The organism is Peribacillus sp. NPDC097198 (assembly GCF_044762055.1).
Taxonomy (GTDB): Bacteria; Bacillota; Bacilli; order Bacillales; family DSM-1321; genus Peribacillus.
Window position 1 is genome coordinate 1 of record NZ_JBIWDO010000012.1, and the last position, 57671, is coordinate 57671.

At 42.1% G+C, this 57671-nt stretch carries 43 protein-coding genes (1 of these 43 running past the window's edge); 11 read left to right on the plus strand and 32 right to left on the minus strand.

Annotated elements, in window-relative coordinates:
• The first annotated feature begins 655 nt into the window (after positions 1-655).
• Together ACIQXQ_RS17595 and ACIQXQ_RS17600 are read left to right on the plus strand one after the other, a co-directional pair.
• On the plus strand, positions 656-1414 hold the full coding sequence (locus ACIQXQ_RS17595; RefSeq protein ID WP_402959214.1) for an alpha/beta hydrolase: 759 nt from the start codon (positions 656-658) through the stop codon (positions 1412-1414).
• 78 nt (positions 1415-1492) lie between these two features.
• Positions 1493-1666 carry a CsbD family protein gene (locus ACIQXQ_RS17600; protein WP_402875643.1) on the plus strand — a complete coding sequence of 58 codons (174 nt, stop codon included), beginning with the start codon at positions 1493-1495 and terminating at the stop codon, positions 1664-1666.
• Positions 1667-1765: 99 nt separating this feature from the next.
• On the opposite strand, the gene ACIQXQ_RS17605 is transcribed toward ACIQXQ_RS17600, so the two are convergent.
• The 5 genes from ACIQXQ_RS17605 to ACIQXQ_RS17625 form a co-directional block, all read right to left on the minus strand.
• Positions 1766-2908, minus strand: coding sequence for a PP2C family protein-serine/threonine phosphatase (locus ACIQXQ_RS17605; protein ID WP_402959216.1), 1143 nt, complete (start codon positions 2906-2908; stop codon positions 1766-1768).
• Between the two features lie 278 nt (positions 2909-3186).
• Positions 3187-4020, minus strand: coding sequence for a CheR family methyltransferase (locus tag ACIQXQ_RS17610; RefSeq protein ID WP_402875640.1), 834 nt, complete (start codon positions 4018-4020; stop codon positions 3187-3189).
• Positions 4021-4048: 28 nt separating this feature from the next.
• Positions 4049-6847 carry a response regulator gene (locus ACIQXQ_RS17615; RefSeq protein WP_402959218.1) on the minus strand — a complete coding sequence of 933 codons (2799 nt, stop codon included), beginning with the start codon at positions 6845-6847 and terminating at the stop codon, positions 4049-4051.
• 318 nt (positions 6848-7165) lie between these two features.
• Positions 7166-8464, minus strand: a complete 1299-nt coding sequence (locus ACIQXQ_RS17620; protein WP_402875637.1) for a hemolysin family protein — start codon at positions 8462-8464, stop codon at positions 7166-7168.
• Positions 8465-8660: 196 nt separating this feature from the next.
• Positions 8661-9092 (minus strand): MerR family transcriptional regulator, encoded by a 432-nt coding sequence (locus ACIQXQ_RS17625; RefSeq protein WP_402959220.1) that lies wholly within the window; start codon positions 9090-9092, stop codon positions 8661-8663.
• A 490-nt stretch (positions 9093-9582) separates the two neighbouring features.
• Between ACIQXQ_RS17625 and ACIQXQ_RS17630 the strand changes: the two genes are divergently transcribed.
• The gene (locus ACIQXQ_RS17630; protein WP_402959222.1) at positions 9583-10008 is read left to right on the plus strand and encodes a DUF4395 domain-containing protein; all 426 of its coding nucleotides are present in this window, start codon (positions 9583-9585) and stop codon (positions 10006-10008) included.
• A gap of 39 nt (positions 10009-10047) precedes the next feature.
• On the opposite strand, the gene ACIQXQ_RS17635 is transcribed toward ACIQXQ_RS17630, so the two are convergent.
• From ACIQXQ_RS17635 to ACIQXQ_RS17650, 4 genes are all read right to left on the minus strand, one after another.
• A complete protein-coding gene (locus ACIQXQ_RS17635; RefSeq protein WP_402959224.1) occupies positions 10048-11793 on the minus strand; it encodes an FTR1 family iron permease in 1746 nt (581 codons plus the stop codon).
• An 84-nt stretch (positions 11794-11877) separates the two neighbouring features.
• Positions 11878-13164, minus strand: a complete 1287-nt coding sequence (gene efeB / locus ACIQXQ_RS17640) for an iron uptake transporter deferrochelatase/peroxidase subunit (RefSeq protein ID WP_402959226.1) — start codon at positions 13162-13164, stop codon at positions 11878-11880.
• On the minus strand, positions 13165-14007 hold the full coding sequence (gene efeO, locus ACIQXQ_RS17645) for an iron uptake system protein EfeO (protein WP_402875627.1): 843 nt from the start codon (positions 14005-14007) through the stop codon (positions 13165-13167).
• Positions 14008-14172: 165 nt separating this feature from the next.
• On the minus strand, positions 14173-14661 hold the full coding sequence (locus ACIQXQ_RS17650) for a MarR family winged helix-turn-helix transcriptional regulator (protein ID WP_402959228.1): 489 nt from the start codon (positions 14659-14661) through the stop codon (positions 14173-14175).
• Between the two features lie 133 nt (positions 14662-14794).
• Here ACIQXQ_RS17650 and ACIQXQ_RS17655 point away from each other — a divergent pair, with 133 nt between their 5' ends.
• Both ACIQXQ_RS17655 and ACIQXQ_RS17660 read left to right on the plus strand, forming a co-directional pair.
• Complete coding sequence (locus ACIQXQ_RS17655) at positions 14795-16312, plus strand: MDR family MFS transporter (protein WP_402959230.1); 1518 nt, start codon at positions 14795-14797, stop codon at positions 16310-16312.
• 167 nt (positions 16313-16479) lie between these two features.
• A complete protein-coding gene (locus ACIQXQ_RS17660; protein WP_402959232.1) occupies positions 16480-17181 on the plus strand; it encodes an SGNH/GDSL hydrolase family protein in 702 nt (233 codons plus the stop codon).
• Between the two features lie 42 nt (positions 17182-17223).
• Here the strand turns inward: ACIQXQ_RS17660 and def are convergent, their stop codons facing one another.
• Positions 17224-17802 carry a peptide deformylase gene (def, locus tag ACIQXQ_RS17665; RefSeq protein WP_402875621.1) on the minus strand — a complete coding sequence of 193 codons (579 nt, stop codon included), beginning with the start codon at positions 17800-17802 and terminating at the stop codon, positions 17224-17226.
• 254 nt (positions 17803-18056) lie between these two features.
• On the opposite strand from def, the gene ACIQXQ_RS17670 reads away from it, so the two are divergent.
• On the plus strand, positions 18057-19787 hold the full coding sequence (locus tag ACIQXQ_RS17670; protein ID WP_402959234.1) for an AAA family ATPase: 1731 nt from the start codon (positions 18057-18059) through the stop codon (positions 19785-19787).
• 331 nt (positions 19788-20118) lie between these two features.
• Here ACIQXQ_RS17670 and ACIQXQ_RS17675 read toward each other — a convergent pair whose 3' ends face one another.
• The 10 genes from ACIQXQ_RS17675 to ACIQXQ_RS17720 form a co-directional block, all read right to left on the minus strand.
• The gene (locus ACIQXQ_RS17675) at positions 20119-21465 is read right to left on the minus strand and encodes an MFS transporter (RefSeq protein ID WP_402959236.1); all 1347 of its coding nucleotides are present in this window, start codon (positions 21463-21465) and stop codon (positions 20119-20121) included.
• A 106-nt stretch (positions 21466-21571) separates the two neighbouring features.
• Positions 21572-22285 (minus strand): 4'-phosphopantetheinyl transferase family protein, encoded by a 714-nt coding sequence (locus ACIQXQ_RS17680; RefSeq protein WP_402959238.1) that lies wholly within the window; start codon positions 22283-22285, stop codon positions 21572-21574.
• 98 nt (positions 22286-22383) lie between these two features.
• The gene (locus tag ACIQXQ_RS17685; protein ID WP_402959239.1) at positions 22384-23835 is read right to left on the minus strand and encodes an MDR family MFS transporter; all 1452 of its coding nucleotides are present in this window, start codon (positions 23833-23835) and stop codon (positions 22384-22386) included.
• A 2-nt stretch (positions 23836-23837) separates the two neighbouring features.
• The gene (locus tag ACIQXQ_RS17690) at positions 23838-24059 is read right to left on the minus strand and encodes an MbtH family protein (RefSeq protein WP_402875615.1); all 222 of its coding nucleotides are present in this window, start codon (positions 24057-24059) and stop codon (positions 23838-23840) included.
• Between the two features lie 18 nt (positions 24060-24077).
• Positions 24078-31253 (minus strand): amino acid adenylation domain-containing protein, encoded by a 7176-nt coding sequence (locus ACIQXQ_RS17695; protein ID WP_402959274.1) that lies wholly within the window; start codon positions 31251-31253, stop codon positions 24078-24080.
• A gap of 35 nt (positions 31254-31288) precedes the next feature.
• Positions 31289-32197: an isochorismatase family protein gene (locus ACIQXQ_RS17700; RefSeq protein ID WP_402959240.1), complete on the minus strand. Its 909-nt coding sequence runs from the start codon at positions 32195-32197 to the stop codon at positions 31289-31291.
• Between the two features lie 21 nt (positions 32198-32218).
• Positions 32219-33856, minus strand: a complete 1638-nt coding sequence (locus ACIQXQ_RS17705) for a (2,3-dihydroxybenzoyl)adenylate synthase (protein WP_402959276.1) — start codon at positions 33854-33856, stop codon at positions 32219-32221.
• Positions 33857-33877: 21 nt separating this feature from the next.
• The gene (gene dhbC, locus ACIQXQ_RS17710) at positions 33878-35095 is read right to left on the minus strand and encodes an isochorismate synthase DhbC (protein WP_402875607.1); all 1218 of its coding nucleotides are present in this window, start codon (positions 35093-35095) and stop codon (positions 33878-33880) included.
• 57 nt (positions 35096-35152) lie between these two features.
• Positions 35153-35938: a 2,3-dihydro-2,3-dihydroxybenzoate dehydrogenase gene (locus tag ACIQXQ_RS17715; RefSeq protein WP_402875605.1), complete on the minus strand. Its 786-nt coding sequence runs from the start codon at positions 35936-35938 to the stop codon at positions 35153-35155.
• A gap of 220 nt (positions 35939-36158) precedes the next feature.
• Positions 36159-37025 (minus strand): alpha/beta hydrolase, encoded by an 867-nt coding sequence (locus ACIQXQ_RS17720; RefSeq protein WP_402959241.1) that lies wholly within the window; start codon positions 37023-37025, stop codon positions 36159-36161.
• Positions 37026-37443: 418 nt separating this feature from the next.
• Here ACIQXQ_RS17720 and ACIQXQ_RS17725 point away from each other — a divergent pair, with 418 nt between their 5' ends.
• Genes ACIQXQ_RS17725 through ACIQXQ_RS17740 form a run of 4 tightly spaced genes read left to right on the plus strand, consistent with a single transcriptional unit; the run spans position 37444 to position 41303 of the window.
• On the plus strand, positions 37444-38412 hold the full coding sequence (locus ACIQXQ_RS17725) for an iron-hydroxamate ABC transporter substrate-binding protein (protein WP_402959243.1): 969 nt from the start codon (positions 37444-37446) through the stop codon (positions 38410-38412).
• 22 nt (positions 38413-38434) lie between these two features.
• Entirely contained in the window at positions 38435-39442 is a 1008-nt protein-coding gene (locus tag ACIQXQ_RS17730; protein WP_402959245.1) for a FecCD family ABC transporter permease, read from the plus strand.
• Between the two features lie 28 nt (positions 39443-39470).
• A complete protein-coding gene (locus tag ACIQXQ_RS17735; RefSeq protein WP_402875654.1) occupies positions 39471-40463 on the plus strand; it encodes a FecCD family ABC transporter permease in 993 nt (330 codons plus the stop codon).
• 15 nt (positions 40464-40478) lie between these two features.
• The gene (locus ACIQXQ_RS17740; protein WP_402875598.1) at positions 40479-41303 is read left to right on the plus strand and encodes an ABC transporter ATP-binding protein; all 825 of its coding nucleotides are present in this window, start codon (positions 40479-40481) and stop codon (positions 41301-41303) included.
• A 51-nt stretch (positions 41304-41354) separates the two neighbouring features.
• On the opposite strand, the gene ACIQXQ_RS17745 is transcribed toward ACIQXQ_RS17740, so the two are convergent.
• Both ACIQXQ_RS17745 and ACIQXQ_RS17750 read right to left on the minus strand, forming a co-directional pair.
• Positions 41355-44480, minus strand: a complete 3126-nt coding sequence (locus tag ACIQXQ_RS17745) for an MMPL family transporter (protein WP_402959247.1) — start codon at positions 44478-44480, stop codon at positions 41355-41357.
• Complete coding sequence (locus ACIQXQ_RS17750; RefSeq protein WP_402875595.1) at positions 44481-44945, minus strand: MarR family winged helix-turn-helix transcriptional regulator; 465 nt, start codon at positions 44943-44945, stop codon at positions 44481-44483.
• 171 nt (positions 44946-45116) lie between these two features.
• Here ACIQXQ_RS17750 and ACIQXQ_RS17755 point away from each other — a divergent pair, with 171 nt between their 5' ends.
• Entirely contained in the window at positions 45117-45650 is a 534-nt protein-coding gene (locus ACIQXQ_RS17755; protein WP_402875593.1) for a YtxH domain-containing protein, read from the plus strand.
• A 42-nt stretch (positions 45651-45692) separates the two neighbouring features.
• Here ACIQXQ_RS17755 and ACIQXQ_RS17760 read toward each other — a convergent pair whose 3' ends face one another.
• The 10 genes from ACIQXQ_RS17760 to ACIQXQ_RS17805 all read right to left on the minus strand — a co-directional run.
• On the minus strand, positions 45693-47474 hold the full coding sequence (locus tag ACIQXQ_RS17760) for an ABC transporter ATP-binding protein (protein WP_402875652.1): 1782 nt from the start codon (positions 47472-47474) through the stop codon (positions 45693-45695).
• 31 nt (positions 47475-47505) lie between these two features.
• Positions 47506-49248, minus strand: coding sequence for an ABC transporter ATP-binding protein (locus tag ACIQXQ_RS17765; protein ID WP_402875591.1), 1743 nt, complete (start codon positions 49246-49248; stop codon positions 47506-47508).
• A gap of 280 nt (positions 49249-49528) precedes the next feature.
• Complete coding sequence (locus ACIQXQ_RS17770; RefSeq protein ID WP_402959250.1) at positions 49529-50419, minus strand: peptidylprolyl isomerase; 891 nt, start codon at positions 50417-50419, stop codon at positions 49529-49531.
• A 227-nt stretch (positions 50420-50646) separates the two neighbouring features.
• On the minus strand, positions 50647-51720 hold the full coding sequence (locus ACIQXQ_RS17775) for an ABC transporter substrate-binding protein (RefSeq protein ID WP_402875589.1): 1074 nt from the start codon (positions 51718-51720) through the stop codon (positions 50647-50649).
• A complete protein-coding gene (locus ACIQXQ_RS17780; RefSeq protein ID WP_402875588.1) occupies positions 51717-52520 on the minus strand; it encodes an ABC transporter permease in 804 nt (267 codons plus the stop codon). Before ACIQXQ_RS17780 ends, ACIQXQ_RS17775 begins: the two co-directional genes overlap by 4 nt.
• Position 52521: 1 nt before the next feature.
• On the minus strand, positions 52522-53325 hold the full coding sequence (locus tag ACIQXQ_RS17785; protein ID WP_402875586.1) for an ABC transporter permease: 804 nt from the start codon (positions 53323-53325) through the stop codon (positions 52522-52524).
• The gene (locus tag ACIQXQ_RS17790; RefSeq protein ID WP_402875583.1) at positions 53315-54424 is read right to left on the minus strand and encodes an ABC transporter ATP-binding protein; all 1110 of its coding nucleotides are present in this window, start codon (positions 54422-54424) and stop codon (positions 53315-53317) included. Before ACIQXQ_RS17790 ends, ACIQXQ_RS17785 begins: the two co-directional genes overlap by 11 nt.
• A gap of 72 nt (positions 54425-54496) precedes the next feature.
• Complete coding sequence (locus ACIQXQ_RS17795; protein ID WP_402875580.1) at positions 54497-55039, minus strand: helix-turn-helix domain-containing protein; 543 nt, start codon at positions 55037-55039, stop codon at positions 54497-54499.
• A gap of 328 nt (positions 55040-55367) precedes the next feature.
• Complete coding sequence (locus tag ACIQXQ_RS17800) at positions 55368-56750, minus strand: protoporphyrinogen oxidase (RefSeq protein WP_402875579.1); 1383 nt, start codon at positions 56748-56750, stop codon at positions 55368-55370.
• Positions 56751-57020: 270 nt separating this feature from the next.
• Positions 57021-57671, minus strand: the final stretch of a protein-coding gene (locus ACIQXQ_RS17805) for a Na+/H+ antiporter (protein WP_402875650.1). Its footprint extends 1383 nt past the window's final position; the window shows 651 of its 2034 coding nt (coding positions 1384-2034); its start codon lies beyond the right edge, outside the window; it ends in the stop codon at positions 57021-57023.

Consider the following 57671-nt stretch of genomic DNA (forward strand, 5'->3'; position numbering starts at 1 on the left):
AAATGTTTGACTTGCTCATTTTGCTTTTTTATAGTGTGTGCTCACTCAAAATTTACGTTGGCGCTTTGTTTTGTTCAGTTTTCAAAGAGCAATTTATCTCGTTGTTCGTTAGAACAACTTGTTAATTCATCATAACACACTATCGATTAGTTGTCAACTTCTACGAAGTTTTTAACTTATTTTTAATCGCTGTGTTTTTCAGCGACCATTTCATCTTATCATTTTCTTTATAAGAAGTCAATAGTTTTTATTGTGTCATTTCTTCTAGCCATTCAGCTATAAGCGATGAAGTTTTGCGTTTGTTTTCTTAGTGCTTATTTATATTAAGCCTTTTTTTCATAAAAGTCAACGGGTATTTTATAAATTCCTTAGAAGCTTGTGCATCCCCTTTCCTCTGCTGATTCCAAAGAAATCTACAAGAGATTTTGATTAGTACTATATATAGAAGGAAGGCAACTCTCTATGAGCCCTAAACTCCTTTAACACTCAGATTCAGCCGATTCTTGGCATCTCCTGACATCACCCTATGAAAGGTACAAACTAATATTGACTTGGTGAATTTTCTTATGTTATCATTTAACCAAGTAATATAATCGGAATAGTCATTTTTTATATCAAGTAAACGAACGATAAGAATAGTGAAGGAGATGGACACATGACAGTTGCAAAGGTTATACCAGGGGCAGAATCATTCTTCTATCCCGGGAACTCTATCGGAATCCTCATTTGCCATGGCTTTAACGGAACCCCACAAAGCGTAGGGTATTTAGGTAAAAGTTTGGCCGCCAAAGGTTACACCGTCTACGCACCTCGCTTACAGGGTCACGGAACACATGAGTTTGAAATGGAAACGATCCCTTACCAAGAGTGGATCAAGGATATCGAGACTGCCTATAAAAAGCTAAAGCAAACCTGTACGCATGTGTTCGCAATGGGGCAATCTATGGGTGGTGCCCTTGTTTTGGATTTGGCAACAAAAGTAGCTTGTGATGGAATAATGACAATCAACGCTGCCCTTCAAGTCCCTGAATATGAAACCTATCGCAACCAAACTGCTCCGCGTTTCATTACAGAAGGGGCTCCTGACATTAAAGACAAAGATACTACAGAAATCACTTATGATTGCGTACCTATCACAGCTATTAATCAGTTGCTTACTATTATGGAACATACGAATGAACAACTCGAGGACATCAGCTGCCCTGCCCTCATCTTCCATTCTCCCGAAGATCATGTTGTCCCATCTCAATGTTCGGACCGAATATATAATTCCGTCAGTTCTCATAGCAAGGAGTTGATCTCCCTTACTAACTCCTATCATGTTGCTTCGCTTGATTATGATAAAGAATTAATCGTGGAGCGTGCTTATCATTTCATTAAGAAACACAGCAAAGATATAACGATTGCTTCTTAAGATTTTTCTCTCATTATGGTTTACTCAAATATCCCACGGGTATAAGTAAAGTAGACAAAAACAAGGAGGTAACTCATAATGAGCGGATTATCAGACAAGATAAAAGGTACTGTCAATAAAGCAAAAGGTGAAACAAAAGACCAAGTCGGAAACGCTAAGAATGATCCTCACTTACAAGCTGAAGGAAAACTTGATAAATTAAAAGGTAATGTCCAAGAAGGAATCGGCAAGGTAAAAGATTCCCATAGATAAGGTTTTAGAAACCACAATTACATGCCTTACGATCACGACAAGTAAACCCCCACCTATAAACAGAAGAGGCTGCAGATTATTCTGCAGCCTCTTTCTTTATCAAGTAGCTTGGATTACGACCACACACATATCATCAGGTTGGTCGAGATGGAGTTCAGCAGGCATGACCAGATCAATCGGAGCATTTCCCTCGCAATCCAACCAATCCCGTGAAACGACTTCTTTTATTTCATCCAGTCCATCCGTTCCTTCCCTATCGATTGCCTCCATGACTCCATCGGTAAATACAAGAATTTGAATTCTATCTTCATAATGAACAATCGTTTTCTCCACTTTCATCTCCGTGAAGAAACCAACAGGACATGTCCCCTTTGAAAGGGACAACACTTCCCCATCATCCATCAAGGCAAAACCCGGTGGATGACCTGCATTTACATATTCCAGAGTTTTATGTTCTGTATCAATCACCATATAAATGGCAGTGAAATAATAATGAATCGGGTTTTCCTTTTTATTAAGGACACTCATCCAATGATTCATTTCGTTTATCACCGCAACGGGATCCGTGTGTTTTCGGATGGCATCCCTTAGAACAGAGGAAATAAACATACAAACAAGTGAAGCCGATATTCCATGGCCCATCATATCAAGTATAATGATTCCGTACCGTTTTTCATCAATCCGGTGCCAATAGTACATATCTCCGGCTAATTTATTTGCAGGGAGGTAAGATGCTTTTATTGTTAAGTGATTATCTACCACCGGCTCACTCAATAGACTGCTTTGCACTTGCATCGAAAGGTCTAATTCATTCCGTATTTTTTCTTCCTGCATTTTATGCCAGTCTTTTTCATATTTAAGCCTTAACCCTACACGGATTCTGGCTAATAAATCAATTTTGTTAATAGGCTTCATAATATAATCGATTCCACCAACATCCAGAGCCTCGGCCACTTTGTTTGAATCTTCAAGAGCCGTTACAAAAATCACCGGTATGTCTTTTAGGTGTGGTATGTTTTGGAGTCTTCTACAAGCCTCTATTCCATCAATTTCAGGCATCATAATATCAAGTAGTATAATATCAACAGAAGTCTTGATTGGCTGAGGATTGTCCACTTGTAGGTAGTCAAACATTTCATGCGCTGACTTCAATGATAGAAAATCCGTATAGCCAGCTCGCTTAAGAATTTTCTCTATAACGAAGAGATTAACCTGGTTATCATCTACGATTAAAATCGTCATTGCTTTATTCCCCTTTTGGCTTATATCGAGCGGCACTTTTATCTTTTATCATGTACTATATAATGCAAGGCTTTCCTGAAAAAAGAATTCCGAACTATATTATATCTTACTTATGCTACTTTTTAAAAATAAGAATATCTGTGGCAAAAAAGCACAGACCTAACTAATTAAATGTACCCGTTTTTTCAGACACCTAAACTTAAAATATAGTTACATTCAAAAAATTAAACTTTGATAACGAAAAAAGGAGCTCGCCAGGTTTTAGCGAACTCCTTTTTTTATAATTTCCTATAAATCTTCTCTCTTGCATCAAAGTCCTTATACACTTCTGAAAAAGAAGAAGTACGAATGGATTCCTTACTGCCAACCGCAAGAAAGCCGTCCTTACAAAGACTGTCATAAAATAATTGATTTACATAAGTCTGTAACTCTCCGGTAAAGTAAATCATTACATTCCGGCACATGATGATATGAAATTCATTGAATGAACCATCCGTCACGAGATTATGTTGGAAAAACACAACATTTTTAAGCAGGTTTGGATCAAGATAAGCATTTTGATAGTCCGTCGTATAATACTCCGAAAATTCCCGTTTACCGCCTGCTTGTAGATAATTCTTTGTATAAGACTGCATGCGATTGAGGGGTAAAATTCCCTTTTGAGCATGTTCTATTACCGTTTCATTCATGTCGGTTGCATAGATTTTCGCTTTTTCGTAGAGCCCTTCTTCTTTTAGCATGATCGCCATCGAAAAGGCTTCCTCACCAGTTGAACAACCAGCATGCCAGATACGGATTTCAGGAAGTTCCTTAAGCAGTGGAACAAGGTTCGTTCGAAAAGCTTTAAAGAAGTCAGGATCACGAAACATTTCCGTAACATTTATTGAAAAGTCATTCAGAAGTTTTTCAACAAATCCTTTTTCATATAAAACCTTTTCAATCATTCCACTCGCTCTTCTTATATGCTCTAATCTCATCCGATTTTCGACTCTCCGTTGTATGGAAGATCGCATGTACTTTCTGAAATCAAAGCCAGAGACTGAATAAACGGCTTGCAAGAGCAACTCAATCTCTATATTTTCTCGTTCTTCAATCGATAGTGTATCCTTCATTCCATTAAAACCTTCCTTACCCGTACTATTAATTCGTTAGCCATACGCGAAGAACAGACAGTAACTGTTCCAATTTCAATGGTTTACTTACATAGTCAGATGCACCGGCTCTTATACATTTTTCCCTGTCACCTTTCATCGCCTTAGCGGTTAAGGCAATGATTGGGAGATTATCAAACTCATTTTGTTCACGGATTCTAGTCATTGTTTCATAACCATCCATGCCTGGCATCATGATATCCATTAATATGGCATCTATACTCTTTCCTTTATCAAGGATTTCCAAACATTCATAGCCATTTTCCGCTGTAAGGATTTCCATGCCCTCATTTTTCAGAGCGTTTGTCAAAGCAAAGATATTACGGCGATCATCGTCCACTACCAAGACCGACTTGCCGCGGAAAGGATTAGCGTTCTCTTGTGAATCATCATCAAGTATCACCACATCCGGTTTCTCGTCCACTACGCTAGCGGGAGTTCCTTCATGGCTGGCCGCTGCCACTTCCGGGGAAGCAGCAATCGCTTCTCCCATGTTTTTAAAGCCTTCTGGCATGCTTGGAATGAAGAAGGTGAACGTACTGCCTTCACCCTCTTGGCTATCCACTATAACCCATCCGCCTAGTAATTTAGCAAACTCGCGGCATATGGAAAGTCCAAGTCCGGTACCGCCATATTTCCTCATCGTCGCTCCATCGCCTTGTTGGAACGCTTCGAATATTAATTTTTGCTTTTCTTTCGAAATTCCAATGCCCGTGTCCTTCACATTGATTTCAACCCAATTGCTCGCACCTTTCGTTTGAATCCATTGTGCGACTTTTTCTTCGTCAGCCTTTTTAATCTGAACAGAGACTGAACCTTTTTCGGTGAATTTAAAAGCATTGGACAACAGGTTTTTAAGAATTTGTTGGAACCGCTGTTCATCAGTGAAGAAAATATCAGGTACATCCTTATCTTTTCTAACGATGAAATCGATATTCTTCTTCTTCGCTACGTGATCGAAGTTTCGATGTAACAATTCCGGTAACTCACTCATATTCATTTCCTCAAAGACAACTTCAAGCTTCCCAACCTCGACTTTTGATAAGTCCAGTATGTCATTGATGAGCGTTAATAAATCCTGACCGGACGAATTAATGACACGGGCGAATTCCTTCTGTTCCTCATTCAATTTACTGTCATTCGTGTCAGATAGCATTTCCGACAGAATCAAGATGCTATTAAGCGGTGTCCGTAATTCATGGGACATATTGGCCATGAATTCTGATTTGTATTTTGAACTTAGTTTTAATTCTTCTGCTTGTTTTTCAAGATTTAGTTTTGCAATTTGAAGCTCTTTTGATTTGTCTTCCGTTTCACGGTTTCTCTCTTCTAATTGCTCGTTAATCATCCGCAATTCCTCAGCCTGTGTCTGCAGTTCCTCTGATTGGGCCTGCATTTCTTCTGACTGGGATTGCAATTCTTCTGATTGAGCTTGTAGCTCTTCAGTCTGTGCTTGTGACTCTTTCAATAGGCGTTCAATTTCCATTCGGCCTTCGACATTGTTGATTGTAATCCCCAAAGTGTCCAAGACTTGAGTCAAGAAATGTTTCTGCAATTTAGAGTAATTCTCCAAGCTTGCCAATTCGACCATAGCTACCACTTCATCCTCAAAAATGACGGGAGCAATAACGATACTTTTAGGGTTTACTTCACCTAACCCTGTTGTAACCAAGTGGAAGTCTTCGGGAATCTTCTCAATGAATTCTATTTTTCTTTCAAGGGCGCATTGGCCAATCAAGCCTTCCCCCATACGGAATTCACGTCTTCCCGCACCTTCACCATCGCCTGCGAAACTGGAGATTTTTACAAAACGCATATTTTCCCCTTCACCGCGTCTGATATAAAACGCCCCAAGAGACGCCCCCATCATCGGTGCAAGTCTGGTGATGAACCTGTCAGCAAGCACTTCTACATCAACAATGCGTTGGTACATGGTCGCAATATCAGCAACTCGGGTTTGTATCCAGTTGCGCTCGCTAATTTTCTCAGTGAACTCTTTTTCCTTACGATTATACGTTTCAAGTGATACGGCCATTTCATTGAAGGAACGAGCGATATCGCCTATTTCATCATTTGTGCGAATAGGAATTCTCGGTACAACCGATAAATTTTTAAAATCAATATTGTTGATGACCTTCGTAATGGATTGCAAATCTTTTGATGTGCTGCGTATCATCCATGCGACAGTCAAGGAAATGACTAGAATACTAAGGATGACTGCGAAAATAGTGAAATTAATCATATCTTCATAGGTTTGCTTCGCATTACTTAACGTATCATTCATAACACTTTCTTGATAATTTTTAAAAGCACCCATCGTACTGATAACCTTTGTCCGCTTATCCCTTTGATCATCCATTAGTCTGCTAATGTCCGTCGTTGGGTTTTTCGATTGTATGTTTTGGATGATTTGTGCCTCGGTTATAGAGTATGTGGCATATTGTGTTTCAAACTCTTTCAATAATTGCCTTGCCTTCGCTTTATTTAACGTACCCGACAATTCAGCGATTTGCGACTCAATCAGGCTGTGGTTTTCATTGATGACTTTAAGGCTTTCCGCTCTTTCTGCCTTGTTGGCCTCATTTGCCGCAAATAAAATTTCACGGTCTGACTGTGTAAACAACTGGCGTATTTCCATCGCGGCAGAAACTTTATAATAACGGTCCTCCACGATTTCAGTCATACTGCCTTTTAGATTATTGAGTGTAAACACCATAAAAGAAAGGAGTATAGCTAAAAAAAGCAGGATTAAACCGAATCCCAGCATTTGTTTTCTCTTAAAACCCATTTTACCCACCCGCCTTTTTTCATTATTTATAGTAAGCGAATATTATTTACCACTCCAAATATATGAGCCTATCCCTTACATTCCATCCTATTTAACTTGCATTTGGTTATGCAGCAAGATTTAATGTCCACTCCCTATTTTATCATTCTTATACAGTAAATAGATACCTTGAGCGTCACTTTTCCAACATTTGAATGGCCATTTCAACCAGAATCCTACCTTTGAACTATCCTAAAATCCGGCATTTTTACTGGGATACCATCTTCTAACCCAAACAAAAAAACCGGACGCTACACACGCCCGATTTTCCACCTATGATTATTTGATTTTTTTTACTTCAACATATAAAACATGATGGCCATCCATCTCTGTGACGGTAAAATTATATCCTTCAAATTCAATTTGGTCACCAACGGCAATTTCAAATCTACCTGTCAGGAACCATCCTCCCAAAGTATCTATATCATCTTCAGGTAATTGGATGGCAAGGGTATCATTAACATCTTCAATTAACGTCTTTGCATCAAAAACATAATGTCCCTCATCTACTTTTTGGATAAGTGGTCGTTCATCCTGGTCAAATTCATCACGGATTTCCCCGACGATTTCTTCAAGTATATCTTCCACCGTAACTAGACCAGCTGTACCACCATACTCATCAGTCAAAACAGCCATATGAATCCGTTCCTTCTGCATTTTCAGAAGCAAGTCATGGATAGGGATAGTTTCCAGAACCCGTATCACGGGTGTAACGAAACTATCCACCGTCAATTCCGAAACATTCTTCTCGGTGATGGTCGCTGTATAAAGACGTTTAATATTGACCATTCCCACTACATTATCCTTATCACCATCTATGACAGGGTAACGTGTATACTGTTCTTCTTGAATGAGCTCCACAACTTCCAATAGTGGCATTCCTATTTCAATAACGGTCATTTCCGTTCTTGGAACCATGATTTCATTGGCATTACGCTCATCAAATTCAAAAATTTGATTTACATATTTATATTCCGATTGATTGATCTCACCACTTTTGTAGCTTTCCGATAAGATAATCCGCAGTTCTTCTTCCGAGTGAGCCATTTCAGTCTCGGAAGCCGGCTTTAATCCAAACATGCCTGTAAGGACACGTGCCGAACCATTCAATACCCAGATGAATGGGTATAATATGCGGTAAAAAAGAATCAATGGCTTAGAGAACAGTAACGTTATTTCCTCAGCCTTTTGAATCGCAACCGTTTTTGGCGCAAGTTCACCAATAACAACGTGTAAGAATGTAACGGACGCAAAAGCAATCACGAAAGAAAGAATGTGACTTAACGATTCCTCGACACCCCATCTATGGAAGAGGGGTTCAAGAATAGCCTCCACTGTGGGTTCACCCAACCAACCCAATCCTAATGCAGTGACTGTTATCCCCAGTTGACATGCAGATAAATACTCATCGATATGTGAAATCACTTTTTTTGCTGCCAGTGCACTTTTATTTCCCTCTTCAATCAATTGATTGATGCGGGAACTTCTGACTTTAACGATTGCAAATTCCGAGGCAACAAAAAATGCGGTTAATGCTATTAATACAGCTACTGCTAATAATTTTATAAATATCTCCAATATGTTCGGGTTTACCACCGATTCCTTATCCTAGTTACATGAAAAGAATCAATAGTTCAGTCCCAAGCACCTCCTGTATAAATGGTGATTTCTATTATGTCAAACGAAATATGAATGTCGTATCCTAAACCATTTAGTGAAATGCCCTTAAGAGTAATATGCACCTTCGTGCAATAAACTATCGGGATAATTTTCTTTAAATTAACAACACTAATAATGATTGAATCAACGCAATGCTTTCATGAGAAACCTGTTTTTTTAGAAGAAGTTCATTTTTTCCATCCTTTTCAATCAGGCTAATCACTTCCCGCAATTCCTCATTCAAGCCATCCATTTTACTTTTTAGTTGAAGTCCCGTTTCCTCGATTTCAGTAAGGGGCTTCGCATTTGGTTTTACAAGTTCTTTTATCTCTTCCAAAGAAAAGTTTTTTCTTTTATATTTCTCAATAAGGCGCAATCGCTCAAGTTCCTCAACTGAGTAATAGCGGTAGTTAGAGGCGGAACGTTCTGCTTTTAGCAGACCCTTATTCGTGTAATAGTCCACCGTTCGCTTCGTAACATTTGCCATGCTTGCCAGCTCACCGATTTTCAATGTCTCGTTCCCAATATAACCCCTCCCAACCGTCACGTGATGGTTTTGGCCTTCTGGAGGACTACTCCATATCCTACCGTGACATTTTCACCTATTCTCTAATCCTACAACATTTCTATTCTTTTGAAAAATATTTATTATGGATTACCTAATAAATATAGAAAGGCATTTACCTATACCCTTCTATATAGACAAAAAAACCGACTATCATGCAATAGCCGGTTTACTATATTTTTATGATAATCGATTATTTTTTTGTTTTTGTTGAGAATGGATTACTCAGTATTTTGGGACCGCATTGGCATAAAGAAGAGTGTTTTAATCTTTTTATTGGTGTACCGCATGTTTCACAAACTTTTGCTACCATCATACCGTCCTCCTTTTTATTTCATATTAGTATTATACTACCTCTCTTATAATAATCAATACTAAATTAAAATAATTATAAACTAAAAAATCCCCCTTCCCAAATCATGTATAAACAGATAAAATAATATAAAACTCATCAGAAAGGTTGGTTTTTAATTTGTCAGATAAAATCCATCCCATTCCGCGTCCTCTAGTCCGAACAAATCAGTGGGTCATATTTTTAAGCGTAGTCCTCGCTTTAGCAACCGGTCAAAAATGGATACTGGCCATACCTTTAGTAGCGGGGCTATCTGGTCTTCTTTTACATTTTAATCCGGTTATGCGCCTTGCAAAGCTCTTTCTGAAGAAGGACCCCTCTAAATACATTCCTGAAGATCCTGCACAGCAACAGTTTAACCAGGTTATTGCAGTGGTTTGCCTAGGTTTCGGCTTACTCTCCTTCTTACTGGGCTTCAACGTTATCGGCTATGTGCTAACCGTAATGGTCGGGATGGCCTCATTTATTGCCATCCTTGGATTCTGCATTGGTTGCTTCATCCTTTATCAATGGAAACAATATACTTATCGCCGTTCTCTTCATTAAAAAGGGAGGCCTGACATGATTAATGTCAGGCCTGCTTTTTTATGCAACTGCAGAATTATTCTTTTTAACCCAAATCGCAGCCACTATAATCAGGAGTAACAATACCATTTGAGGTACTATCGTTTCCACTGTCGGATAAAGGCCGATCCATTCAATGAACGGGAACGTGTGAAGTGTATGCGTCTTAATCACTTGAGAAACTTGAAGTGCATGGATGGAGACACCAAGAATCTTAAATGCCAATGCATAGATGAAGATCGTCGCCACTTTGAAAAAGACCGTCATCGGTAGCTTAACGCTGTAACGGAGCATGACGAAACCAATGACCATCAATATCAAGCAGGCAATCAATATCCCGGTCAATAGCTGTTTCAGTTCCATATACGGAGCCATTCCGGCATAAAAGATGATCGTCTCCGCTCCTTCTCGGAAAATCGATAGGAAACTAATTAACGCAAAAGACAAGATACTGCCTGTTGCAATAGCATGGTCCATTTGCTTGCCGATATAACGGTTCCATGCATGGATGTTCGATTTACTATGAAGCCACATTCCGATGGTCAGCATCATTAGCACTGCGATTATGCCCGTGATTCCTTCAATATACTCCCGGCTTGAGGCAGCGGTAATCTGTGAAAATACAATATTGATAATAACGGCAAGGATTGCACTTGCTGCCAAGCCAGCCCCGACGCCAGACCAAATCCACTTTTGTTTGTCTGCCTGTCCAATTTTCTTTAGGAAGGACAACAGTGTTGCCACGATAAGGAGAGCTTCCAATCCCTCACGTAAAAGAATCAAGGCCGCATCCCATGTCGTATAGCTCGTATCATCAATTAAAGGAAGTAGTCGTGCATGTAAATCGGAAACGATTTCTTTCGCTTCCTTTGCTTGTATCTTCTTCGATTGCAGTAAGCTAATGGCGGTTGGTACCTTAGTCTCCATGTCACTGTACAGCTTACTGTCCCTCGTAGAAACTTCTCCTTCGACATTTGGCCAAATCATTAATACTTCATTCAACTGGTCAATTGCCGAATTGATATCGTTTCCTTCCATATCCTTAACACTACTTTGTAGAAGGTCTGTTACATCGCTCAACGTATAAGTCTGCTGGTCTTCTTTTTCTACCTTGCCTTCCAGAAAGCCTTGAATTAGCCCTTTCAGTTCGTCAAGATTAGTTCGTGCCTTTTCTGGATCTGGAGGATCCTGCGTGATGGCTATCCGAACAAAGGCCATATAGGTTTCCATCTTACCGTACGAAGCAACACTTTCCTCCCGTACTACAAGTTCCGCATTATTCCATTGATTGAGGAGGTTTTGATACTGACTTTTAGCTTTGCTGAAGTCCTCTTCGCTAATCGTCGCATCTAAATCATCGATTAATGGAAGTAACGCTTCTAGGCGATCTTTATAATCGGTTTTATCAACCGGATTTTCTGCCGTATCATACTGAACAAGGGCACTTGATAAAGCGGATAACTTCTTTTTCATTTCTCCTGCGTCTTCTTGATTATTCACAGCGTTTTTCAAAGACAGTAATGAATCGTCAACTTTTTTGGCATCCTCACTGTCCGTTTTTATCACATTCCAGTCCTTTTCAAAAAGAGAGAGATTACTGGAAACCGATTCAAGATCTCCAGACTTCACTTTCATTAGGCTGTCTCCAATATATACGAAAAGCTGATCGTGATTTTCCCCGGCTGAAACACCTGGTATAGCAGACATTAAAAATATGAAACTAGTTAATAAAACGAACAATCCCGTTCTCCATTTAAAAACAGACATGACAAACTCCCCTTTTATGATAAAAACCGCCAACCCGGATTCCCATCCATGCTGGCGATTTTATGGTCTCTCATTTTACTAAATTCATCCGAAAAGGGACTCCCCGATATAGCCACCTTTTTTTACACCCGGCAAGCAAGCAAATATAGCGCTCCCCCGGTGGATGATATATTCATTTAACTTATCATTCTTTGAAAGACGTTCTTGCATCGGGATAAATTGTTTACTTGGGCTTCGTTGGAAACAAATAAACAGAAGCCCCGCATTGAAGCTTCCAGTCTTAGGATCCATTCCATCAGCATATGAATAGGGACGTCGCAGAATCTTAGCTGTTCCATCACCACGGGATAGGATCATATGGGAGTTTTCAGGAATGACCCGATTTCCGTTTTCATCCTTAACATGTTCATCAACCGTATCAAATTCATTCTTCCTCCCTAATGGGGCACCGCTGTCACGATGACGACCAAATGTATTTTCCTGCTCTTTCAACGTGGTCCGATCCCACACTTCAATGTACATTTGAATTCGGCGGACGACCATATAGCTACCGCCTGCAAGCCAAGAAGGGCCATCCCCCGGCTTTACCCAGACATGTTGGTTCATCTCACTGCTTTTCTTCGTATCCGGATTCACGGTTCCATCTTTAAAACCAAACAAATTACGAGGCGTCGTTTTTTGAGAATCAGCCTTTTTCGTACGTTGAAAACCTGTTTGAGCCCAATGGATAATCGTCTTTCCTCTACCGATCCTCACCAGATTCCGGACGGCATGAAACGCAACCTGGAGATCGTCTGCGCAGGCTTGAATGCAAATGTCCCCTCCACTCCATGATTCTTCTAAGGCATCTAAAGAAAATGAAGGAAGATCTTTCAATTCGGCAGGTTGTTTAGACTTCAAGCCAAAGCGGTCTTTCCCATTCTTCGTAAATAGACTAGGACCTACTCCAAAGGTGATCGTCAAGTTAGAGGGGGATAATTCTTCTACTTCCCCTGTATCTTTTGGTGGCATGCTCCTGTTCGAGGAAGCTTCGCCTACCGATTTGCCAGATGTCATCTGGGCCGCCGCTTCTGTCCAATCTTTAAATAATTGAATTAAGTCTGACCTTTTTTCGGATGTCACTTCTAACGAAGCAAAATAAAGATTATCCTGAGCTTCTGTAGTGATTCCCGCTTGATGAGGCCCATAGAAAGGGACAGTATCATTCGTTTGTCCCTTTGCCTTTGAGTCAGATAGAGCTAGCATCCCGCCTAGGCCCGATGCGCCTATTACAACTCCAACCCCACCGATGCCAGCTGTTTTCAACATATCACGACGGCTTACCTTTTTGGAAAAAAGTGAAGTTTCGTCATTTGATATTTGTTCTTTCAATTAAGACTCCTCCATTACAATTCCTATTTGCGAAAGTGGCTCAGCTAAAGCGTCGATAGCCTGGCTTAATGATTTAACCTCGGATTTTGTTAAATCCGTATAAGAAACGTATCCATCACCATCTTTATGTTTTTCAAGCAAGCTGTAAACTCCGGCAAAACGCTCTTTGATTTCAGTTGTAAGCGCCTCGTCTTTTTCCTTAAGGGCAGGTGTCAATAATTCATATATTTTTTCAGCGCCCTCTACATTTGCAACGAAATCATACAAATCCGTATGAGAATAGCGGTCTTCTTCTCCAGTCACCTTGGATGTTGACACTTCATTAAGTAAATCAACGGCCCCAGTGATTAACACATCAGGTGTTACTTCTACTGTTTCCACTTTAGCACGCAACAAATTAACGTCCTTCATTAATTGTTCAGCATACTCTTCATAACCCTTTGTTGTGTTTTCTTCCCATAACCCCATCTCAATTCGGTGGTATCCGCCCCACTCTTTTTCCTCAACATCACCCTCACGCGCATCGATTTTAGGATCAAGATCTCCAAAAATTTCAGCGATAGGTTCAGCGCGCTCATAATGCATGCGAGCCGGTGCATATAACTGCTTCGCTTTTTCAATGTCTCCAGACGTTACTGCCGTCGTGAATTCTTCCGTCGCTTTTACAAACTCTTCTATTTCACCTATCGCAAATTCCCGATAGTCGTTGGATACACCATCCAGCGCACTCGCACTTGTCTCCTTAGCATCCACCTCTGCAGGCTTGGTTTCTTCATTTTTCTGCGAACACCCAAATAACAGGCTGGTTGATAATAAAACGGCTAAGGTTGCTTTCGTTTTCATACTCTAAACTCTCCCCTGAAAATATATATTAATTCTAGATTTATATTAGCAGTAGTGAGAATCATTATCAATATATATTTTGTTCCAATTTACATTTCAGTTATCAAGGTAGACCATACTTTTATAACCTTATTTGGTGAATAGCTTATGGGGACAAATAATTACTTATTTCAAGAACTCTTTTCGTTCTTTCATTAATATTTCATTTTCTTTTTCCATGATTTTCGTAATATCTTCAATAAATCGAAGAATGATCGTGAGTTCTTTATCTTCATAGGACGTGCAAAGATCTTTTGTGGCTGCAGATAGTGAATGATAATGTGATTTAATCTGTTCTTGCCTTGATGCTATGGGGACAATCTTTACCCGTCTACCATCTATATGATCTCTTTCCCTTTTTACATAGCCCGATTTTTCAAGACGGTCGATGAGCGTCGTGACCGAGCCTGTGCTCAACCCTGTAATCTTCGCCAGCTCTCCAGCTGTAATAGGGCCCGTTTCATTCAATATTTCAGCAGTCTTTAAATCCGTGTGAGCCACACCTATTTTGTGAGCCATATTCTGTTGGAACAATACAGACCTCATTCCGTACCTTTGCAGGCTCCGGGTTAAACTCTCTAAAAGGTCTGAATTCAACCCATTATTGCTTGACATAAAATGCCACCCCTTTTACACTTGAATTTATCTTGATAATCAAGATAAATATTTAGTTTCCATAATAGTGATTATCATTCATTCATGCAAATCAATAAACGAATTGTTTCATAAAAAGGGAGGAAAAAACATTTTGGAGAAACAACCAAAACATCAAAAGTTTATAGTTGCCGGACTGTTATTGGGAATTTTGATGTCAGCAATGGATAATACGATTGTTGCAACCGCCATGGGGACGATTGTTTCCGATTTAGGCGGGTTCGATAAGTTTGTCTGGGTGACATCGGCCTATATGGTCGCCACGATGGCAAGTATGCCGATATTCGGCAAACTCTCCGATATGTACGGTCGGAAGCGATTCTTCATTTTTGGGCTTGTCGTCTTTTTAATTGGGTCTGCCCTATGCGGCATGGCTCAAAGCATTGTCCAGTTAAGTATTTTCAGGGCCATTCAGGGTATTGGTGGAGGTGCCTTGATGCCAATTGCCTTTACCATCGTCTTTGATATTTTCCCACCTGAAAAACGCGGGAAACTTACCGGTCTTTTCGGGGCTGTATTTGGGGCATCTAGTGTATTAGGTCCTCTATTAGGAGCTTATATTACGGAGTATGCCAGCTGGCATTGGATTTTCTACGTCAACGTTCCAATCGGCTTCATCTCGTTATTCTTCATTCTTCGTTATTACAAGGAAAAGGCCAATACGCATGAACAGAAAATCGATTATAGCGGGGCCGCGACTCTCGTTATCGCTGTCGTCAGTTTAATGTTCGCCCTCGAGCTTGGTGGCGAGTATGGATGGACTTCATCTCCTATCCTTGCTTTGTTTGCAAGTTTTGTCGTGTTTTTTGTTTCATTTTTCTTTTTCGAAAAAAGGGCCAAAGATCCCATTATCTCATTATGGTTATTTAAAAGGCGGTTATTTGCAACGTCTCAAATCTTGGCAATCCTATACGGCGGAACGTTCATCATTTTAACTGTGTATATTCCGATTTTCGTGCAGGCTGTTTATGGAGGTTCGGCTACCAATGCAGGGTTAATCCTAACCCCAATGATGCTGGGGTCCGTTGTCGGTAGTGCTATCGGGGGAATATTCAATTCCAAGACCAGCTTCCGCAACTTAATGACGATTTCCGTCGTTTGTTATTTTGCAGGAATGCTATTATTAGGAACGTTAACCCCGGAAACCAGCAGGACACTACTAACGTGTTATATGATTCTTACTGGATTCGGTATGGGCTTCTCATTCTCCCTTCTACCGATCGCTTCCATCCACAACTTGGAACCGAGGTATCGTGGGTCTGCCAACTCAACCAATTCATTCCTCCGTTCGTTTGGGATGACATTAGGCGTTACCATTTATGGGGCGATACAGAACAACGCCTTCACAAGTAAGATGGCGGATGCCTTTAAAGGAATGCAAGGCGGGCCGGAAACGTCCGTTCTTACGCAGGATCCACGTCAGCTATTCCAGTCAGATGCGCGTGCCCAAATTCCAGATATGATCCTGGATAAAATCGTGTATGCCATGTCTGATTCGATATCATTAATCTTCACTTTAGCCCTGATTCCTATTGGTTTGGCAGCAATCGTTGTTTTCTTCATGGGAAAAGCAAGAGTGGAAACGTCACCAAAGGAAAAACCGTCACACTGAATGTTTAAGCGCTGGATTTCCAGCGCTTTTTAAAGTTTTCATTAAAGAAAATCGGGTATCCTTTTAATAAAACAACATTCTTTCAAGAATGAAAAATTTTAGTTTGCCGAAATACAATTATGCCACTAAAATGATAAGTAACACATTAACCGATCGAGGTGAAAATTTTGAGAATTGTCTGTTTTGGAGATAGTTTAACAAGAGGTATCTCCTACGTTAAAGGCCGTCTTCGTATCATTAAAGAGAATTACCCAAGCTCTTTAGCGAAGTTGACAGAGTCCTTGCCATTCGTTGAAGTTTTGAATAAAGGCGTCTTTAATGACAATTCTGACTTGCTAGTTAGCCGTGTCCAGAAAGATGTCATGTCAGAAAATCCCGATATCGTATTGATAGAAGTCGGTGGTAACGATTGTAATTTCCATTGGGAGGAAGTCGCAAAGAATCCTGAAGGAGACCATCAGCCTATCGTTCCGATTGAACGGTACCTTGAAAATATCACTCAACTCGTCAAACAAGTTCAGGACAAGCATGTCACACCCTTTCTTTTAACTCTTCCCCCACTGGATCCCGCCAGATATTATCGGTCGATTGCCGATCGATTCGGACCATCCATCGGACATTTTGTCTCTCAAGTCGGTGGGATTGAACATTGGCATGGCATGTATAACCGACAGTTAAAAAAACTGGCCGAGGATTTGAAGGTTCCATTGATCGATGTGCGTTCTTATATAAAGTCTGCCGGTGATCTGGAACATTTAATCAGTGACGATGGCATTCACCTTACGTCAGAAGGATACCAGCATATGAGCAAGGCCATATTCAGTGATTTAAAAAAGCATTTGGCAAAGGAAACACTGTCACAACCTTAAACAATCAAAAAGGCAAAGCATGGGGGCTTTGCCTTTTTACCATTATAAGCTCTTCACTTCCACATTTTCTGGAAGCTTGAAAGGATTTTCGGAATTGATTCGGTCATAAAACATCATTCCATTTAAATGGTCCAGCTCATGTTGAAAAACAATCGCTGCAAATCCTTTCAATCGCATCTCGATTTTCTCTCCATTGCTGTCCAATGCTTTAATTTTCACCCGCTCATAACGTGGCACATATCCTTTGATATCACGATCCACAGAAAGGCAGCCTTCACTTTGAGGTAAGTAAATCATGGATGCCGAATGGCTGACAATTTTCGGATTCACTAAAGCATATTCGTAGACCTTTCCTTTTTCATCTGGAAAATACATAACGAACATTCGTTTATTCAGGCCAATTTGGTTGGCTGACAAGCCTACCCCTTCTCGTAAGTGGTACTTCTTTTGAAGTTTAGGATCTTGGCTGTTTTTTAAATACTGCATCATGCATTCTAATGTTTCTCGGTCTTCGTCAGAAATTGGCAGGCTAACTTCATCAGTCACCTGACGCAGAATTGGATCGCCTTCCCGAACAATATCCTTCATCGTAATCATATAATCCCTCATAAATTTATTCATAAATGTTCAACTCATCTACCTTTATATTTTTTCATCACTAAGACCATTTCACTTTAGCATTTCATTTTTAAAAAGTCTATCATGCAGGTTAACAACTGGATGTCCACTATCCGACTCAGTCCTTAGGGAAAAGCGGCACCCATCACATAAATCAAAACATGGAAGTATTTACCTTTATTTTTAGGACTTATGACCTATGGTTAACGCGTTTAAAAATTTTATACTGAATATATATTCTTAAAGGAGATGAAATATTGAACTCGAACTCAAAATTAGTTTCGAAGTTGCTGCCGTTCATAACGGTGTTCATTGTGATAATTGGTGTTATATCTTGGTACGTTGTGACTCAGTCAAAAGAAATGGTCGTTCCTTTCTCGTCCGTTGAAAAGACCATTCAGGCCCAAAATGGTGCCCTCGTCTCTATTGAAGAAAAGCGAAATGGAACACTTCATATCACTACACCAGAAGGTAAATATGTCTCTAACATCCCTCCGAACAGTCAAATGGTCAACAAACTAGTCGAAACTTATAACGTTCGCTATTCATTTTCATCGACAAATAAGTCTGCATTATGGATTTTAGGCGGATTGCTGGCGGCACTAGTCACAACCGCAATTATTATACAGAAGAAATCAAAAGGCGGTTTACGCGTAAAAAGCAAGAAACAAAATATCTCTACACCTAGAGCACTTCCCGATATAACCTTAGCCGATATAGGTGGTTTGCAACCCGAAATCAAACAAGAGATCCTGCAAACCCTCACCACTCTAAAAGAACCGGAGCGTTCAGCTAAAATTGGGATCAAGCCTCCACAAGGCATCTTACTATACGGTCCTCCAGGAACCGGGAAAACATTATTGGCACAGGCCATTGCAAAAGAATTGGGCGCCAACTTCTTTTCGACTAGCGGTTCGGCCTTCAATGAAATGTTCGTTGGAGTGGGGGCAGCTCGTGTACGTAGCCTTTTCCAAAATGCCCGGAAACAATCACCTGCTGTCATTTTCATCGACGAAGTGGACGCATTGGCCGGTAAACGGAAAGCCCATGGTGGGGAAGAAGCTGAAAAAACCTTGACGGAACTTCTTGTCCAGTTAGACGGAGGCCATTCAAACGAAGGCATTCTATTCGTGGCAGCCACAAACAGAAAGGACATGCTTGATGAGGCATTTCTTCGTCCAGGCAGAATCGATTTCTCGTTCCAGGTGCCGATTCCCGATACAAACGGAAGAAAAGAAATCATTGCCATTCATACAAAAGGGAAGAAACTGGCGGCCGATGTCCTTTCTTCCTTGGATGAATTAGCTGAGAGTACATCCGGGTTCTCCGGGGCGGATTTACGTTCCTTGTTTGAAACAGCTTCTCGTCATGCGCTACGTCATGATCAGGAAATGATTCGCAAACAAGATCTTGATTACGCGATTGACCGGACCATTCTAGGGGCTACTTCCCGAACGTTGAGCGATATGGATACAAAGCGGCGGGTGGCCATTCATGAAAGTGGACATGCCCTGATTGCTGCCCTCACTAAACCGGGTTCTGTTCGAAAAGCGACCATCATCCCTCGTGGCGAGGCCCTTGGGTATGTGGCTCCGATTCCTAAAGAACTTCATTTAGCTACGGCAAGTGAGTTGCTAGATCAAGTGAAAATGATTTTAGCAGGCGGTGTCGCAGAAAGAATGTTTCTTGGTGAACATAGTGTCGGAGTTGGTGGCGACGTTCAACAGGCAAAGCATTTACTTGAACAGATGGTCGATACGGGCATGTTGCAAGACGGCTTCACCTTAACATTCAATAAAGGTGAGAAAGAACAAAAAATGCAAGCCCTTTTCACCCAGGCCATTCAAGAAACGGAAAAACTGATCGAATCAAACCGTCCACAATACGAAGAGCTTGTAGAGGTCCTGTTGAAAAAAGAGACGATTGACGGCACAGAGGTCCAAAATATAGTGGATGTACAAGAGCCAAAGGTTCTTTCGTTTTCATAAGGTCTTAATATATAGGCAAAGAACCCAATCTGAATGTTCAAATTGGGTTCTTTTTTTGATGGTCCTTGGTCTAGCTATGAATAATGACCGGATTTTTCCTACTTTTATGACTGCATCCCATTGAACAATATTTATTTGATGCAGTTCTTGGTTTAAAGGGTCGATTACATGATTCACAATGTCTTATTGGATATTTTATATAAGCCTTTCCCTTACACGATTGAGAGCAATACTTAGCATGTGCATTATAGCTTTTGAATGTCTTGTCACATACTTGGCAAGTATACTCAGCCAAAATCCCATCCCTCCTTTGACGCAATCAATAAAGTATTCAAATAATCTTTTGATATCGTTTGGGAGAAGAGAGTTCAAGATTCATGGTGCTATTATATTTATTTTGGACAAGACTAATGGAGATCGCCGCAATAAAAGCGGGAATCGCAAAGCTGAGGAAGTTTATATAAATAGGCAACTCCCACTCGATTAACAGCCCACCGATTGTTGGTCCCACTATAGCCCCAAACCTACCTATACCTAATGCCCACCCCAGTGCTGTCGACTTTATCTGTGTCGGATAGAACATGGAGATATAAGCATTGTTTAAATTTTGCGATCCAATTGTCGCAGCCCCTGCTATTGCCACCAAAACATATAGAAAGAATGACCCTGGTTTAAAACCAAGGAGGAGCAAGCAAACCGCGCCTATACTGAAGTAACTGATCAACACTCGTTTTGAGCCAATTCGATCTGCTAGCCAACCCCCGCATACCGAACCGACGATTGCTCCAATGTTCAAGCAACAAAGAAACAGCAGGCTGGAATTCAACGGATAGCCCGCTTTAATCATCAGTTGAGGCAACCACGTACCCAATCCATATACCATTAGCAATCCCATAAAGCATGCGATCCAAAACATGATGGTGGATCTTCCACGGCGATTCTCGAAGAGCTTTACCACTGGAACACCGGAAGTTGATAAATTCATGATAAATCGATCTGCATCATGGGGAACATAGGAGGGATTTAAACGAGCCACTATTCCCTTCGCTTTTTCATAGTCTCCCTTTTCCACATAATAATAAAGGGATTCAGGTAAAAATTTAATTAAAAAGGGAATGGCCAATAATGGAATGGCCCCTATGAAAAACATCCATTCCCATCCCAACTCCGGAATGACCTTCATTCCGAAAAGAGAGACTAATATACCTCCAATCGAATATCCGCTGAACATGATACCCACCATCATATTCTTAATCGGCTTGGGAGAATATTCAGAGGTGAGCACCACCAATAACGGCGGAATGCCACCCAAACCAAGCCCTGCAAGAAAACGGTATATCGCAAAATCTACCGGTCCCTTCGCTAAACCTGTCATTAGAGTAAACGAACCAAAAATAGCAACACAAGCTATGATTACTTTCTTTCTCCCTACTTTATCCGCTACGATCCCGCAAATAAGTGAGCCTATTAAACCACCTACCAACGTCAAACTCCCTATCAATCCCAAGATGCCCGGTGCGGTCCCCCATTCTTGACTTAAGGTTGGAATGACGGCTCCATAAACGACTAGATCATATCCATCGAAAAGGATGAGAAAAGTACACCATAGTAAAACAGTTAAATGAAAAGAGTTAACCTTACTCCCTTCTATAACCTGGGCAACATTAATTTGTTTCACATTTCATTCCTCCATCAGTAATAGGATCTATACCAGACTTAGGCCAAAGGCCATTGTTTTTATCTCGTCCCTATCTAAGCACCGTTTTCCAACGCCCTGTACATATTCAGGAATGAACATTCAAACTCTCGCATACATCCTGAAACGTGACACATGTCGGTTCATTTCTAAATTGATTTGCATTGGCATGATGGGCGCAAACAGATAAACAGTAGTGATTGTCTATTGTGTACTGTCTGCATATGTAATCCCTAATCTGTCTTTCTGTTTCTATATCTGTGATTTGGATGGATCCATTGCTACACTTTTTCATAGAAAACCCCTGTAATGGCATGGATAAGCCTTCACCAACCGCTTTCACATAACTCTCTTTCAAGGTCCAGATGTCATAAAAGGCACCAAGGCCGCCTTCTCTATCATTCAATACGTATTGATACTCTTCTTTAGTAAAAAGCTCTTTGGCGAGGGGTAAATCAAATGGTCCTATGTATTCTATATCCACACCCACTGCTTCATCATGAACCACACACACTACATATTCACCAGAGTGGGAGATATTATAGTGGAAGGAAGGAAAGTCACATAAAAACGGCTTGCCATATTCATTCGTTTGAATTCTCAGTTCCCTATCCATCGAGCCGTATTGTTCTTTTAATGCGAAACGCACCAACAAATCCCCAATCAGGGAACGATATGCATCATCAGTCTTCACAAACCTTTTCAATCGGCTCTGCCTTTCTTTTGAAACATGAACAAGCAAATTGTCTATATCCGCATTTTCCCTGCTCGCAGGCAATTTACAACTATATAGTTCAATCACATCTAGCCCCCCTTTTATACTCTTCAAACAAATAAATAGGGGCCGCTGATTAGAATCACAGCAACCCTCTATTTCAAGCATCTCCATCTGGAATTTTGTCACTTACTCATTCTGACTGGTTCTGTCTTAGGAATTTCAGTCGATTGCTGACTTGGCAAGATGCCCTTAAAGTCTTCTTTCTTCAGACGTAACGAGATAGTAAGACCTATAACAAGAAAGACTGATGAGACAAGGAGAGCATATTGATAGGATTCCAAGTTACTCTGTTCTATTCCGTTCCTTGCCACCTCGCTTGTCCCCAAGGCTCCCAACACACTCGCTAGTACGGCTACCCCAACAGCTGAGCCGAATCGATTCTGGACATTGAATAATGTAGTTGCCCTTCCCATCGATGCTGAAGTAATATTCGTGAAAATGGAAGACTGTACAGCAATCACTGCATGCCCCAAGCAGATGCCGACACTAAATAATAAGAGTCGTAAAGACCAAGGATTTGCTGTCGGACCAACAATACTAATGATGGCAAAGATTAAGGCCGTCCCAAGTAGCCCAAGGCAGATCACCTGCTGGCCATTCAATTTCTTGAAAGTCCAAGGAATCATCCTGGATGCTACCATAAGCCCCAATGCCTCAGGAAAAGTGGCCAATCCACTATCCAGGGCAGAGGCATTCATGGCATTCTGATACATTAACGGGAATATAAAGAGCATGCCCATTAATGCTGCTTGCGATAATAGAGAAATAAGGCCAAGGGAACGGAACAATTTGTCCGATAATAAGCTTAAATCCAGCATGGGTTCCTTGACCCGTAATTCTCGCCATACAAACAAACAGACAAGTATGAAGCCAATCAGTCCCGTATACATAATGACTGGAGAACTCCATCCCTTTGAAGGACCGGTACTCAGTGCATACATGACCATCGACAAACCGGCAGCTGATAACAGAAACCCTGTCAGGTCAGGCCTGCCGGCCGATGGCTCTTTATGTTCCTTCAAGAACAGCAAACCGATGAGGAAAGCGATGGTTCCAAAAGGAATGTTGATATAAAAAGCCCAGCTCCAAGATAGCTGTTCCGCAAAGAAACCACCGACAACCGGACCAATGGCTGGTGCAAAGGCAATGGGCAAGACAAGGGTCCTTGACACTTTCATTCGTTCTTTCTGAGAAAATGTCCTGAATAAGATTGCCATTCCTACTGGAGTAAGGAGTCCACCGCCTGCACCCTGCAAGGCCCGAAATAAGGTCAAGGTCTCTAGGTTTGTCGCAAATCCGCATAGAAGGGAAGCGAGTGTGAAACCCCCCAGTGCCAATAGGAAAATTTTCTTGGTACCATATCGATCCCCAAGCCACCCCGATATAGGGAGAAAGACCGCGAGGCTTACTAAGTAGCCTATATTAATACCGCTTGTGGCTGAGGGGATGACATTGAATTCCTGGCCGATGACGGGAAGAATGACATTGACGATCGTGCCGTCCATCGAAACCATGAACATGGCAAACACATAAACCATGCAAACGACTAATTTAGGATTCTCGTATATGCGCACGTTCACTTTACGCCATCAAGGCTCGATACGAGCTTTAGGCTCTTAGGCTGAAGATCCGTCCAGTTGGCATTAATATAGTCCAAGCAATTCTTTTTGCTTTCTTCTCCATAAATGGTGGACCAACCTTCTGGTATGTCCAAAAAGGCAGGCCAGAGGGAATGCTGACCTTCTTCATTTATCAATACTTTATACGTACCATTCTCGTTCTCAAAAGGGTTAGTCATTCTTCATCTCCACCTTCATTAATTAATGCGTAATTTTTTTTTCATATTTGAAAGCTTGTTTGCAATCACCTGTCCGATTTCCGCAAGTGGCTCAGGTTGACACATATCCTTATGACGGCACTCAATATCATGTTGTTCAATCAATCCATTTATATATGGTTTCCATGTATCCGTTGAAAGGCTAGGGAACCATTCTGGTATGAGTGTTGATTTAAAGAACAAAACATTACCATTGAACACTCCTGGTTCATATTCACCCATGATACGAACAGAATTCACATAGGTTTCCTTCAGGTTAAGGATTGTCTTTTCTTCCAAACTAGCTAATGCACTTCCATCTTGGTGCAGAATCTCTATGGCACCAGCATCATCCAATGGCTTGTCTCCTAAACTATCAGGATCATACCCACCCAAGGCAAGCAGGGCGATCAATGCTTCCTCATCACCAGGAGCATTAGTAGTCGGCAAAAATTGACTTGGAAACGCATCCAGAATGGCCACAAGTTGGACTTCTTCCCCCTCGTTTTGCAGTTGGGTAGCCATGGCATGCACGACATTTCCGCCCAGTGACCAACCCAATAAACGATAAGGGCCTTTTGGCTGGACCTTGCGGAGATGTTCGATATAATCCGCTGCCATCTCTACCAGTGTTTCCGGATAGCGCTCACGCTCAGAAATTCCCCGAGCTTGCAGTCCATATATCGGGTAATCTGGACCAAGAGCCGTCATCAGCCCGGCATAGCACCAGCTCAATCCTCCCGCTGGGTGTATACAGAACAGCGGAAGTTCCTCGCCACTTTTGCGTAGCGGCAACAAGACATCCAAAGCACTCTGGCTCGAGCCCATTTCAAGCCTTTCAGCTAGGCCAGCAACTGTCGGCGCTTCAAATAAGTTTCCGATGCTCAACTCAACGCCAAGCGCTTCACGTATCTTACTCATCAGCTGGACGGCAAGCAGGGAATGCCCTCCCAAATCAAAGAATCCATCATCGATTCCAACGTGTGAAAGATCAAGAATTTCCATGAACAGTTTACATAGGATTTCTTCCTGTGGCGTCCTTGGTCCACGCCCTGAAACGGCTGCACCGAAATCAGGTACTGGCAATGCCTTTCGGTCCAACTTTCCATTTGCCGTCAAAGGCAAATCGACCATTTGGACAAATGCAGATGGAATCATGTAATCTGGAAGGCCGGCTGCAACAAACCGACGTAATTCGGCTGGATTGAAAACCGCATTTGCCGCTGGCACAGCATAAGCCACCAATCTCTTATCACCTGGGTGATCTTCACGAACGATGACGGCAACTTGCTCCAGATAAGGACACTGGGCAAGTAATGATTCAATTTCTCCCAGCTCGATACGGAAACCGCGAATCTTGATTTGATGATCGGCCCGTCCCATATAGTCCAATGAGCCATCAGCACGCCATCTGGCTAAATCTCCAGTCCGATACATCCTAGTTCCTGATGGACCGAATGGATTAGCAACAAAACGCTCTGCCGTCAAACCATGACGCCCAAGATACCCGCGGGCCAAACCTGAACCAGAGACATACATCTCCCCAGTTACTCCTGCAGGTACCGGTTGTAGGCTCGCATCCAAAATATACACCCCAAGATCCGGGATGGCACAGCCTATAAGACTGTTCGCCTTCACGGCGGTGACTTCCCTGTTAAGTTCCAGATAACTTACATGAACGGTTGTTTCCGTAATTCCATACATATTAATCAATCGCGGCGCAGTTTCCGGATGACGGCTATACCAATCCTCCAAGCGGCTTAGTTCAAGTGCCTCCCCACCATAAATCACATACCGTAACGTTAGATTCTGTCCAAGTTCCGGCTTGTTACGATCCGCCTGCATTAATTGATAAAAGGCAGATGGGGTCTGGTTAAGAATCGTGACTCCTTCATCCACAAGGAGCTGTAAAAACTCTTCTGGTGACCGGCTGGTTGAATGAGGTACAACTATAAGCTTCCCACCATGAAGAAGCGCGCCCCATATTTCCCATACCGAAAAATCGAAAGCATAAGAGTGAAACATCGTCCAAACATCATCCGAATTGAAATGGTACCAGTCTTCTGTCGACCCAAAGAGCCGGACTACATTTTGATGGGGGATGACTACCCCTTTCGGTACACCTGTTGAACCTGATGTATAAATAATATAAGCTGCGTTTAAAGGTGATAAAGGCTGTTTCCGTTCACGATCTAGTGGGTTATTTGTTGAATATCGTGACATTTCCACTAAAGTGCTCGGATCGTCCAATACAATTTGTTGAATATCACGCAGATCCGGAAGGCTAGTTGCCACAATGGAACTTGTAAGGACGTAGCTAGGCTTCGCATCCTGAAGCATGAAAGACAATCTGTCGATAGGATATTCAGGATCTAGAGGCAAATAAGCCGCCCCCGCCTTCAGTACAGCAAGTATGCCAACCACCATATCCAATGATCTTGGTGTGGCCAATGCTACAAATTGCTCCGATGCAACCCCTTTAGCCATTAGCAGACGGGCAAGCTGGTTTGCCCTATGATTTAGCTCTTCATATGTTAGGGATTCATCTTCATATACAGCAGCTATTTTATCTGGATACCTGTTCACTTGTTCTTCAAACAAAGCTGGTAAACAGGAATCAGGGGTTTCTTCACCATGCTGATTCCAATCAACAAGAATTTCTTGACGTTCTTTTGGCTCCAATATTTCCAATCGTCCGATTGTCTGGTCCGGGTCCATTACAGCCCCCTCTAATACTCGTACGAATCGGTTAAGCATCCTTTCGATTGTTTCAGGTTTATATAGATCTGCACTATATTCAAGAAACCCGCTCATTCCATCCGGTTTTCCTGTGTCATCATGCATTTCCCGAATCTCAATCGTCATATCGAATTTGGAAGTCCCCACACTATATAGCTCTAGGTTGGAATGAATGCTCGGAAGCTCTAGCTTTGGCTCAGGCGTATTCTGCAGGGCAAGCATGATTTGGAATAATGGATGCCTAGATCGTGAACGTGGTGGATTCAGTTCTTCTACCAAGCGTTCAAAAGGCAAGTCTTGATGTTCATACGCCTGTAAATCAACATTCCTTACCCTTTCAAGAAGTTCACGGAAAGTTGGGTCTCCAGAAGTATCCGTACGGAGCACCAAGGTATTAATAAATAATCCGACTATTTCGCTCAAAGCATCGTCGCTTCGCCCTGCAATCGGACTTCCAATCGGAATGTCGGTACCCGCTCCAAGGCGAGTAAGCAAGGTCGCAAGTCCCGCCTGCAATACCATGAATAAGCTGACTCCGTTTTCACGAGCCACATCCACTAATCTACGATGCAGGACAGGAGAAATCATAAACTTCAATGTATCCCCCTTATAGCTTGGTTCGATAGGCCGAGGGAAATCCATAGGCAACTCCAACTGATCGGGAAGATTCGCCAGAGTCTCCTTCCAATAATCAAGCTGCTCTTTCACTAAGCTAGCTTCATCGTTCTCTTTTCCCAACAATTCTTCCTGCCAAAGCGCATAATCCGCATATTGGACAGGAAGAGGAGTCAAGTTTGGTACCTCTCCAAGAATCCTGGCTTTATAAGCCGCAGACAAATCTCGCGTAAGAGGGGTAAGGGACCATCCATCGGCTACAATGTGATGTAAAAGTAAAACTAAAACATGCTGATCCGGTTCCACTGAGAAAAGCTGAGCATAAATGGATGGCTCCACAGCGAGATTAAAGCTATAACGCGTAGCGACTGCAATCTCCGCATCCAGGTCCGCCGCTTTTACTCTAGTTATTAACAATTCAACCCGGGCCTCAGAAGGGTCAATGATGCTTTGATGGGCATTCCCCTCCGTTACTGGAAAAATCGTCCGTAACGTATCATGATGAGCAACCAGGTCATTGATTGCTGCCTCGAGAGCATTCGTATCAAGGTTTCCTGATAATTCTATGACCAACGGAATATTATAGGTTGGACTAGGGCCTTCAAGACTGTGTAGGAACCACAATCTCCTCTGTGCAAAGGAAAGGGGTATCTTTTCAGGCTTACTCGTTTTTTTCACGGGCAATCGGGCACTTTTTCCATTGGAGAGCTGTTTTGCAAGACCCGCCACGGTCGGTGACTCAAAAATCTTGCCTATGCCGAGTTCCACTCCGAATGTATTGCGTATTCGTGCCATCAGAGTTGATGCTAGGAGTGAATGCCCACCTAAATTAAAGAAGCTATCATCAATTCCTACTCTAGATAGACCTAGAACTTCAGCAAACAACTCGCTCAGAATTTCCTCTTGCGGTGTTCTTGGTGCTCGGTCTGAAATCAGCGAGTAGAGATCGGGCACTGGCAATTCTTTACGATTAAGCTTCCCATTTGGAGTTAGCGGCAACTCTTGCATCTCAACGATTGCCGATGGAATCATATAATCCGGAAGACTACTGCCAATAAATGCGCGAAGTTCCCCTGGATCCACTGTCGAATCCAGCGAAGGAACAATATAAGCCACAATTCGTTTATCGCCAGGAATATCCTCACGTACAATCACGGCCGCTTGTAAAACCTCAGGATGTTGGACAAGCTTTGCCTCGATTTCTCCAAGCTCGATCCGAAAACCACGTATTTTAATTTGATGATCAGCGCGACTAATATAATCCAGTGAACCATCCACCCTCCAACGAACCAAATCACCTGTACGGTACATCCGGCTGCCCTTAGGACCATTCGGGTTGGCAACAAAACGCTCTGCTGTTAAATCCGGGCGACCTAAATACCCCCGGGCTAGCCCTTTCCCTGCAATATACAATTCGCCAACGATTCCGGGAGGGACTGGTTGTAAACCTGCATCGAGTACAAACACCTGTGTATTCCAAAGAGGTGATCCTATGGCGGGCATGCCTGTCTGACTGGAATCCAACTTTTTAGATGTCGACCATATCGTCGTTTCAGTTGGACCATATAAGTTGGTTACTTCACACCCTAAATCCTTTAATGCAGTGGCTAGACTAATGGAAAGAGCCTCCCCACCAACAAGTACCTTAAGCCCCTTGATTACATCTGGATAATTGGAAACCATGGCATGCCAAAGCGTCGGTGTCGCCTGCATGATGGTAATATCATGTTCGGTAATGATGTCTGCCAACGCCTTGGGTTCTTGTATCTTCTCCTTGGCTGCAACGACGCAGCTGGCTCCATTAAGAAGTGGCAAGTACATTTCTAAACCGGATATGTCAAATGCGATGGTGGTGACCGCCAGAAGCCTATCTTCTTGATTCAAGGAAAATTGGCTTTGCATGGAAGAAAGGAAATTAATCAAGCCTTCCGATTGAATGACGACACCTTTTGGATTCCCTGTGGAACCGGATGTATAGATCATATAAGCTGGGTTAAGAGGTGATATGGCTCCATTCCTCTTTGACTCATCCACATTTCCATCGGAATATTTTCCTGATGAAAGAGCATGCTCTGCCTCATCCAATAAGATGAGTTCCGTTTCGCCACCACTTGGTAATTTTGAAGCAATTTCCCGGTTTGTTATTAGACAAATAGGCTTCGCGTCGTTCAATATGTATTCAATGCGGTCAATGGGATAATCGGGATCGATTGGTAAATATGCAGCCCCTGTCTTTAATACGCCCAACATGACCACGACCATGTTCGCAGAGCGTGGTAAAGCAATCGCCACGAAGTTTTCCGGACCTAGATTTTTTTCCAATAAAAGATGGGCAAATTGATTGGCACGCTTATTCAATTCCTCATAACTAAGGACCGTCTTTTCATCTACCAGGGCTGTTAAGTATGGGCTTTTAGCTACTTGTTTTTCAAACAGGCTTGGCAAGTTGGCAGGCGGAATCTCCTCGGCGGTTTGATTCCACTGATGCATGACCCTCTCACGTTCTTCTGGTAAAAGCACTTCAAGTTCCCCGATCATCTGGACCTCTTCTGCAGTGGCCACCTTCTCGAGCAACCTTAAGAATCGGGTATGGTGAATGCCTAGCTCTTCCAAATCGTACACTTCCGGGTTAGCATCCAAATCGATTCTTAATCCATTTCCATCAGACTTGTCATATATGTTTATCGATATGTCATCGACCGGGCCTGTAGCCAGCTTATGTGTAATGGCTTGATTACCCGCAAAGTCCAATCCATAATCAAAAGGCATGACATTGATTTGCGGACCGAATAATCTTTGATTATCTCCAAGAAGCTTAAGGTCACGGCGAAGTTCTTCATGTCTATAGTTTTGATGGCGGCGGATATGACGCACTTCGCTTGATACTTGCTTCACTACTTCCTTCAACGCCATATCCGGTCGAACGGTTATACGCAGTGGAAGTAAGTTCATCACCATACTCGGAATATTGATTGAAGCAGAGCCTAAACGCCCCATCATCGGCAGGGAGAGGATGACGTCTTCCGTTCCCGTCAGACGATGAATATATACAGCAGTGACAGCCATGGCCACTTCATGCCACGTCCCCGAATATTTATGAGCATTTTTTTTAAAGGATTGTGTGGCAACAGTCGATAAATAACCCGTTTGGCTAAGAAAACGGTTAGATGTCCTAGGAGCCCGTTCAGCAAGGCTCATGACTTCCGGTTGATCAGCAAAGCGCTCCAGCCAAAAATGACGATCGGCTTCGAATTTCTCGGACGCCCTGTATCTAGCATCTTCCTCCAATAGCTTAACGAAGGGACTAAAGGCTGCCTCCTCACATGGTTGACCTTGGACAAGTGCCGTATACAGCTTCGCCACTCGCTGCGATATTAGTGAAAATCCAAAGGCGTCCATAACAATATGATGAATCCGCTGATACCAGAAATACCGTTCTGGCCCGACCTTAAACAACGCTTGAGAGAATAGTCTGTCCATTTTTAGGTTAATAGGTTGAAGCAAGTCTTCTTTCATCCATTGTAAGGCCTTCTCTTCAGGATTATCTTGATCACTTACATCCAAGAATTGAAAGGGAATTTCATTTGCCTCACCCATGACTTGATAGGGCCCACTTTGGTCTTCCCCAAAGTGGATGTGTAAACTTTCGGCCTCCCTTACTGCCTGCATGAGCGCTGCTTCAAACTTACTTACTTCCATTTTCCCTTTAATCTCTATGTATTCACCCGTATTGTAAATCGGGTTATCCGGCTCTAGTTGCTGCGCAAACCATATGCCTGACTGTGCGCCGGACAATGCCATGCGAGTTTTTTGGTTCTCCATATTACTCACCTCATTTACCTCCTTTTCACATCGGATCAAGCTAAAACTTTCTGGGAAGATAGCAGGTTCCACCAATCAGCAATTGTCGGTTTCTCAGCCATTTGCATGAAATTGATTTCCGCCCCTTTTCCTCTCAACATTTCCACAAGGCTCATCATGCGAATGGAGTCCATTCCTCTATCGATTAAATCCTCATGATCTTCAAGACCTTCTGAAGGGTCTTCGCCAAGAAGGTCGAAAATCATCATCCTTAATTCCTCTATTGTCCAATCGGCTCCTTCCTGACTAGCAGGTGATGTTTGTTCACTGACTTGTAATTGGTCAAGCAACTGAAGCGTTGAAGTTGTAAACGCACATCGCTCTGCGGCATATTTCAGGGCCATTTTATGTTCTTCCAACGAAAAATCAGCGACCGCATCGGCCACCAGGAATGGTTGTATATCTTGCATAAACGCTTCGCTTGCCGTTAAAAGGCATCCAATATGGGCATATACTCCACAAATAATAAGTTGATCACGTCCCTGTTCTTCCATTAATTCAAGAAGATTGGTTCGTTTGAATGCACTGTATCTCCACTTAGTCAGCATGATGTCGTCATCAGACGGAGCAACGTCGCCCACGATTCTTGTCTGGTTCGGGTCATCATCGAGCCCCGTTCCCCAAAAATCTGTCAGGAGCGCACGGTCCTTAGGATTTTGATCTCCCGGTTGCGCCGTATAAACTACCGGTATGCCTAATTCCACACAACGATCCTTGATGGTTGTTATGTTCTTCAATAGTTCCGGTATGGGTGAATCATTTTTTTCGAAAAAATCGATAAAATATTGTTGCATATCATGAATGAGAAGAACCGAACGCTTCGGTTCCGCCTTCCATGCCACCTTATTTTTTGGTAAATCAGATTCAACTGGCATTGCATATGGTGTGATAGCGGGAATAGCCATCAAATCACTCCTTTTTCTAATTTATTTTAATAATGTTGCTATTTTACGTTCATTTAGCTTGTCAGAAATGATTTGTCGAAGTGCCTTTTTGCTTACTTTTCCTAATGGCGTTTTAGGAAAGGTCTCGATGAATTCCACTCGGTCGGGAATTTTAAATGTAGCCAGACCCCTATCCTTCAAGAACTGTTTGAGATCTCTGGCTTTAGGGGTTTCCCCCCTTGGTATCACGAATGCGCATGACCGCTCCCCAAGGTATTCATCAGGCATCGAGACAATGGCTGCATCATGAACGGCTTCATGGGCCAGCAGATGGTTTTCCACTTCTTCTGCCGCAATTTTTTCGCCACCTCGATTGATTTGATCCTTATCTCGGCCCTCAACGACTAAATAGCCTGAAGAATTTATGCTTACCAAGTCACCCGTACGGTAAAATCCATCTTTAGTAAAGGCCTTCTCATTATGTTCCGGTGCCTTGTAATAACCGCAAATCGTATAAGGCCCCCTTGTCAATAATGTCCCTACTTCACCGGGCGCAACTTCCTTATCTTCTTCATCAACCACACGAATTTCATCAAATTCTGACATTGGACTTCCTTGAGTGTTCACGATGAGCTCATTTGAATCATCAAGCCTCGTATAATTCACTAGTCCTTCCGCCATGCCGAATACTTGCTGTAATTTACACTGAAAGGCCGGGCCTACTCGACGGGCGGCCTCAGCGCTAAACTTCGCTCCTCCAACTTGCATCACTTGAAGGCTTGATAAATCATCATTACGGGATGAAACGGCTTCAAGCCATCTCAATGCAAGGGGCGGTACGAGTGCGGTAATCGTCGCACCATGTTTTTCAATGAGAGGAAATGCTTCATCAGGGCTAGGACCAGGTGAAAGGACAACCTGTCCCCCACCATATAATGTGCCTAGGATGCCAGGAGAACTCATCGTAAAGTTATGGGCGATAGGAAGCACCGCTAGATAGATGCTATCTTGATTGATTCCGCAAATTTCAGCACTTAACCTTAAACTGTATATGTAATCATCATGTGTTCTTGGAATTAACTTTGATAAACCCGTACTTCCGCCGGATAACTGTAGGAAAGCGACATCACTAGACTGGACGATTGTTTCCACCAATTCGTCAGGTTCTCCGTATAAACCTTCCAAACTTGTGAACTCCTCTGCGTCCCCTGTCACAATCACATTCAACAAGCTATCATTCTTACTTTGAACGCCTCGGGCAAGTGTTCTGTAGTCAAATCCACCATGTTTATCTGGAATGATGTAAGCAACGGCTTCAGTGAACTCGCAAAAATACCCGATTTCATTGCTGCGATGGGAAGGAAGGGCATATACAGGAAGAGCCCCGATCCTGAATAAGGCGAAAATGACTTCAAAAAACTCAACGACATTAGGAAGCTGGATGACGACCCTGTCATTCTTCTTTATCCCTAACTTTTGAAGGCCGACCGCTAACCGATCGGCACGGTCGTCCAACTCTGCATAAGTCAGGTTTCTTTCCCCTCCGGTAATGGCAATCCGATCTCCATGCTCCTTGGCACGGTCACGTAGTATGCCGCCAAAGGTCTCCCCTTTCCAACAACCTTCTTTTCTATATAAATCAGCCAAATCCTTAGGCCACGAAGTAAAACCTTCTAACATCATCTTTCCCCTCCATGCCAATTACTTTGATAATTCCGTATCAATCCCCATTGCGCGAAGCATGGTTTGAAACTTAGCCGAAGTTTCGGCAAGTTCTTCTTCCGGTTTAGATTCTCCGACCACGCCGGCTCCGGCAAACAAACGAAGCGCCTTTTCTTCCACTTCTGCGCATCGAATGGTGACGATCCATTCACCGTCACCATTTGCATCACACCACCCAACCATTCCCGTGAAATATCCCCGATCGAAAGGTTCAATCTCCAAGATGGATTCCCTTGCCCGCTCAAACGGCGAACCGCATACGGCAGGAGTCGGGTGAAGCGCGATGGCAAGCTCCAAAGAAGAAGTTTCAGGATCCACAAGTTCCCCCTTCACTTCTGTCGATAGATGCCACATTGTCTCTGTACTTATTACCGATGGGCTTTTGGGGACTTCCATCTTCTTGAAAAATGGACGAAGTGCTTCCGCCACTGCCTCTACTACGACAGCATGTTCATGTAAATCTTTTGAAGAAGAAAGCAATTCCTTCGAACGTCTTTGATCTTCCACTGGATCGTCACTTCGCGGTCGGGAGCCTGCCAACGGATTAGCCACCACGTGTAATCCAGTTCTTGAAACTAGTAGTTCCGGGCTTGCGCCGATTAATGTTTTGGTGCAAACGCTTGAATCTTCTTGCTCTCCCAAATCAACGGCAAATGTATAACCCTTTGTATTTTGTCTTGCCAAGTTATGAAGCAACTCATTGATATTTACACTTATCGAAGATGTAAGTTGCAAGGACCGAGCCAAGACGATTTTGTCCAGATGACCACTGGCTATCTGTACTAGTCCTTCTTCGACACCTTCTTTATATTGGGCAGGCTCTGGAACCGATTTAATTTGGTATGTAGGGACTGAATCCGTCTCCACTGTTCTACTAGGACCATATTCTTGAACACGTACAGTTGAATGTATCGTCTCTGGCACATGCAGATTAGCGGGCTTCTTATAATCGAACGGTATGGCGCCGGTGACGATTGGATTATCCTGTCCAAGCCTTTTTGCTCGCTCCAACGTTGCTGCAACCCTGTTAGCAAGATCCTCCATCTGATTCTCTTTTTCTTCATTTCCCGGAACCGTTAGCAAGGAACCTTTTCCCAATAAGGTTTGGTTCGGGCTTGATAGAAAGAAGTCGCCATCTTGGTAATCTTCCAACATCGGTTTTTCCAATACAGTCGAATTATATGGATGTTTAGTCATGTGCTATAACCCCTTCGTTATTGAATAGTCAGATATTATAGTGGTCTTCCGAGCTTATTAGACTCCTAATGTAGCTCCACCATCTACACAAAGATTACTCATGGTAATATGATTTGATTGGTCGGATATGAAGAAAAGAATGGCATCGACAATGTTAGAAGGTTCCGCAATTTTTTTCAGTGGAATTCCTACTTTATATAATTCAGGCATGCCATCGATGACCGGTTTTACCCCATTATCACCTTCCCATAAAGACCACTGCATTTCCGTAGCGGTCGAACCAGGAGCAACGATGTTACAACGAATATTATGCTGAGCTAATTCCAAGCCTAGGCACTTAGTAAACATGGTGGCCGCTGCCTTGGATGCCGCATAGGCCGCTAAATTGATTCGTGGGACACTCGCTGCATTGGAACCCACTGTAACAATCGAACCTTTTTTCCTGTTTATCATATGTTTACTCACGGAACGGGAGACATTGAAGACACCAGTGGAATTGACGGCAAAAGTCCTTTGCCAGTCTTGATCACTATAGGACTCGATTAGCCCCGGGCTAAGAACCCCGGCTACATTCACCAATATTTCTATTGGACCAATCTCTCGCTCGACCGTATCAACAATGCGGTCGATGGCTGGACTATCACTTACATCTGCTGAAAACCCATATACCTCTAAACCTTTAGACTTCAAGGCATCTACGTGTTTCTGTAATTTATCTGTTTGGAAGTCAACCGCCGCTACTACGATACCAAGCTTGGCTAACGACTGAACGACTGCACCTCCAATCCCTTGTGCTCCTCCCGTTACGAGTGCCACTTTCCCCTTACATTCCTGAAAGTACATGCTTAACTCTCCCTTTCTTAATAAAAGAATCTAGTGCAACCATGCAACAGATTCTCAGTTTCATTACAAAAATCGTTTGGTAGAGAACCCTTTAACCAGCTCTCCCTCTATCTTTTATCAATAATGATAATCATTATCATTTAAATTCTACAGGTAATGTTATACATTTCTATCTTCACGGTCAATGGGTATTCATCGATTTGCTAAGAAAGACCTATTCCTACACAGGTCCATTTGCCCTTAAAGCAAAACGTAGTCCCTTGTTAATTAATGGAGGTAAAACAGACACGTGATTTTCCTCCTCGAACTCCGTGAACTTTACATGTAGCCAGCCTTTCGTTGAAGTTCTTAAACGGTTAGAGAGTTCTAATGCATTTTCATTCATGCCACTTTTGTGATTTTTTTCGAATTCCCCCACACCTACAAATAAGGAGATATCCCTATCATCCCTTCCCAATCGACTCAGGAAATGATTCTCTTCTTCCGAAAACCACTTTTTATTCCAATGAATCGAGGGACTACCCGCGATATATGTTTGAAAAGCTTGAGGATTACTGAATAAGGTATACAGGGTAAACAAGCCACCTAATGAATGACCGAGAAGCGCTTGTCTACCCCGGTTGATGTTAATGGAACTCATAATCTCGGGCTTGAGGTCTTCTTCAATGAAATTCAAGAAGTTCGCCGCCCCTCCATGTGGAGGCCAATCCCCCCCATCAGGTTTCTTTGGCAATTCTGAATAATCGACGGGCAATGTGAAGTCATAATAACGGTCGGTGGAAAATGCTCCGTCTATCGGATATCCAATACCGACGATAACGGCAGGTACGATCCCTGTCTTTTCAGGTCGCTTCGACTGCAAACGCATGGCCTCGACAATGGTTCCAAACACCGAATTGGCGTCGAGCACATATATGACTGGAAATCCTCCTGCTGGCTGTGCCTCTTTTGGTCGATAGATGAAAATTTGGTACATCCGTCCTTCCCTACTAGATTTCATGAGGAATTGACTCGTCCCTTTCAAGACTACTTCTCTATCTTCCCTAAAGTGACCCACCATTGCTGCCTTATCCTTTTCTTTCTCCATATTCTTTCATTCCTCCCATTACCTAATTTTCGACTATTAATCTTCACTTCTAGTTATCATGTATTTCATAACCCATTTATTGATAGTACTTACTTCCCACTAAATGATAATGTTTCTCATTTAGTTTATCAACAATGGTGAAATTTGCAACCACGCCTTTTCCTGAATAACTTTTTCTTAGAAAATTAATGATGATATTTTATTTTTTTACAAAAATGCTATTGATAATTTTGCAGATTACCTATATATTGTATATTGCATGATAATGATAATCGTTATCACTAGTTACCTTCGTTTAACTCACTAGATTCCTAGTTGGACAGGTATCGAAATAAATTTTTAACTGCGCTAGAGAGCATCTACATATTGTTTGTAACACATTTTTAAAAAAATATTTTAGAATAAGGGGAGTTAGAACATGAAGAAAAAGTTAATGGTACTTGGCATGGCGGCAGTCTTTAGTATTGGACTTGGAGCTTGCGGTAATGCTGAAAACAGTTCAGGAGATACTTCTGAAAAAAGCAGTGCGACCGAAACGAAGAAGCAAGAGACACAAAAGATAAGCTATCTTGGCAAGGAATATACGATTCCTTCTGAAGTTAAAAGAATAGTGACAGCAAGTTTGGAGTCAATGGAAGATGCCGCTGCATTAGGAGTTAAACCAGTGGGTGCTATAACGGTAGGTGGGAAACTTCCAGAATATTTGGCGAAAGACCTTGAGGGTGCAGAGTCAATTGGTGAGAAAATGCAGCCAAACTACGAAACCATTCTTGGCCTTAAACCAGATGCTATCATGTGGACATCCAAATCCGACGGTACGGTAACGGAAAAATTAGATAAAGTGGCTACAACATTCCCTTACTCACATATTTCTACTGATTGGGAGGACAACTTACGATTAATGGCCAAGCTGTCCGGCACGGAAGACAAGGCCGAATCCATCATCTCTCAATACAAAGAGGATGCTGAAAAAGCAAAAGTGGAAGTCGGCGAAAACCTGAAGGATAAAAAGGTAATGGTTGTGAGGGTAAGAAACGGTAGTCTATTCCTCTATCCTCAAGATATATACTTCAACCCAGTGTTATATGCTGATTTAGGATTAACGGTTCCTGAAGAAATTAAACCAGTCAAAGCGCAAGAAATGATTGCATTAGAGAAATTTGCTGAAATTAACCCGGACTATATCTTCCTACAGTTCTCAGAAAGCGAAAATGCTGAAAAACCAAAAGCTTTAGAAGAATTGGAAAGCAACTCCATATGGAAGAGCATCGAGGCTGTTAAAAACGATAAGGTGTTTGTGAACTCTGTTGATCCGCTTGCACAAGGTGGAACAGCTTGGAGTAAAACATCCTTCTTAAAAGCTGCATCGGAAAATTTAGCTAAATAAGCAGTAAGGTGCGTTGATTGATATGGCAAAAATAAATTCATTACCGATCATAATTCTATGTATGGCACCCGTCTTAATTATTCTGACAACCATTTTGTCCATTCTTTATGGTGCAAAAAATATAGACTTTATAACAGTATGGAATGCATTTTTGCATTATGACCCAGAGAACGTCGATCATGCTATTATAATCACTTCACGATTGCCAAGGGTTCTGGGTGCCCTTCTTGTTGGGGCATTTTTAGCCATATCAGGAGCACTCATGCAGGGGATGACAAGAAACTATCTTGCATCCCCTTCAATCATGGGAGTGACCGATGGCTCTGCATTTGTCATCACTCTTTGCATGGTTTTCGCTCCTGGCATGTCTTCTTTCCATATGATTCTTTTTTCGATGCTGGGTTCTGCCTTAGGGGCTGGCATAGTTTTTGGTTTTGGTTCATTACTACATAATGGTTTATCCCCGGTACGCCTAGCCATAATCGGTACGGTAATCGGAACATTTTTGAGTAGTATATCGGCTGCGATAGCCTCCTACTTCCAAATTTCCCAGAGTGTTAGTTTTTGGTATAATGCAAGATTGCATCAGATCAATCCGGACATCCTGAAACTTTCGATCCCCATTGGGGCAATTGGCATCATCCTTGCTCTATTCATTTCCAAATCCATCACCATTCTATCTCTGGGGGATGAAGTCTCCATCAACTTAGGTCAACGTACGAAACTAGTTAAGCTTGTTTCCCTACTCTCTGTCGTATGCCTAACGGGTATTGCAGTGGCACTCGTCGGCAAGATTGGGTTTATAGGGTTGATCATCCCACACATCACACGCTTTTTAATAGGAATCGATTATAAATGGATCGTTCCCTGTGCTGGTGTAATCGGTGGAATTTTCCTAGCATTATGCGATGTAATCAGTAGGTTCGTTAATTATCCATTCGAAACGCCGATCGGAGTGGTCACCTCCTTAATCGGCATCCCTTTCTTCCTATATTTAATAAGAACGAAAGGAGGAGAAAAAAGTGTATAGTCAATCATCGAAACGCTTGGTTATCACAATGACAGTCGGTATCTGCCTAATCATAGCGACAAGCTATTTAAGCTTGGTAAGCGGTACCTTTGATATGACCGTCATGGATGTCGTTCGGACGTTATTCCGTATAAACCCGGTCGCAGACTACGATTTGGTCATTTTTGATTTTAGGCTCCCCCGCATTGTCATTGCCGGTCTAGTGGGACTTGCACTAGGTATTGCAGGAGCTGTCATTCAAGGTGTAACGAGAAACGGTTTGGCGGATTCAGGCATCTTGGGAATAAATGCAGGGGCCGGAACTGCCATCGTCATCTTCATGTTTTTCTTTCAAGGTAAATATATTGGAGCAGGTTCTGATTGGCTGTCTATCATGAGCGTTCCGTTGTTTGGATTGGTTGGTGGAATTTCAGCCGCCCTCATCATATTCCTTATTTCGTGGAAAAACGGATCCCTTGATACGAGTCGTTTCTTACTGACCGGGATTGCGATTGGCTCGGCATTTGGGGCCCTTTCCCTCTACATATCTTTGAAGATGAAATCTTCGGATTTTGAAATGGCCACTGTATGGATCTCAGGCAGTATCTACTCGGCCAATTGGAAATACATCGTCGCCATGTTACCTTGGCTAATAATCTTAATACCCATCATTATGAGGAAGGCCTATTTATTGGATTTGTTTCAATTGGAACAGACCAGTATAAAAAGCCTCGGAATATCAGTAGAAAAGGAAACTTCGATTCTCTTGCTCAGCAGTATCGGCTTAGTGAGTGCATGTGTTTCCGTATCAGGTAACATCGGATTTATCGGGTTGATGTCCCCACACATTGCAAAACACCTTGTAGGAATCCACCACAAACATGTGCTTCCTGTGTGTGGGGTGATTGGGTCCTTCCTGGTAATCGCTTCCGACTATATCGCAAAGACGGTGTTTGCACCGGCTGAATTGCCAGTAGGAATCGTCATTTCCATTATCGGTGTTCCCTATTTTCTCTATTTATTAATAAAAGAAAAAAGATAAAAGGAGAGATGGCCCGTGAGCATTCTGCAGATGGAAAATCTGGAAACCAATTATGAAAAATTCACAGTGTTCAAAGATTTAAATTTGGAAATAAAAGAAGGACTGATCACAACCATCATTGGACCGAATGGATGCGGTAAATCCACTTTACTAAAAACAATAGGGCGCATCCTTAAGCAAAAAAACGGGACCATTTATCTGCAGGGGCAGGATTTACAGTCCATTCATACAAAGCGGATTGCCCAGTTAATGGCCTTGCTTCCCCAAAACCCTGTCGCACCTTCTCAATTGAAAGTGGAGGAACTTATTTCATATGGTAGATATCCACACCGCAATAATGTCAATAAATTAACCAGAGACGATAAAGAAAAGATTGAATGGGCCATGGACATTACCAAGACCCTCCCTTTTCGTGATAGGGAAATAGCCAACCTATCCGGTGGGCAGCGTCAAAAGGTTTGGCTTGCCATGGCATTAGCACAGGAAACGGGCATATTATTATTGGATGAACCTACGACATACCTTGATATGGCTCATCAATTGGAAGTTCTACGGATCGTTGAAAGGTTAAACATAGAACAAAATAGAACCATCGTCATGGTTTTACATGACATCAATCATGCGGCCCGCTTTTCTGATGAAATCATCACCATGAAGAATGGAAAAATCATGAAGGTTGGAACCCCTTCCGAGACGATTACACCGGAAGTCTTGAAAGAGGTCTTTCAAATCGATGCACGGATCATGATAGACCCCTCCAATGGGGCTCCCGTATGTTATGGATACGATAATATCGCCCAACAAGAAGAAGCAGCAAAAGATGTTTATGTAACGCGTTAATGCTAAGTAACCAAACGAAAGGCACCCAGGTGGGGTGCCTTTCGTTTGGTATCATTTCTCAGATTGCTGTTGGTTCATAAACGGCCACCAGTTAGCTTTTCCGAACGTTGCAACCATCACTGGGATAAACAGTGGCAATATGATGAACGCGTATAGAGCTAGGCCTACCAATATTAAAGTCGCAATCTCTAGGAGTGACAGAACGCCTGCAGGCATCATGGCAGCGAAAGTCCCACCAAGGATCACGGCCGCGGAGATAATGACCGTCCCCATTTTCCGCATCGATAAATACATCGCTTCTTTTACCGGTTTACCTTTCCACTCATTAAAGCGATCCATCAAGAAAATACTATAATCGATTCCGAGTGCTATTAAGATAACGAAAGCGAAGAATGGAACGGCCCAGCCTATGCCCGCATACCCCAGAATGTTAACGAATATCAATTCTGTAATCGCCGCTGCCGTGAAGTATGTCAAAACAAGAGACACGATTAAATAGATTGGCATAACCAACGATCTAAACATAAAGAATAGAACGATTGCAATACCTGAAAGCATCAACACCACTGTCTTAGAGAAATCAGCCTCTGACATCATGCTCAAATCATGATGGGTGCTTGTAATTCCGCCGATAGCAATGTTGGCATTTTCTAGTTTTGTTCCTTTCGTTACATTTTTGACCGCATCCTCAATCCTATCAATTTGTTCAATGGATTCGTTGGAATATGGATTCGTCTTGAAGATTACATCAAGTGTCATCACTTTGCCGTCGTCAGATAGATAGGTATTCAGTGATTCTCCAAATTCCTTGCTTTCCAACACCTCTTTTGGAATGTACATGCCTGTGACCGTTTTATCCGTCTTCGCAAGACCGGATAAATAGCCCTGTGCAGATGATAATCCATCATGGACTTCATTCAGGCCATCGGCACTTTTATTTAAACCATCTTCCAATTGGTTTAGCTGACCACCCATGCTGGAAAAGCCATTCAATAGCTCTTGCTGACCACTGCTTAAGCTTGTTAGGCCCCCTTCAAACTGGGATAGATTTTTAATGACTTCGCTTTGTCCATTGGCCATGGTCGTTAATCCTTTTTGCAAGGTATCCACCCCTGTGATCAACTGGGTTAGACCTTTCCCCAGGGCTTTTTGTCCGTTCACGATTTCCGCCATGCTTTTATTCGCGGTATTCAAGCCACCAGATACAAGGCCGAGATTCTTATTGAGTTCCGTTAGTCCAGCTGCCATCGTTCCTACCCCACTCTGTGCGCCCTGGACCGTTTGTTTGATTGTTTGGTAGTTCACATCTTGCTGAAGCTCCGGATTACTAGCTTCCATTTTTTCAAAGGATGCGTTCAGCCCCGTAAGACTTTTCGACACCTCATTAAGATTTGTCTGAATATCTTTGTACCCGCCTTTAAGTTCATTCAATCCAGATGTGGACTGCTGGTAGCCTTCCAAAAGCTTTCCACTGCCTGTAGCCAGCTTTTCAAGGTTAGACTTGACCTCTTCCAGTCCTTTTTTCACGTCCTCTGTACCTAAGGAGCCATCACGGATACCTGCTTCAATACTCGTTAAAGCGGTCTCTACCTGGCCTACCCCGTTTTTCAATTCATTGGTTCCAGAGATCAGGCCTCCGATTCCGTCTGTCGCCTTCTTTAAACGCGGACCAGATTCTGAAAGTTCACTTCCTGCCGTCTTTAATCCGTCACTAATCTGTTCAATCCCTTGATTCCCTTCTCCGATTCCTTTTTCCAACGTTTTGGCCTGATTGGAGACAAACAAATCCTCTATAGGCTCACCGGTCGGACGGGTTACAGAACGGACGACATCGACGTCATCCACCTTCGTGATTTCCACACTGATCTTCTCCGCAAGCCCGACATAATCCTCTGAATCCATCCGCTCATCATTCTGGATGACGATCTGGGTTGGCATGGATTGTCCCGGACCAAATTCGTCGGCCATGATATTGAAGGCCATGATTGAGGGAACATCATTCCCAGCCTCTTCAAGAGAGTTATAAGAAATCTTCCCTTCATACATAAATAAAAAGGGAACACAAACAATCGCCACGATAAGCAAGGCCAGCAAAGGACGATTTAAGGAGAAGTTTCCTAATCTGCCCCACAACTTACTATCGCTATGTTCAAGCTTGCCTTTTGAAGGCCAGAATAGCTTCTTGCCAAGCACTGCCATGAAAAATGGAACGATTGTATACAGGGCAACCATCAGAATAAAGACTCCGATGGCCACGGCAGCTGCTGATTGATATAGCTTAAACGTGGAAAAGCCAATGGCCGCAAATCCGATCATCACGGTCAATCCGCTGAAGAAGACCGTTTTACCAGCCGTACGATACGTTTCTACAATGGCTTCCGTCAATGACTCCTGTCCTGATAATTCCTCTTTAAAACGACTTAACAAGAGAATGCAATAATCCGTTCCGATCCCGAACAAAATCCCGACCAAGAAAATCTGGGTATAGGACGAGATGGGAAAATCCCAACGGTCCACCAAAAAGGAAACGATGGATTGGGAGCATAAATAGGTGAAGCCTACTGTAATCATCGGAATGAGAGGCGTCACTACCGAACGGAAGACCACCAATAATACCACCAATATGAAGATGACGGTGATTCCCTCCGTTTTTTTTAATCCTTCCTGGGAATTGGTATTAAGATCTTCATCGATTATCCAACTGCTCGTGTAATAATGATCAACATCTATTTGATCCAATTCCTTATAAAGCGCGTCAATGACGTCCTTTGCCTCACGGTCTCCCTTGGTCATGGTGATGGAGGTCAGTATCGTGGATTGATCTTTCGAAACCAACTGTTCTTTAAGGGATGGTTCTTTAAAATGGGTCAGTATTTCTTTGATGCCCAGTTCCCCTTTATTCACTTCTAACCTTTGTATCCCCTTTTCAATCTCTTGCCTTTCATCTGCAGTCAGCTTCTTTTCACTATGAAAAACCAGGGCCACCTGCGATTCATCCTCATTTTGCACTTGCTTCAAAAGTTCATTCGCCATTCCGGAAGAATACTCTTTCGGAACATCCAACTGTCCCTTTTCCTTGACGAGTTCCGCCATATTAGGAGCTATGAACAATAATCCAACTGTAATGGCAATCCAGATAATGACGATTGCCCATTTTCCTTTTAAAATTGCTCTCATTTACCTTTCCTCCCTTATCCCCATCTTCATCTCGGCAAAAGTCCATGAAAGCTTTTCATATGTATCCAGGAAACTAACAATCTCTTCATATTTAAAATTCCCCATGATTGTCTCTACGACTATATGAATCTTCTGCTCCATTTCCTGAAATAATGTTTCTCCCTTTTCGGAAAGCCTCAAATGGACCACCCTTCGGTCATCAAGGTCACGTGCACGCTCTATCAAGCCTTTGCCTTCAAGGCGTTTAATGTTCGATGTGACTGCGCTTTTATTGACATGGAAAGCCTCACTAAGCTCGGTCGAGGTACAGAATTGCTGTTGTTTTATGAAACGCAAAGTATAATATTGTTCATTTGTCAGTACATCACAAATCTCGTCTTTAATGAGAAGCTCCCCCATCTTATTCACATGAAAGGAAACCTTCATGTATCGATCAATCAATTCGGTAACTTGTTTATCACTCATCCCTTCACCCCATAAAAAGTAGTTCAGTCACTTAACTATTTGCCATCTTACTATAAATTGGATTAATATGTCAATTAGATGACAGTTTTATTGTTATCCGTTTAAATCATGGAAAATTAGGGAAACAAGAAAGTAAGAACATACTAACCATTCTTAAAGGAGGAAGTATAGATGACTCAATCAAATAATCAAAACGAATCGAATAGCAAACTACTAAAAGGTATTATTATCGGAGGAATTGTCGGCGGTGCCTTAACATTATTGGACTCGAACACAAGAAATAAAATGAAACGTTCTGCAGTTCTTTTAAAAGACAATTCCATGAATATGATTGAACAGGTAAAACAAAATCCCGGTGAAGTGAAGGAACAAATGGTATCCGGCGTTAAGGGTGCAACCGAAACGATCAAAGAGGCAATCAGTGACGTTGAAACCCTATATGAAACCGTTAATGAAGAAGTCGTAGGAAAAGTATCGGAAGTGAAAGAGATTTCCACCAACGCCCTCGGTTCAGCGAAAGATGCAACAAGTGAATTGAAGGACATTAGCTCTAAAGTCGTAGTGGCTGGGAAGCAATTGAAGGAAACTCCTGCACAATCCCTGAAAACGGAAAAGGAAGATAATAAAAAAGGCGAAAAAGATAGCGATGAAATGGTCACCAAATCCCAACTATCAAATGAAAAATCCATCTCATCCAACTTCTAACACATAAAGAAAGAGCAGAGAAAACTCTGCTCTTTTTTCGTACTAAATATTGAATTGACTATCGTACAAATCCTTATAAAACCCTCGACTCATCATAAGTTCGTGATGGGTACCCATTTCGATGATTTCACCATCTTTTATAACCAAAATCTTGTCGGCGGTTTCTATTGTTTTCAATCGGTGGGCGATGACGAAGCTCGTGCGCCCCTCCGTCAAGCGGTTCACTCCTTTTTGGATTTCAATTTCCGTCCTTGTATCAATACTCGATGTCGCCTCATCTAAAATCAACACATCCGAATCCGCCAAGATGGCCCTGGCTATGGCCAAAAGCTGCTTTTGCCCTTGACTTAAATTCAAACCGCCTGTTGTGATCCGGGTCTGATACTGATCTGGCAAGTGTTTGATGAAGCCATGTGCCGAAGCAACCTTAGCCGCTTCAATCACTTCAGAATCTGTTGCATCTAACCGGCCATATCGGATATTTTCTAAAATGGTCCCCGAAAATAGAAAAGTATCCTGGAGAACAATGCCGATTTTCTTTCGTAAATCACTAATTTTATAGTCTTGTATGTTTCGACCATCCATGTTGATTTGACCCTGGTCCACTTCATAAAATCGGGATAGCAAATTAATAATCGTCGTTTTCCCCGATCCGGTCGGACCAACAAGGGCAATGGTCTGCCCGGCTGATGCCGTAAAGTTAATTCCCTTTAGAATCGGTTGATCCTTGGAATAGCCAAAATGGACATCTGTAAACTCTACATCCCCCTTAAAGGCATCGACGGGTATTGCACCCTTTTTATCCTTCATATCAGGCGTTTCATCCAAGATTTCAAATACACGTTCGGCTCCTGCAATGGCTGATTGAAAGGTATTTAGTAGACTGGACAGTTGATTGATTGGTCGGAAAAATTGCCGGGAGTAGGTCACAAAAGCGGCAATGAGTCCCACCGTGACCGTTCCCTTTACGGCCATCAAAGCACCGACACCGATGACAATAGCTAAGCCGATGTTGTTAATGAAGTTATTAATTGGCCCCAAGAACCCGGAAACTGTATCAGCGGCCATTGAAGAACGGCGAAGCCTCTCATTAACGGTGGAAAACTGGCTGAAGACCTTTTCTTCTTTTCCAAATAAAGTGATGACTTCCGTTCCTGAAATGGATTCCTCGATGAACCCATTTAACTCCCCTAAGTCACGTTGCCTTTTTATGAAGTTACTGCTGCTGTATTTGATGATCTTTTTAGTCGTCAGTATCATCAGCGGGACAATCAGTAGGGTTACCACCGCTAAAATTGCATTCATGGAGAACATCGCTATCGTCACACCGGCAATCATGAGCAACGAATTAAAAATTTGGATGACACTTTGACTTAATGCATTGTTCAATTGATCAATATCGTTCGTCACCCGGCTCATCAAATCTCCATGAACCCGGTTATCAAAAAATCGTAAGGAAAGCGTGTGAAATTTATTATATAAGTCTTTACGCAGCGTTCGAATGGTCCGTAACGATACATTTATCATGATGGCTGTCTGCATCCAGGTGAACAGAGACGATCCGATATAGACAGCTGCAAGTACCCCTAGCATTCTTACCGTACCCGTAATATCTTTCGGAATAATATAGTGATCTATGATTCTTCCAATCAGATAAGGTCCTGATAGACCAAGTAATGTCGAGAGCACCACAAATAAAATCGCTATGATCAAACCCGCTTTCTGCTTCTCTACATACTGCCAAATCCTTTTAACCGTCTGTTTTTTATTCTTTGCTTGAACGACCGGGCCACCAAATCCTCTTGGTCCGCGGGCTTTCCCCATCACATCTGATACTGGAGGTTGATTCATCTGCTTATTCATGGGGAGCTATCTCCCTTCCGCTTTGCGTCCGATAAATATCCTGGTAAACACGACTTTTGGCGAGTAGTTCTTCATGAGTACCCTTCGCCTCAATCATTCCGTCATCCATCACAAGAATCTGATCGGCATCCATAATCGAAGATATCTTGGATGAAACAATGAACACCGTCGAATCGGTAAATTCCCGCTTCAACGCCTGTAGGACCTTTGCTTCCGATAGGGCATCTATCGCTGACGTCGAGTCATCCAAGATCAAGATCCTAGGTTTTCGGATAAAAGCCCTTGCAATAGACAACCTTTGCTTTTGCCCACCTGACAAATTGTTGGCACCCTGAGTCAGCCTATACGAGAATGCCCCCTCAAAGCCCTTAACAAAATCAAGAGCGGCCGCGGATTGAGTCGCTGCTTCCATATCTGCCGTCCCCGCCTCCTCTTTTCCGAACCGTAGATTTTCTTCAATGCTTCCGGAAAACAGCGAGGCCCTTTGAGGAATATACCCAATCTCACCCCTTAGGCTTTTTAGAGGATAATCCTGTAAAGGGATGCCATCAATAGTAATCGTACCGGTATCAGGATCATATAAACGCGGAATCAACTTAACGAGGGTGGACTTCCCACTGCCTGTTGAACCGATAATACCTATCTTTTGTCCTCCTCGGGCATGAAAACTAATATCTTTAATCACATATTCACCATTTTTGCTATAACTGTAATTCACACGTTCAAACTTCACATCCCCCGTTCTTGCCTGAACAGATGCTGGTTTGGAAGGTTCATTAATATCAATTTCCGTATCTAACACTTGTTGAATCCGGTCTGCCGAAGGAAAGGAGCGCGTGATCTGCATCAAGACGTGACTACTCGACATCAATCCGTTCATGATGATATTCAAGTAGTTGATGAAAGCTAATATGACACCGACCTGCATCGTTCCGTTTTCTACCCTGATTGCACCCATCCACATACCAGCCACCACACCCAAATTGATAACAAATAACAAAATGGGCATTAAGGCCATAATGGTCTGCTCTGCCGCTACATTTCGTTTCGTCAGCTTATCATTAAACTCCTTGAAACTCTCCTTTTCAAATTCCTGGCGGTCATATGCCTTAATGACCCGGATGCCACTCAGTGTCTCCTGGAGCTTTGTATTCACATGATCCATGGCTTCTTGAACCCGTTTAAATAACTTCCCTGCCTGTGAGGAAAAATAAATAATGGCGACCATCAAAACAGGTACAGCGACCGCTAATACCGGAAACAATTCACGTGCTGTCACCCAGACGATAATGACACTCCCAATAAACATGAGCGGCCCCCGGACAAATATCCGTAAGGTCATCATAAGAGAAGACTGCACAGAGGTAATATCATTTGTCACAATCGTGATCAGCTTACCTGTCCCGAATGAATCAGTATTCTTACTAGAAAAAAGTTCCGTTTTCCAAAAAACATCCCTACGTACATCTGAAGCAAAATGAACAGCGGCTTTCGTGCTGTAAACGGTACAACCCAATCCACCTATCAGTCCAATCACTGCAGCTCCCAGCATCAAAAAGCCTAGTTTGGTCACATACACATTGTCTTGGTTGGCTATTCCCTCATCAATGATATGCTGCATCATAGTGGGTTGTAGTAAATCCATCGCTACCTCTATACACATACATAACGGTGCTAAAATCGCAAACAGCGTATATGGCTTCAGATAGGGCAATAACTTTCTTAACGACTTCACTTGCCTTCCCCTTCTTTCTAAAACAGTTCCTATTGGTTTAAAGGCTTTAACATTATTTTCACATGAAACTTTCTTCCATCACCCATTCCGTATACCTTGTAAAATAGCCCGTCAACATGTCCATTTTATGTAAACCTTTCTTCATATCGATTAATTTTAACACCCTAAAACCACTAAAAACAATTGAAATATTGCCAGATTTCATCTCACAAAATCGTATATAAACAAAAAATGGTGCAAAATCGTATGTTACCGATTTTGCACCATTTTCCCTCGTATCTTATTTCGTTGCTTCGAATTTATTCGTTATATCGTAATCTTTCTTCACTTCTGCTAACCAAACCGTGTATTCTTCTTGTAATTTATTATTTAGAAGCGCTTCTTTGATTTCTGGCTTGCTATCTTCTAAATTCGCTTTTTTAGCTTCTTTTTTACCCGTAACTTTTATGATATGGTATCCATACTCCGTTTTGACCGGGTCACTGACTTTATTAACGTCCATGTTGAAGGCAACGTCTTCAAATTCTTTAACCATATTACCTTTTCCGAAGTAGCCTAAGCTTCCGCCTTTTTCCTTCGTTCCAGCATCAGTGGAATACTTGGTTGCCAGCTCAGCAAAGTCTCCGCCAGCAGCAAGTTCTTTTTCTACTTTTTCCGCTGTCTTTTTGTCTTCCACTAAAATATGACTAGCTTCCACTTGTTCTTCTTGGGCAAACGTATCTTTATTTTCTTCAAAATACGCGCTGATTTCATCATCAGTAACAGTAATCCTAGGTTCAACTAATTTTTTCGTATGAAGATAAACCACGATGTCTTGTTTCAATGCCGCTAGGGAAGAACCGCTCGCTTCCAATTGCTCTTTTAAAGCATCTTCTCCACCGTATGATTCAGCTAAGGTATCGATTTCTTTTTGGATTTCTTTCTCTGTAATTTTAATGCCTTCCTTATCTGCTTCTAATTCAACGATTTTATCAGTGATTAATTGATCGGCCGTTTCTGCTCCATAATTTTTGACAAGCGTATCTTGTAGCTCTGCCTCTTTGATTTTCTCTCCGCCTACGCTCGCGACTGTCTTATCAGTAGAGACTACCATTGCATATATTAGGATGGCGGCGATAATTAATATGGCGCCTGCCCATACATATGTCTTCGTGCTTTTCAATAAATTCATATTCTCTCTCCCTTGATTTTTCATTTTATAATAGCAGGAAATTATTAAGAATATCTTAAGATTCCTCTTCACTCTGCTCTTAATGATTATACTAACATAATTTTTTCTCCACCGACATTTTAGAGTATCAAAGGAAACCGGCTTATCCAGTGGGCGACTTATCTACTATGCAAAAAAAAAGCCTGGTCCGAGAAGGAGGACAACACCTTCTCAAACCAGGCTTCCATTTATTTGCGATGCATCTTGAATTCTAGAAAAAGGTCGTTATAACGGGCCAGATTTTTCTTTCCGATGTTTTCGTACACTTCTAGTTTATCAGTCAGTTCAGGAGATGGATAGAACCTCTCATCCTTCACTACTTCTTCCGGTAAATACTTCAAGGCTGCTTTATTCGGAGTGGAATAGCTTACATATTCCGCATTCTGTGCAGCCACTTCGGGATCTAACATGAAATTAATAAACTGATGGGCCGCATTCACGTTTTTCGTTGTTTTTGGGATGACCATATTATCGAACCATAAGTTCGATCCCTCTTTGGGCACCACATATTCAAGGGCTTCGTTTTCCGCCATGATTTCGGAGGCCACTCCTGACCAGACGATTCCAATAGCTGCTTCCTGCGTTTCCAGGAGCATGCGGCTCTCATCTCCAACAATCGCTTTTACATTTGGAGTAAGGCTATCAAGCTTCGTTTTCGCTTCTTGAAGGTGTTTTTCATTCGTATCATTTAGGGAATAATTCAACGAGTTTAGACCCATGCCGATTATTTCACGAGCACCATCCGTCAAAAGGATTTGATTTTTCAAATCTTTATCCCATAAGTCTTCCCAGCTTGTTATTTCTTTTCCCCCAAGCATCTTGGAATTATAAACAACCCCAACGGTGCCCCAGAAGTAAGGGACCGAAAACTTGTTTTCCGGGTCGAAAGGTAAATCGATAAATCGCTCATCGATGTTTTTCAAATTTGGAAGTTTGGAATGATCCAGTGGAATCAACAGATTTTCTTTACGCATTTTATCAATCATATATTCGGACGGAATAGCCACGTCATAGGTGGTACCGCCCTGTTCAATCTTTGTCATCATTGCTTCATTCGAATCGAATGTCTCGTAAATGACCTTGATTCCGGTTTCTTCCTCGAATCGGTCAATCAAATCCGTATCGATATAGTCTCCCCAATTATAAATGGTCAGTGTATCGCTACTTGTAAATCCCTGCGATGAGTTCAACTTCGATGTCACATATAACAGCAAGGCAGAGGTGATTGAAATGACTAGGAACATTTGGACAATCTTCTTCATCTTTTCCCCCCCATTCCTGTATGCTTGACTCGCTGCGTAACAAAGTAATAGACAACGACCAATATTAGTGTGACAAAGAATAGCAAGGTCGATAACGCATTAATATTCAAGGAAATCCCACGGCGGGCCAATGAATAAATTTCCACTGATAAAGTAGAGAATCCATTACCCGTTACAAAGAACGTAACCGCAAAATCATCCAGTGAATAAGTCAATGCCATAAAGAAACCGGCAAAAATACCCGGTGAAATATAAGGCAGAATGACTTTCGACATTACATTCCATCGGCTCGCCCCTAAGTCTCGGGCTGCATCAATCAAGGTAGGGCTCATTTCTTGAAGCTTTGGAAGCACCAGTAACACAACAATTGGAATGCTAAAAGCGATATGTGATAGCAGTACCGAGTAGAACCCAAGCTTGATGCCAGCCATTGTGAAAAGAATCAAAAAGGAAGCACCAATAATGACATCTGGACTTACAATCAGGACGTTATTGAGGGATAAGAATGAATTCCTCATTTGGCTGTTTGTAAAAGAACGGATCCCAATAGCACCGATGACCCCGATAATCGTGGCGATTAGCGCCGACAATAAGGCAATCACAAGCGTATTTAAAACAATGATCAACAGCCTTGTATCCTGGAAAAGCTCCTTATACCAATCCAGCGTGAAACTCTCGAAGTCATACATCGTTCCACCGCTGTTAAACGAATAAAAGACTAAAAAGAAAATCGGCGCATAGAGTACCAGAAAAATCAGGACAAGGAAAACCCTCGATAACGGCGATAGTTTTTTTCTCAATTTACACACCCTGCTTTCGGTTACCCGTTACGAACATAATCAGGAACATAATAATGATTAAAAAGACGGCAATGGTAGAACCCATTCCCCAATCCTGGGTCACCAAGAAATGCTGTTCAATTGCAGTTCCGAGCGTAGTGACCCGATTTCCAGCAATTAGCCTTGTCAGCATGAACAGTGAAAGGGCTGGGATGAAAACAACCTGGCAGCCGGTCTTAACGCCATCGATCGTTAACGGGAATATCACGCGTCGGAAAGTCATCCAACGTGATGCGCCTAAATCATTAGCCGCATCTACAAGAGTCGGATTCATTTCGTCCAACGCATTGAATATTGGTAAAATCATGAATGGAATAAAAATATAAACGGAAACGAATATGAAACTGAAATCAGTAAAGAGTATCTGTTGTTTTCCAATTCCTATCGCTTCCAAAAAGGCATTCGTCATGCCATATGTGCCGAATATGCCAAGGAACGCATAGGCTTTTAATAACAGATTGATCCATGATGGCACAATGACCAGCAGCAGCCAAAGTTGCTTGTGTTTGGTCTTGGTCAGAAGATACGCTGTTGGATACGCTACTAATAGCGAGATCGCTGTAATTAAAAAGGCATACCAAAACGAACTGAGTGTCATCTTCAAATAAACGGGAGTGAAGAACTTTTGATAGTTAATTAACGACAGATTGCCTTCGATATCGAAAAAGGAATAATACAGAACCAGTAGTATCGGCGCAATGACGAAAAATGCAATCCATAAGATATAAGGGATAAAGTAAATATTTCTAGAAAACTTATTTTTCATGGCTTTCTCCACCATGGTACGCTTCTAAACGCTTATCGAACTCTTCCTCTGTTTCTCCCAAACGCATGACGTGTATGGCCTCTGGGTCAAAATATAGACCGATTTCATCCCCGACGGTCACCTTTTTCGTCGACTGGACTAGCCATTCATTTCCATCATGGTCATAACAGCTGATTTCATAGTGCACACCACGGAATAACTGAGAGTCCACCCGAACTTGCAGTTTCCCTCGATCGACTGAAGTAATCTCTAAGTCTTCAGGTCGGATGACAATTTCCACGGCTTCATTACGATTCAATCCTTGGTCCACACATTCGAATTGTCTCCCTACAAACTCGACAAGGTAATCTTCAATCATTTTTCCTTTTACGATATTGGATTCGCCAATAAAGTCGGCAACAAAGCGATTCAAAGGTTCATCATAAATATCAATAGGCGTTCCGCTTTGTTGGATTTTCCCTTTATTAAGGACGAAAATTTCGTCTGACATCGCTAGCGCTTCTTCTTGGTCATGAGTGACGAAGATAAAAGTAATGCCAAGTCTTTGTTGCAATTCCCGCAATTCATACTGCATTTCGGTACGCAGTTTTAAATCCAGGGCTGATAATGGTTCATCTAGAAGAATGACTTCCGGTTCATTCACAATCGCCCGTGCAATCGCTACCCTCTGACGCTGACCGCCTGACATCTCCCTGATTTCGCGTTTTTCATAGCCATCCAAATTCACGAAACTTAGGGCTTCTTTCACCTTAACCTCGACGTCGGCGTTCTTCATTTTTTTTATCCGAAGTCCAAATGCCACATTCTCAAACACATTCAAATGTGGAAATAGGGCATAATCTTGAAAAACCGTGTTGACCTGACGTTTATTGGCCGGAACATTGTTGATTTTTTCACCTTCAAAATAAATATCACCTTTTGAAGCTTCCGTGAACCCTGCTATCAATCGTAGGATGGTCGTCTTACCACAACCCGATGGACCCAGTAGTGTATAAAACTTCCCTCTTTCAATTTCAAAACTGACATTATCCAGAACAACTGTATCGTCATCGAATTGCTTCGTAACATTTTCAAACCGTATAATCTTTTCATTTGCCATAGAGACTTCCCTCTTTCCATTGAACCGCATGTTCTACTTTTCAAATAGACAAGCGTTTGCAATCACTAAATTCTATAAATATGATTCCGTCACCACCAGCAGTAATTCGGATGCTCCATCAAAATCATTGATGATTTGATGTTCATCGGATGCATGAAAGTAAATGGATTCCCCAGCTTTTACAAAATAGGTATGTGTACCAAGCTTCACAATCACCCTGCCACTCAATACATATCCAAAGGTTTCTGACAACGAGGGTTCAAACTGCTTGAACTCCCCTTTTTCCTGAAGTGTCAGCCGAATCGGTTCCATTTCTTTTTCATTGGATTCTGGTACAAGCCACTGAATCTGATAACCGCGCTCTTCATCAATGAAAAAGGTTTGCGTTTCTTCCTCATACACTACCTTTTGAACTTGCTCCTCTTCATCAAAGAAGTCTTTTGGAGTGCAGCCAAGTACTTCAAGGATATTAAAAAAAGTCTCTATTGAAGGTGAACTTAAATCTCTTTCCAGCTGCGAGATATACCCTTTACTTAAATCCGTTCTCTCTCCCAACTCTTCCTGAGTCAATCCTTTTTTTAAACGGAGATTTTTAATCTTTTTGCCAATATGCATAGTATTACCTCAATCCGTTTAGGAATAGTAAACTTACAGTCAATAAAGTTTTGTATTAGTAAACTTTAAGTTTAATTTAATTTTAATTTAACGGTCTTTATTATACAGGAATTAAGTAAAAGTTCAACGGTAATGCAAGGAAAAAATCCCGTTACGATGAGATGGCTAGATAGTCCGCCAACAACTGGGAAAAAGGAAGGCTGCCTCTTGTATCCTTACCAGTATTTAATCAATCGTTTAATGAAAGTTTACCCGTTTAGATGCCCAATCCATTCTGCCGAAAGATGTGCATAATAAAAGGACCGCCATTTTCGGCAGTCCTTTTTCATCATAATCTGGCCGCAATCTCCTGGGCCCTTTTCTCTCCATCCGTAATACAATCAGGGATCCCTACCCCATAATATGAGCAACCTGCAAGAAGTACATTCGGATAGTTCGCTTTCATTTTCTGCTCTAGGGATTGAACAATGTAAGGGTGTTGAATGTGGTAATTCGGCATGTTGTCCTGCCACTTCGTAACTTCGCTTGATACAGGATACTCAGAAATATCCAAGCTTTTTTTAATATCCCCTAATGCCACTTGTATTAATTCTTGCTTCGATAATGACTGTAACCGATCATAATCAGGGTTGGAGCTTTTATAAAAGAGCCGGACTAGCAACTGGCTATTTTCTGAAGTATGCTCCCATTTCCGACTAGTCCAGGTACAGGCATTGCACATCAAATCACTATTTTCACCGACAATGAATCCTGTTCCATCAGGCAGTGTACTGTCGGGGATATCGAATCCAAGGTATATGCTGATCATCGAACTATTAAGCAATCCGGCAAAGTCCTGGTCCAGTTCAGTGTCGCCCAATAGTTTTTGCGTAGTCGTATGTGGCGTACTTAGAACGATGAAATCCGTCTCGATGGTTTCTCCATTTACTAAGGTAACCGTATAGCGCTCTTCATTTTTCCTTATTCTTTCAACCGGATTCCCTTTTAAAATGTCCACACAATCGAGGAGTTCTTCCAACCGTTCAACCAACATCGATAAACCATTCTTAAACGAAAGGAATTTTTTGTTTCCCTTGCTCTTGTATTTATCCTTATTCTCCGATAAGCCGCGGATGATGCTCCCATATTCATTTTTATAATCCAGCATTTCCGGTAATGTCTTGGCAATGGTCAGGTCATTTAACTTACCTGAATAAACGCCAGATAAAACTGGAGAAATCTGCTTCTGAACGAGTTCCTTACCCAGAAAGCTTTCCAGAAATAAACCGATTGAATCATTCTTCGTAAACGTCTCGTTTTTTGTATAAAAATCTCTTAACGCGTCCACCTTACCCTGTGGAGAAATGAGTTCGGTTTTTGCCAAGGACTCCAGGCTCATCGGAATACCGAATAGAGCGTCTTCAGGTATTTTCTTCAGTTTCCCGTCCGTATGGATGAATGATGTTCCTGTGGCATTGTAGACCACATCATCTTCAAGACCCAATTCTTTGATAAATGGTTTTACATGTTGTTTTCTGGCAACAATCGAATCCGCACCCGCCTCCATCTTAAAAGCACCGTCATGAATCGTATTGATTTTACCGCCTAATGTATCATTTCCTTCTATCAGGATTAATCTTGCGGGAAGGTTATCGGCCTTCACGACCTTCTGTAAATGATACATGGTCGACAACCCTGTAATTCCTCCGCCAATGACTACAACTGTTTTCATATTTTCACACCTCTATTAGCATACTTATCAATAAACAAAGTGTACCATAAGGCAGAAGGGAAATTAAAACAGCCACGAATTCAACATGGACTTTTGAACCGGATGTAACATTTCAGACAAATTCCAATCATTTAGTAGATGGTGTGCGAATGTTCCTTATCGATATCCCCCTAGCTTTGTTTTATCTTTTCCTTTTCTCTACGGTTGAAACTCCTCCAAGCGCACGAAAAGCACGGTCGATTAATTCGACCGTGCTTTTCCTGAATATGGTCAATGACTGTTTTCGTTGATACTAAGTGCTTCGCGTAAATTGATTTGCTGCCGGATTCTATTGGCAACATCCCTTGGTATTTTTCTTTTTTCAAACATTTCCTGAACGTCGTCACGTTCTGCCTGAATCGCCTTATAAAATAGTTCTCGTTCATAATTGACCATTTTACTAGGTTTACGCCCTTTATTTTCTCTTTTGTATCTCAAAATAAGTAATTTATACTCTTCGATGATCATGGAAGATGTCTCATGGTTTTCAGGTGTAATGCCTGCTTGTATCTCTTGGATAGCCACTTTATACATCCTGATCTTAAGGTCTTTCACCTTTTCTAGTCTCTCCAAATTGATTCTTCTTATTTCTTTTTTATTCGGGAAGAATAGTTTAAACACCTTTAACATCGATCGTCGGAAAAGTGTCAAGGACCTGTAAAAACGGAATTTCATCCGATTAGTGACTGCCCCTTCCATACGTTGGATATATTCCAAGCAAATATAAGCGGATTCCCTATCTACTTTCTCCTCTTTAATGAGTTGGTCCAGGAATTTCCTTTCCGCCTCAAGAGCTTTAAAGCGAAGTTCTTTTTCTTCTTCTCCAATTGTGTTTGAACTTTTGCCCTGTTCAACATAGGAAAGCGCATTGATTTTCGTATG

Excerpts from the sequence above, each read along its gene's own strand:
- ACIQXQ_RS17595 (WP_402959214.1), top strand. The coding sequence starts at position 656 with ATGACAGTTGCAAAGGTTATACCAGGGGCAGAATCATTCTTCTATCCC.
- ACIQXQ_RS17600 (WP_402875643.1), top strand. The coding sequence starts at position 1,493 with ATGAGCGGATTATCAGACAAGATAAAAGGTACTGTCAATAAAGCAAAA.
- ACIQXQ_RS17605 (WP_402959216.1), bottom strand. The coding sequence starts at position 2,908 with ATGACGATTTTAATCGTAGATGATAACCAGGTTAATCTCTTCGTTATA.
- ACIQXQ_RS17610 (WP_402875640.1), bottom strand. The coding sequence starts at position 4,020 with ATGAAGGATACACTATCGATTGAAGAACGAGAAAATATAGAGATTGAG.
- ACIQXQ_RS17615 (WP_402959218.1), bottom strand. The coding sequence starts at position 6,847 with ATGGGTTTTAAGAGAAAACAAATGCTGGGATTCGGTTTAATCCTGCTT.
- ACIQXQ_RS17635 (WP_402959224.1), bottom strand. The coding sequence starts at position 11,793 with ATGTCTGTTTTTAAATGGAGAACGGGATTGTTCGTTTTATTAACTAGT.
- efeO (WP_402875627.1), bottom strand. The coding sequence starts at position 14,007 with ATGAAAACGAAAGCAACCTTAGCCGTTTTATTATCAACCAGCCTGTTA.
- ACIQXQ_RS17650 (WP_402959228.1), bottom strand. The coding sequence starts at position 14,661 with ATGTCAAGCAATAATGGGTTGAATTCAGACCTTTTAGAGAGTTTAACC.
- def (WP_402875621.1), bottom strand. The coding sequence starts at position 17,802 with ATGAATAAATTTATGAGGGATTATATGATTACGATGAAGGATATTGTT.
- ACIQXQ_RS17690 (WP_402875615.1), bottom strand. The coding sequence starts at position 24,059 with ATGACTAACCCTTTTGAGAACGAGAATGGTACGTATAAAGTATTGATA.
- ACIQXQ_RS17695 (WP_402959274.1), bottom strand. The coding sequence starts at position 31,253 with ATGGAGAACCAAAAAACTCGCATGGCATTGTCCGGCGCACAGTCAGGC.
- ACIQXQ_RS17700 (WP_402959240.1), bottom strand. The coding sequence starts at position 32,197 with ATGGCTATTCCCGCTATCACACCATATGCAATGCCAGTTGAATCTGAT.
- ACIQXQ_RS17705 (WP_402959276.1), bottom strand. The coding sequence starts at position 33,856 with ATGTTAGAAGGTTTTACTTCGTGGCCTAAGGATTTGGCTGATTTATAT.
- dhbC (WP_402875607.1), bottom strand. The coding sequence starts at position 35,095 with ATGACTAAACATCCATATAATTCGACTGTATTGGAAAAACCGATGTTG.
- ACIQXQ_RS17715 (WP_402875605.1), bottom strand. The coding sequence starts at position 35,938 with ATGTACTTTCAGGAATGTAAGGGGAAAGTGGCACTCGTAACGGGAGGA.
- ACIQXQ_RS17720 (WP_402959241.1), bottom strand. The coding sequence starts at position 37,025 with ATGGAGAAAGAAAAGGATAAGGCAGCAATGGTGGGTCACTTTAGGGAA.
- ACIQXQ_RS17725 (WP_402959243.1), top strand. The coding sequence starts at position 37,444 with ATGAAGAAAAAGTTAATGGTACTTGGCATGGCGGCAGTCTTTAGTATT.
- ACIQXQ_RS17730 (WP_402959245.1), top strand. The coding sequence starts at position 38,435 with ATGGCAAAAATAAATTCATTACCGATCATAATTCTATGTATGGCACCC.
- ACIQXQ_RS17735 (WP_402875654.1), top strand. The coding sequence starts at position 39,471 with ATGACAGTCGGTATCTGCCTAATCATAGCGACAAGCTATTTAAGCTTG.
- ACIQXQ_RS17745 (WP_402959247.1), bottom strand. The coding sequence starts at position 44,480 with ATGAGAGCAATTTTAAAAGGAAAATGGGCAATCGTCATTATCTGGATT.
- ACIQXQ_RS17750 (WP_402875595.1), bottom strand. The coding sequence starts at position 44,945 with ATGAGTGATAAACAAGTTACCGAATTGATTGATCGATACATGAAGGTT.
- ACIQXQ_RS17755 (WP_402875593.1), top strand. The coding sequence starts at position 45,117 with ATGACTCAATCAAATAATCAAAACGAATCGAATAGCAAACTACTAAAA.
- ACIQXQ_RS17760 (WP_402875652.1), bottom strand. The coding sequence starts at position 47,474 with ATGGGGAAAGCCCGCGGACCAAGAGGATTTGGTGGCCCGGTCGTTCAA.
- ACIQXQ_RS17770 (WP_402959250.1), bottom strand. The coding sequence starts at position 50,419 with ATGAATTTATTGAAAAGCACGAAGACATATGTATGGGCAGGCGCCATA.
- ACIQXQ_RS17775 (WP_402875589.1), bottom strand. The coding sequence starts at position 51,720 with ATGAAGAAGATTGTCCAAATGTTCCTAGTCATTTCAATCACCTCTGCC.
- ACIQXQ_RS17785 (WP_402875586.1), bottom strand. The coding sequence starts at position 53,325 with ATGAAAAATAAGTTTTCTAGAAATATTTACTTTATCCCTTATATCTTA.
- ACIQXQ_RS17790 (WP_402875583.1), bottom strand. The coding sequence starts at position 54,424 with ATGGCAAATGAAAAGATTATACGGTTTGAAAATGTTACGAAGCAATTC.
- ACIQXQ_RS17795 (WP_402875580.1), bottom strand. The coding sequence starts at position 55,039 with ATGCATATTGGCAAAAAGATTAAAAATCTCCGTTTAAAAAAAGGATTG.
- ACIQXQ_RS17800 (WP_402875579.1), bottom strand. The coding sequence starts at position 56,750 with ATGAAAACAGTTGTAGTCATTGGCGGAGGAATTACAGGGTTGTCGACC.